This is a genomic window from Streptomyces sp. NPDC014907 (assembly GCF_055562975.1).
In genome coordinates, this window is the sequence record NZ_JBVHEG010000005.1 from 220340 (window position 1) to 276543 (window position 56204).

Consider the following 56204-nt stretch of genomic DNA (forward strand, 5'->3'; position numbering starts at 1 on the left):
CCTGGAAGATCTTCGCCTGTGGTTCCTCCTTGCCCCACGTCGAGGTGTAGGAGAAGGTCTCCGCCTTCCCCGCGTCGGCGGAACCGCCGCCGTTCTTCTTGCCGCAGGCGGTCGTGGAGAGGGCCAGGGCACCGAGCACCGCGAACGCGGCCGCCCGCGACACGAGTTGATTCATCACATCTTCTTTTCTGAGCCGGAGGGGTCGGACGGGGCGAGGGTGGTCACCGTGCGGGTGCGGCGGGCGGTCTCGGCGGCCCAGACCACGCGGTGCGTGGCCAGGCTCTCGCGGCCGGTCGACCGGATCGACGCCGGGTCTCCGCCGCCCACGGCCTCGACGAAGGCGTCGAGCAGCATCTCGTCCCCTCCGCCGTGGCCCTCGGCCGCCGAGGCGTCGGTTCCCGTGTCGGTGACGACGGTGGAGTGGGTGTCGGTGAGGAAGTCGTGGACGCGGAGCCGTACGCCGTCGCCCTCGATGGAGCCGTGGGTGCCGAAGATCCTGGTCTTGCGGTGTTCCAGGGCGGCGAACGCCGTCATGGTGAAGCTGGCGGTGGTCCCGTCGCCGAACTCCATGCCCACCACCTGGCTGTCGACGACGTCGTTGCCGGCGCCGTACACGCAGCGGCCGTAGGGGCCGTCGCGCAGGGCGGTCAGCACGCCCTCCTCGGTGTGGTCGTCGGTGACGGCGGACAGCGGCCACCACTCCCTGACCGGGTCGCCGAGGCAGTCCAGGTAGATGCGCTTGGCGGAGTAGGGGCAGGCGGACTCGACCGGGCAGTCCAGGCAGTTGGCGGCGGCGCCCTCGGGGCGCTTCTCCGGGCGGAAGTGGACGAGGTTCCCGAAGGAGGAGACCCGTTCCGGCAGGGAGCCCTTGAGGTAGACCATCCAGTCCAGGTCGTGGCACGCCTTGGCCAGGAGCATCGGCGCCGACGCGGCCTCCTCGCTCCAGTTCCCCCGTACGAAGGAGTGGGCCTGGTGCCACCAGCCGACCTGTTCCAGGTGCTGGATGTTCATGATCTCGCCGATGCTCCCCTTGTCCAGGAGCTCCTTGAGGGCTTCGGTGTAGCGCGTGTAGCGCATGACGTGGCAGACGGCGAGCAGGACCCCGTGCCGCTCGGCCGCCGCGGCGATCAGGGCGGCCTCCTCCTCGGTCGGCGCCATCGGCTTCTCCAGGAGGAGGTGGTAGCCGAGTTCGGCCGCGCGGACCGCGGGCCCGACGTGCATGCGGTCCTGGGTCGAGACGATCGCCCCGTCGGCGAGGCGGTCCCGGTCGAGCAGGTCGCGCCAGTCGGCGAAGACGTTCGCGGCGGGGATGTCGTGTTCCGCGGCGAAGCGCGCGCGGCGCTCGTCGTCCGGTTCGGCCACCGCCACGATCCGGGCCCGGCCGGTGCTCCGGGCCCGCCGGGCGTACCCGGTTCCCCGCAGCCCCGCCCCGATGACCGCGAGGGTGACATCGGTATCTCGCATGGTGCCCTCTCTCACTTGCCCCTTACTAATGAAGGATGTTTTTATTAGTCCCCACAGCCCCTGTCAACACCCTTGGAGGAACCGGTCGTGAGCATGCGGGGCGGCGACGGGTCGCGGCTGAGAAGGATGAACATGGTCGCCACCCTGCGCGCGCTGCGGGGGAGCCCCCCGACGGGACTGACCGAACTCGCGGCGCGCGCGGGACTGTCACGCCCCACGGTCGAAGGACTCGTCGACGACCTGCTCGGCCTGGGATGGCTGAGCGAGATGCCGCCGGAGAGCGGGCGGATGGGCCGTCCCCGGCGGTTGTTCCGGTTCCGCGCCGAGTCCGGCCACGTGCTCGGGATCGACGTGGGCTCCTCCAGCGTCCGCGCCGTCGTCTCCGACCTCGACGGCGGGACGAGGGGCCGGGCCTCCGTCCGGACCGACCCGTCCTTCGGCCGCGCGAAGAGGCTGGCGGCCATGCGTTCCGCCGCCGCGGACGCGCTCGCCTCGGCGGGCGTCCCCCCGTCCTCGGTGACGGCCGTGTGCGTGGGGACCACGGGCGTGGTCACCGCGTCGGGCACGGTCAGGCTCTCCGTCAGCCTGCCCGAGTGGACCGGGGTCGACCTGGCCTCCGAGATCGGCCGGGACTGGGACGTCCCGGTCCTCGTCGAGAACGACTGCAACCTGGCCGCCCTGGCCGAGCGCTGGGCGGGCGTGGCCCAGCAGGTCGAGGACGTGGTCTTCGTCCTGTCCGGCATGCGCACGGGCTGCGGCATGCTCATCCGGGGCCGGCTCCACCGGGGCGGCCGGGGCGCCGCCGGGGAGATCGGCGCGCTCCCCCTCGTCGGCTGGCACCGCGCCCCCTCCCACCTGGCCGCCTTCCCCGGCCTGCCCGGGGAGACCCCGCCCGAGGCGGTCGCCGAACTGGTCTTCGCCGCGGCCAGGTCCGGTGATCCGGCGGCACGCTGGGCCGTGGAGCAGTTCGCCCACGACCTGGCCGAGGGCATCGCCGCGCTCGTCCTGAGCGTCGATCCCGATCTGGTGGTCCTGGGCGGCGGCGTCTCGCGCTCGGGCGACGTCCTGATGGAGCCCCTGCGGCGCCACCTGGACCCGCTCTGCCTGGAACCCCCGGAGCTGGCGGTCTCCGGCCTCGGCGACCAGGCCGTGGTGACGGGCGCGGTACGGCACGCCCTCGACCACGTCGACGCGCGCCTCTACGACGTCGACGCCCCGCTTCCGGCCCCCGCACCGGCAGGGACGTGACATGGATCTGCTCCCCCGCCCGACCTCCCTCCGCCGCCGTGCGGGAACCTTCCCCCTGACGTGCGCGACCGCCCTGACGGCGGGGGACGGCGCCCACGGGGCCGCCGCCCTGCTGCGGGACCTGCTCCGCCCGGCGACCGGACTGCCGCTCGCCCCCGCGGGGGTCGCGCGGGGCGGCGCGATCGTCCTGTCCCTCGACGCGCGGGCCGGGGCGGAGCTGGGCGCCGAGGGCTACCGGCTGGACGTCACCCCCGAGGAGGCGCTCCTGGTGGCGGCGGCGCCCACCGGGCTCCTGCGGGGCGTGCAGACGCTGCGCCAGCTCCTGCCGCCCGAGGCGTGGTCGGACCGTCCGGTCCGCGGCGTCGTCTGGGAGCTGCCCTGCGTGTCCGTCGTGGACGTGCCGCGCTTCCGGTGGCGGGGGGCCCATCTGGACGTGGCGCGCTGGTGGATGCCGACGGCCTTCCTGTTCCGTTACGCGGACCTGCTGGCGGCCCACAAGCTGAACGTCCTGCACCTGCACCTCACCGACGACCAGGGCTGGCGGATGCCGGTCGAGCGCCACCCGCGGCTGACCGAGACGGGCGCCTGGCGGTCCCGCAGCATGGCGGGCGCCCTCGCCGAGGAGCGGTACGACGACGTCCCGCACGGCGGCCACTACACCCGGCGGGAACTGTGCGACCTCGTCGCGTACGCGGCCCGCCGCGGTGTCACCGTCGTCCCCGAGATCGATCTGCCGGGCCACGCGCAGGCGGCGGTCGCGGCCTACCCCGAGCTGGGCTGCGGACCCGCCGGCCCGGACGGGCGCGTCGAGGTCTCCCCCCGCTGGGGCGTGCACGACCGCATCCTCGGCGTCGGCGACGCGTCGCTGAGGTTCTGCCACGACGTGCTGGAGGAGGTGCTCGACGTCTTCCCCTCCCGCCACGTCCACATCGGCGGGGACGAGGTGCCGACCACCCGCTGGCACGCCTCGCCCACCGCACGGCGGAAGGCGCGCGAGCTGGGCATCCCCGTCGACGGCCTGCACGGCTGGTTCACCGGGGAGCTGGACGCCTGGCTGCACGCGCGGGGCCGGCGGACGGTCGTCTGGGACGACGCGTTCGTCCACGGCAGGGCGGCACCGCTGTCCGAGGGGGCGACGGTCATGTCGTGGCTGGGAACGGACGGCGCGGCCGCCGCCGCGGCCGCCGGGCACGAAGTGATCATGACGCCGCACGACCGGACCTACTTCGACCACGGTCAGGCCGAGGGCCCGGGAGAACCGCTCTCCATGGGCCACGTCGTCACCCTGGAGGACGTCTACGGCTACGAGCCGGTCCCCGCCTCCCTGTCGGCCGAACAGGTCCTCGGCACCCAGGGCCAGTTGTGGACCGAGTACCTCCCCACGCCGGAGCGGGTCGAGTACGCGGCCTTCCCCCGGCTGTGCGCGCTCGCCGAGGTGGCCTGGTCGTCCCCCTCCGGGCGGGACCACGCCGAGTTCCTGGGGCGGTTGCGGCCCCATCTGGCCCGTCTCGGCCACATGGGAGTCGCCCACCGGCGGCTCGACGCCCCCTCCGCCTGAGCGGCCGGGGCTCCCACCGCTCTCCGCTCCCCCGGCCGGCCCCCTCCCGTACCGTCGCCGCCGCCCGTGCCCCGGGGGATCTCCGGGAGGACCCGTACGGACTCGGACGCGGCCGGAACGGCTGACTTCCGCCACAGCGGGCAGAGGCGGGAGGACGGGCCGGGCGAGCGGAGAGACGGCGCGGCGCCCGAACGGCCCGGGGAAAGAGCCCCGCGCACCAGGGAGAGCACGGACATGACGGAACTTCCCGGAACCTACGAGTCGTACTGGATGGAGACCGGAAAGGGCCCCGGACACCCCGCCCTGACCGACGGGCCGGAGGTCGACGTGGCGGTCGTCGGCGCCGGGATCGCCGGCATCTGCACCGCCTGGGAGCTCGCGCGCACCGGACGGCGCGTCGCCCTGCTCGAAGCCGACCGGGTGGCCGCGGGCGTCACCGGCTACACCACCGCGAAGCTCTCCGCCCAGCACGGGCCCCTCTACGCGCACCTGCGCGCGACGTTCGGCGCGGAGGGAGCCCGGCAGTACGCCCGCTCGCAGCAGGAGGCCGTCGAGCACGTCGGCCGGGTCGCGGCGGAGCTGGGGATCGACTGCGAGCTGGAACGGGTGCCGGGATACGTGTACGCGGAGTCCGCGGACACGGCCGAGCGGCTGCGGGCCGAGGCCGACGCGGCGCGCGAGGCGGGACTCGACGCCTCCTACGTGACGGAGACCGGTCTGCCGTACCCCGTCGCGGGCGCGGTCCGGGTGGAGCACCAGGCCCAGTTCCATCCGCGCAAGTACCTGCTGGCCCTCGTCGCCGACCTCGTGGCACGGGGCGGGATCGTGCGCGAGCGGACGCGGGTCGTCTCGCTCCACGAGGGAGAGCCCTGCCGGCTCACCACCGAGAGCGGCGTCGAGGTCGTCGCCGACGACGTCGTGGTGGCCACGCACTACCCGGTCTTCGACCGCGCCCTGATGTTCTCCCGGCTCGAACCGCACCGCGAACTCGTCGTCGCCGCGACACTCCCGGCCGGGAGCGACCCCCGGGGCATGTACCTCACGCCGGACCGGAACACCCGGTCGGTGCGCACCGCCCCGTACGGCGGGGACGAGCGGCTGCTCATCGTCACCGGGGAGAAGTTCAGGCCCGGCGAGGGCGAGGTGGGCGAGCGTTACGAGAAGCTCGCCGCCTGGACCCTGGAGCGCTTCCCGGACGCCCGGATCACCCACCGGTGGGCGGCCCAGGACAACACGAGCACGGACAAGGTGCCGTTCGTGGGGCGCTTCCACCCCGGGTCCCGGCACGTGTACGTGGCGACCGGCTTCGGCGGCTGGGGCATGAGCAACGGCGTCATGGCGGGGCGGCTGCTGAGCGCGCGGATCACCGGCGGGGACCTGCCGTGGTCCTCCCTGTACGACCCCCGGCGCCTCCACGCCGCCGAGGCGCCGTCCCTCCTCAAGGCGCAGGGCGCGGTCCTCAAGCACTTCGTGGGCGACCGGCTCCGCCCCTCCCACGCCGACACCGTCGAGGAGATCGAGCCCGGCACCGGGGCCCTCGTCCGGGTCGGCGGACGGCGCTGCGCGGTCTACCGCGACGAGGACGGCGGGCTGTGCTCCGTGTCCGCGCGCTGCACCCACCTGGGATGCCTCGTCCACTTCAACGACGCCGAGCGGGCCTGGGAGTGCCCCTGCCACGGTTCCCGGTTCGCCGTCGACGGGTCCGTGATCCAGGGCCCCGCCGTGCGCCCGCTCGCACCGCGCCCGCTCCCCGGCGGCACCGGCGGCTCCGACGACACCGACGGCACCCACGGGTGAGCGGGCTCCCCCACCCCCGCCGACGAGATCCACGGGCCCCGTGCCGCCCATGCCGCCCATGAAGCAAAAAATCAATGGATGTCACAGGAAAGAACGGTCCGGGGGGATGCCTTCCGGAACGGCGGGTACGCGCCGGACAACAGACCCGATCACCGCTGATGGCCCAGGAGGAGCCTTGAGTGACTTCCAGGACTCGGACCGCCGGCAGGAAAGCAAGCCGGCGGCAGTAGCACATACAGCCCAGGACAAGGCGGGCGAGAGCGCCGCCCTGATCGGGGACAAGGCCACGGACGTCGCCCGGACCGCGAAGGAACAGGCCGGGAACGTCGTCGGTGAGACCCGGGCGCAGGCCAAGGACCTCGTCGGAGAGTTCCGCGGGCAGCTCCAGGACCAGGCGCAGACCCAGACGCGGCGCCTGGCGGAGAACGTGCGGAGGATCGCGGCCGAGGTCCGCGACATGAGCGAGAACGGCAAGCCGGACTCCACCGCGGGCGAGCTGGCCCGCCAGGTGGCCGACCGCGGGCACCGGGTGGCCGACCACCTGGAGCGGCGCGGCCCCGACGGACTGCTGAGCGACCTCCAGGACTTCGCGCGCCGCCGGCCCGGCGTGTTCCTCGCCGGCGCGGCGCTGGCCGGGTTCGCCGTCGCCCGCGTCGGGAAGGGGGTCGGCGCGGCGTCCTCGTCGTCCGGCTCCGACGGCGCGCGGAACTCCGACCCCACGTGGGGCGAGGACAGCCCGCGCACCGCCCCGGCACGCGACCCCCTCCCCACGTCGGCGTACGCGCCCACCGACCCGCTGGACACCTACGGGCAGTCCCAGCCGCCGCACGTGACCCACACGCCCCCGGTCACGCCGGCTCCGCCCCTCCATCCGCCCGTCACCCCGGACCCGACCCGGCCGCAGCCCGGGTACGGCGGTACTCCGCGACCGGGTGAGGGGAGCTGACCATGGCCATCTCCTCCCACGAACGGATCCCGGTGCCCTCCGCACCCCCCTCCGGGTCCCGGCCCGCTCCCCCGCCGCCCTCGGGGAGAGAACGGCACGACGCCTCGATCGGCGACCTGATCGGGGAGATCGGCACCGACCTCTCCCAGCTGGTGCGGGACGAGATAGAACTCGCCAAGGCGGAGATCAAGCAGGAGACGACGAAGGCCGGCAAGGCGGCGGGCATGCTCGCCGGCGCCGGCTACGCGGGACACCTCGTCCTGCTGCTCGGCAGCCTGACGGTCGTCGCCGCCCTGAGCAACGTCATGAACGTCGCCTGGGCCGCGCTCATCGTCACCGCCCTGTGGGCGGTGGCCGGGGGCGTCCTCTACCTCACGGGACGCAAGCGCCTCGCCGCCGTCAACCTCAAGCCCGAGCAGACCGTGGAAACCCTGAAGGAGGACGCCCAGTGGGCACGACACCCGAGGAGCTGAGGTCCGATCTGGAGTACCGCCGCGCCCACCTGGCCCAGAACGTCGACCGGCTGGCGGACCGGCTGACGCCGAGCAGGGTGGCGCAGCGCAAGGCCGCCTCCGTGCGGCAGGGAATCACCGATGTGAAGGAGCGTGTGATGGGTTCGGCGCACGACACGGGGCACCGGCTCGCCGACCGGACGGGACAGGCGGGCGACAGCCTCGCGGAGACCGCCCGTGAGGCGGCGGGCAGCGTGAGCGAGACCGTGCAGGGCGTGCCCGACCGGGCGAAGCGCCGGACGCAGGGCAGCCCGCTCGCCGCCGGGATCATGGCGTTCGGCGCGGGCATGCTGGCGGCGGCCCTGCTGCCGACCACGGAGGCCGAGGAACGCGCGGGCCGGCACCTCAAGGAGCACTCCGACGACCTCCTGGAACCGGTCAGGCAGACGGCCACCGAGGCGGCCCGGGAGCTGAAGGAGAACCTGCGCGAACCGGTCTCGGAGGCGGTCGAGTCGGTCAGGTCCACCGCCCAGGACGCGGCCTCCACCACCAAGGACGACGTCCGCCGCGCGGGACAGGAGACCTCGGAGGGCGTGCGGCAGGCCGGAAGGGACGCCGCCCAGGAGGTGCGTTCGACCTCCGCCGACCAGGACCGTCCGGGAGGCTGACGCCTCCCCGCGGCAGCGGAACGCGGGACGGCCTCCGGGCCGGACCGCCGCGCGGGAACCCCGGGCCCTCGGGCCCGGGGTTCCCGCGCGTCCGGCCGTGACGGCCACCGGGCGAGGCCGTTCGGGTGGTCGCGGAATCTTCACACGGACCGCCGTGCGCCGGGCGTGGGAGCGGGCACCCGCTCGGGGAGCGAGGTTCGACAAGGAGGACATGTGCCGTGGTTGCGATCGCCGTTCTGCTGCTGCCCCTGCTGGGAGTGCTCCTCTTCCTGATGGACCGGATCGAGGACCGGGTGACGAGCCCGCCGGGAGGGTCGCGCCACGCCGGGCGGCGGCACCTCCGGCTGGTCGTGGACGACGGCCGGACGGCCGGGGAGGGCCGTCCGGGGCGGCACCGTTCGGCCCGGCGCGCACCCCGGGTCGTGGCCGCGCCGGCGCGCGGGGCGGGAACCGGGCACGCCGACGCCGCGTGACCCGCGGGGCGGGCCTGCCCGGTGGGCCGGAGGGACACCGCCCGCGCATGAACCCGGCGAAACGGGTCATAGGCCACGCGTGAGAGGAAGCCGCGCGTGAGAAGAGGGCCCATGCGAAGAGGTCGGCACACCACCCCGCCCGGCACCGTCGTCGTGGTGACCGGGGCGTCGAGCGGGATCGGGCGCGCCGTGGCGCGGGCGTTCGCGGAGAGCGGCGCGCGCACGGTGGTCACCGCCCGCAGCGCGGACGTCCTGGAGGAGGTCGCGCGGGAGTGCGCGGCCGGCCACCCCCTGGCCGAAGCGGTGGCCGTCCCCGCCGACGTCACCGATCCGGCGGCGATGGCCCGGGTCGCGCGGACCGCGCTCGACCGGTACGGCCGCGTCGACGTCTGGGTGAACGCCGCGGGAGTGGGCGTCCTGGGCCGCCTGGACGGGGTCCCGCCGGACGACGCGCGCCGGCTGTGGGAGGTCAATGTCCTGGGCGCGCTGCACGGGACGCAGGCCGCGCTCCCCGTGATGCGCCGCGGGGGCCGGGGGGTGGTCATCGGCCTCTCCTCCGTGCTCGGCGGCTCCGTCGAAGCCCCCTACCAGGGGCACTACGCCGCCTCCAAGGCGGCTCTGATCACCCTCGACGAGGTGCTGCGCCAGGAACTGCTGCTCTCCGGGGACCACGGGATCGCCGTGTGCACGGTGCTGCCGACCGGTGTCGACACCCCGTTCTTCCGGCACGCGGCCAACCACACGGGCCGCCGGCTGCGCGCCCTCCCCTCCGTCGGCACCCCCGAACGGGTGGCGCGGGCCGTCGTGGCCACCGCCGCCCGTCCCCGGCGGCGCGTGACCGTCGGGCCGGGCTCCCTGTTCCTCCCGGCCGCCCACGCCCTGGCGCCCGGCCCGGTGCGGCGCGTGATCCGGCGGCGCACCGAACGGCACTACTTCGACGCACCGGGCACGGCCCCGGTGACCGCCGGCATCCTCCGCGACCCGTCCGGGGACACGGCGTCGGTCTCCGGCGGCCGGCACGCACGCATCCGTACGGCGGGACGGCGGACCGCCGCCCTGGCCGCGGTCGCGGGCGCGGGTCTGGTGGCCCGCGCCCTCCGCGCCCGCCCCCGACTTCCCTGAGGAGAACGCACCCATGGCACAGTGGAACCGGCTCATCGAGGTCCCGCCCGAGGACGTCTGGGCGGTCCTGAGCGACGGCCGGCTGTACTCGCGGTTCGTGGTGGGAACCCACGAGACCTGGGAGGAGGACGGCCAGTGGCCCGCCCCGGGCGCGGAGCTGGGGTACGTCCTGAAGTTCGGGCCCACCTCGTACCGCGGCCGCACGATCTCCCGCATCTGCGAACCGGGACGCCGTCTCGAACTGGAGGCGAAGACCGAACTGGGGACCGCCCGCATCGCCTTCCGCCTGGAGCCCTGGGGCGACGACACCCTCGTCGTCGTCGACGAACACCCCCTGCGGGGGCCCGCGGCGCGCTGGCACAACACCGCCGTCGACGCGCTGACGCGCCTGCGCCACCGGGGCATGCTGGCGCGCCTGGAGAAAATGGCCACCGCCCGGCGGCAGGAGGCCCGGACGTGACGGCTCCCGACGCGGTGGTGATCGGCGCCGGCCCCAACGGCCTGGTGGCGGCCAACCTGCTGGCCGACGCCGGATGGCGGGTCGTCGTCCTGGAGGCGCGGGACGAGCCCGGCGGGGCCGTGCGCAGCGACCGGGGCGTCCACCCCGACTACGTCCACGACACGTTCAGCGCCTTCTATCCGCTCGCCGCCGCCTCCCCCGTGATCCGCGACCTCGGGCTCGACGAGTACGGGCTGCGCTGGAGCCACGCCCCCGCCGTCGTGGCCCATCCGCTCGCCGACGGGCGGTGCCCGGTCCTCCGCCGCGACGTCCGCGCGACCGCCGCCTCGGTGGACCGCTTCGCCGCCGGCGACGGAGCCTCCTGGGAGCGTCTGCACCGTCTGTGGCGGGGCGTCGCGGACGATCTGATCGGGTGCCTGTTCACCCCGTTCCCCCCGGTCCGGGCGGGGCTGCGGCTCGTCGGCCGCACCGGCCCCGGGGACAGCCTCCGGCTGCTGCGCACCATGCTCCTGCCCGCCCGCCGCTTCGGCGAGGAGAACTTCGCGGGGGACGGCGGCAGGCTGCTGATCGCCGGGAACGCGCTCCACGCCGACCTGGGCCCGGAGTCGGCCCTCGGCGGGGGGTACGGCTGGCTGATGAGCATGCTCGGCCAGGACCACGGCTTCCCCGTGCCCGTCGGCGGGGCGGGCCGGCTGACCGGCGCGCTCGTCGCGCGGCTGCGCGAGCGCGGGGGCGAGCTGCGCTGCGGTCACCCGGTGGCCGAGGTGGTGGTCCGCGGCGGCCGGGCGGTCGGCGTCCGCACCGAGGACGGCACCGAGGTGCCCGCGCGCCGGGCGGTCCTCGCCGATGTCCCCGCCCCCCTGCTGTACACGCGTCTCGTCGGCGAGGAGCACCTGCCGCCGAGTCTTCGCGCCGACCTCCGCCGCTTCCAGTGGGACTTCTCCACGGTCAAGGTGGACTGGGCGCTGGACCGCCCCATCCCCTGGTCCTCGGAGGCGGCTCGCGGTGCCGGGACCGTCCACGTCGCGGAGGGCGTGGACGCGCTCACCCGCTTCGCCGGGCAGCTCGCCATGCGGCAGGTGCCGGAGGTGCCGTTCACCGTGCTCGGGCAGATGACGACGGCGGACCCGAGCCGCTCCCCCGCCGGTACGGAGTCGGCGTGGGGCTACACGCACGTCCCGCAGCACATCCGCTCCGACGCCGGCGGGGACGGCATCACCGGGCGCTGGGACGAGCGCGAGAAGGAGGCGATCGCGGACCGGGTCGAGGCGGGCATCGAACGTCTGGCGCCCGGGTTCCGGTCCTCCGTGCGCGCGCGGCGCGTCCTGGCGCCGACCGATCTGGAGCGGCTGAACCCCTCCCTGGTGGGCGGCGCCGTCAACCAGGGCACCACCAGCCTCCACCAGCAGCTGGTCTTCCGGCCCGTGCCGGGCACGGGCCGGCCCCGCACCCCGGTCCGGGGCCTCTACCTGGCGTCCGCCACGGCCCACCCGGGCGGCGGTGTCCACGGCGCCCCGGGCGCCAACGCGGCGCGCGCCGCTCTCCGGAGCCCGCGCCTCCCCCGCCGGCGTCGCTGACCGGGGCGGAACAGGCCCGTCCGGGGACCCCTCCGGGGAGCGCGGGGGCCGTGGACCGGCACGGCGCTCCGCCCTCCCGGGGCCGGGGCGCGCTCGGATGCCGTCCGGAACGGAACGTGATGTGCTGGCAGGGGGACGGTCCGCCGTCGCCCCTGCCGCCGGGGAGGGCACGAGGCCCTGCCCGTCCCACGAGGAGGCACAGTCATGGCGCTCTTCGTCCACGCCGTCGTCCCGGGGGTCACCACCGGGCAGTACGACGCCCTCAGCTCCGCGCTCCGGGAGAGGCCCGGGATCTTCGAGGGCTGTCTGGCCCACACGTGCGTGCCGACGGACGACGGGATCGAGGTCTTCGACGTCTGGGAGACCGAGCAGCACATGAACGCGTTCGTCGAGAAGATGATGCCCGTCGCCGCGGAGCAGGGCTGGCCCCGGCCGGTCGCCGCGCCGCGCGTCCTGCCCGTCCACGCCCACTGGGCTCCCGGCGCGGACGGCTGATCCGCGTTCCGCGAGGACGGCGCCCCCGTCCGCCGCCCGTGAACCGGCCGGCGGACGGGGGTCGTTCCGTTTTTTTCCTTCACCGGGCCCCGAAGGCGTTTCGAGGAGGGCATCGCGGCCAGACGTTCCCCGAGAGCGTCGGACGAACCGGCTGAAGGAGGACAACAGGGATGGCGAAGGTGTCGCGTCTGCCCGGCCGGGCGGAGCACCAGTGGAACTGGCAGATGTCGGCCGCGTGCCGTGGCGTGGGGACCGAGGTGTTCTTCCACCCCGAGGGCGAACGGGGGCCGGACCGGGCCGCGCGCGAGGAGGCGGCCAAGGCCGTCTGCGCGACGTGCCCCGTACGGGCCCGCTGCCTGGAGCACGCTCTCAGCGTGGCGGAACCCTACGGGGTCTGGGGCGGTCTGACGGAACAGGAGCGGGAACTGCTGCTCCGTACCAGCGCCACCGCGGCGTAGCGGGAACGCGCCGGGGCGGCCCACGGGCCCGATCCCCCAGGCGTGCCTCCGGATTCACGGACCGGAGGCGCACCTGGGGGATCGGGTCGTGTGCGCGGCGGCCACGGCGGCACGGGACGGAGCGGGCCCGGACTCGGTGAGTCCGGGCCCGCTCCGTCCCGTGCGCCGGGCCGTCAGACGACGCGGCCGCCGAACGGGCCGCCCAGGCCGTAGTACGTGCCCACCTGCTCGCGGTAGGCGGGGTCCTCCAGGTGCTTGTCGCGCTGGAACTCGGGAGCGTCCTTGATCTGCTCCTTGGTCCGGTCGACGTAGATCTTGCGCTCCTCCGGGTCGATCCGGGTCACGGTGATCGCCGGGAGGAGGACCTCCTTGCCGAAGATCCACACCCCGGTGTCCACGACCAGATAGGCGTCGTTGACCTCGTCGGAGTGCTTGTCCACCTTGCCGATGCCGCCGTCCGTCGCCTCGACCTTGTATCCGGTCAGGTCGGTGCCGGCCAGGTGCCCGGCGGTCGGCCGGTAACTCCACGCGTGCTCAGTCATGCGAAAACAACTCCTCCGATGGGGAAGGACGGCGGGTGGTCCGCCGCCGTCCTCCTGCTCCGTACGCGGTGCGCGGCGCGGTGGGCCGTGCGCCGTTCCGTACGCGATGCCTCACTCGACGGAACCGTTCTCCGTCCGCACTCCGCCTGCCCCGCGCTCCGCGACTCATGCCCCCGGACGCGGCGCGGGGCGTTCCCGGCGGCCCCGCCCCCCGTTCGGCCCCCGTCCGGGGGGAAGGCGGGATACGGGCGGGGCGTCCGGGTAGCCGGACACCGTGGACACCGACGGAAACGCCGCCCCGCGTCGCCGCGGGCGGGAACGGTGTCCCCGGGACCGGCGCCGGGCGACGGCCCCCGGCCGTCCGCCGCCCGGTCCCCGTTCATCCGCACCGTACGAAGGAATGCTCCGATGTCACCTCAGGAAGCCCCCCGTCTGCCCGACCCGGTCTCCCTCCACCCCGTCCCGCCGTTCCCGGAGCAGGAGCAGGAGCACCCCGGCTCGACCGAACGGATGGACCCCCGGCCCGACCACGGGGAGGACTCCTACCGGGGCCACGGCCTGCTCCCCGACCGGGCCGCGGTGGTCACCGGCGGGGACTCCGGGATCGGCAGGGCCGTCTGTCTCGCGTTCGCCCGCGAGGGCGCGGACGTCGTCTTCACCCATCTCCCCGAGGAGGCGGACGAGGCCGCGGAGACCGCGCGCCTGATCCGCGAGGCGGGGCGCACGGCGGTGCCCGTCGCGTGCGACATCCGGGACGAGGAGCAGTGCACGGCCCTGATCGACCGGGCGGTGGCCGAGCTGGGACGCGTGGACCTCCTGGTCAACAACGCCGCCTACCAGATGTCCCAGCCGGACGGGATCGAGGCCGTGACCACGGAGCAGTTCGACCGGGTCATGAAAACCAACCTGTACGGGATGTTCTGGCTCACCCGCAAGGCGCTCGCCCACATGCCGCGCGGCGGATGCGTCATCAACACCACCTCCGTGCAGGGCTACCAGCCCAGTCCGCACCTCTTCGACTACGCGATGACGAAGGCGGCGATCGTCTCCTTCACCCACAGCATGGCGCAGCTCCTGGCCGAACGCGGCATCCGCGTCAACGCGGTCGCCCCCGGCCCGGTGTGGACCCCGCTCATCCCCGCGACGATGCCGAGCACGAAGGACTTCGGCGCCCAGTCGCCGCTGGGGCGTCCCGCGCAGCCGGCGGAGCTGGCGCCCGCGTACGTCTTCCTCGCCTCTCCCGGGGCGAGCTACATCACCGGGGAGGTCGTCAACGCCACCGGCGGCACCCCGCTGCCGTAACCCCCCGACACGCGTGTGCCCCCGCCGGCGGCCGGCGGGGGCACACGCGTGTCGGGGGCGGGTCACATGGGGGCGTCCACGGCCGGCGGCGGGGAGATCCGCCCGGTCCCCTGCCGGCTTCCGGTCTCCTCCCGGTCGCCGGTCCCCTCCCGGCCTCCCGTGAGCGGCAGGTGGTAGAGGGCGAAGGCCTTCCGGATGACGGGCTGGGCGACGTTGCGGACGCGCACCCCGCCCGCCGTCATGCCGTGCTCGGTGCCCAGGTGGGCGTGGCCGTGCACCGCGAGGTCGGCGCCCGCGCCGTCGATGGCCTCGGCCAGGAGGTAGCTGCCCAGGAAGGGGTGGATCTCGGCCGGTTCGCCCGCGAGGGTGTCGGAGACGGGCGAGAAGTGGGTGAGGGCGATCCGCGCCTCGCAGCCGGACACCTCCTCCAGGGCGTCGTGGAGGCGCTCGGCGGCGCGGCGCGTGGTGCGGACGAACTCCTTCATCTGGCGTTCGCCGAACTCCCCGGCACTGCGGCCGGCGAACCCGCCGCAGAACCCCTTCACCCCGGCGACGCCGAGCCGTCCGCCGTCCACCGGCAGGACCGCAGTCCCGCCCTCCAGGACGGTGACCCCCGCGTCGGAGAGGACGCGGGTGACGTCGGCCTCCCGGTCGGAGTGGTAGTCGTGGTTGCCGAGCACGGCCACGACGGGGACGCCGAGGTCGCGGACCTCGTCGGCGACGACCTCCGCCTCGGCGACCGTGCCGTGCCGGGTGAGGTCGCCGGCGAGGAGGAGGACGTCCGCGCAGAGGGGCAGCGTCTCGAAGGAGGGGCGCAGCAGGCCCCGGCAGTCCGGGCTCAGGTGGATGTCACCGACGGCCGCCACCCGGACGGCGGCCCCTCCGTGCCGCTCCGGGGCCGTCACAGCAGCTCCTCGGGCCGTTCGGGGGGATCGACGCAGGCGACCACCAGGTCCGCCCGGACGGGGAGTCCGGCCAGTTCCTCCCGGGCGAGCCGGAGGACGGCCTCCCGGCCCTCGGCCGTCGGAACCGTCCCCGTCAGGAGCACGGCCGCGCCGCGCTCCTCGACGCGCACGCCGAGTTCGGCCGTGTCCCCGCGTGCGAGCCGGTCTCTGAACCTGGCGATCCGGTACTCGTTCCCGCCGGTGTCCATCGTGGTCCTCCGTTCTGCCGTCCCTGTCGTGTTCCCTGGGCGCGGTCCCCGCCGGGTGCGGGCGTCCTCACCGTCGCGTCTCCCCCGTCCCGACCGCACCATTCCTCCCGGTCCGTCGCGGTACGGCCGGGGGCGGGGGCTTCCGCGCCCCGCGGCGGGGCGTGCGGGGCGGCGGGGCTCACGGGGGCGCGTCGGACGGCCGGATCTCGCGGAGGCGGTCCAGACGGCGGATGACCGGGGTGGCGCTCGCGCCGTGCAGCAGGACGGAGAGCGCCACCGTCGTGGCGGTCAGCACCCACAGATCGTGGGCCTGCGCCTCGAACCCGTGGTGGCCGAGCGCGTACGCGAGGTAGAAGAGGGAGCCGATGCCGCGCAGGCCGAAGACGGCGGTGACGACCCGTTCCCGGGGGCCGGTGACGAAGCCGAGCTGCGCGATCCATCCCGTCAGCGGGCGGACGACCACGATCAGGGCGAGGGCGAGCAGGACCGTCCGCCAGGTCAGCGCCCCGATCCCGGTGGTGGCCAGGTAGCGGCCGAGGAGGAAGAGAAGGGCGGCCGTCAGGAGGCGCTCGACCTGTTCGGTGAACCCGTGCAGCACCTTGTGGTAGCCGTGGCCGCGTTCGGCCGCCCGCACGGTGCAGGCGGTGACGAACACGGCGAAGAAGCCGTATCCGTGGGCGAGTTCGGTGATGCCGTAGGAGAGGAAGGTCGCCGCGAGCGCGACGAAGCCCTCCATGTGCTCGGACAGCCGCAGCGAGTGGGTCCCGGCCCTGAAGAACATCCATCCGAGGAGCCGCCCGAGGACCACCCCGACCGCGACGGCGACGGCCGCCCTGGCCAGGAGGTCGACGCCGAACCAGCGGCCCCAGTCCGCCTCCGTGAGGACGCCGCCCGCGCCGGCGAGCGCGACGGCGGCGAGGACGAAGGGGAAGGCCAGTCCGTCGTTGAGGCCGGCCTCGGCGGTGAGCGTGAAGCGGACCTCGTCCTCGTCGTCGTCCTCGTCGGTGGGCTCCCCCACCCTCACCTCCGCCGCGAGCACCGGGTCGGTGGGGGACAGCAGGGCCCCCACGAGCAGCGCGGTGGCCACCGGCCAGTCGAAGAGCCACCACGCGAGCGCGGTGGTCGCGGCGACGGTCAGGGGCAGGGTGATGCCGAGGAGTCGCCACGGCCCGGCCCAGGAGCGCGGTCCGAAGCGGCGGTTCAGCGCGAGTCCGGCGCCCATCAGGGAGACGATCACGCAGATCTCGGTGACGTGCTCGACCCAGACCCGGTCCGCCACGGGATCGATGTCGGGCAGGGGGACCGGCAGGGGGCCGGAGAGGGCCCCGGCCGCCAGGAACACCATGGGCATGGACAGGGGTTTGTCGCTCACGAGCCGCGGGACGACCGCCGCCGCCAGCGCTCCGAGGCCGAGAACCGTGAACGTTATGTCGGAAGGGGTCATGGAGTCCTTGTGCCGGCGCCCGCTTCGAGGCGTGCGCGTTGGGGGACGACGGTGTACCGGGGGTCCTCGGCCGAGGCGATGCCGGCGGCGAAGACACCGAATCGGGTGCAGGCGGAGCCCGCGAGCAGCGCCAGGCCGCTCGTCAGGGCGGCCGCGCGGCTGCGGCCCGCGAAGAGGGCGGCCCCCGCGGCCCCGCAGGTCGTCAGGACCCGCGCGGTGCGCAGGAGCCGGCCCGCGCGCCCGGTCCTCCAGGTCTCGGCGACGACGGGGCCGAGGGCGCGTTCGGCGGCCCGGGACGCCACCTCCTCCCCCACCGCGGCGAGGACGGCGGCGCAGCGCGCGGGCGCGTTCTCCCGGCGGGGCCCGGCCGCGAGCGCCATGCCGGAGGCGGCGGCGGTCGCGGACGCGGCGAAGAGGTAGGGCAGTTCGCGGTGCGCGCCGTGCCAGGCGGGGACGGCGGTGTCCGCGACGAGGACGGCGGTGTACGTGGTCAGGAGCGGTCCGAGGAGCGCCGCCGCGCCCGTGGCGGCGGCTCCGGCCCGGGGCATCCGGCCGGTCACCGCGCTGAGGGCGGCGCCTCCGGCGGCGGGGCCGTAGGCGGACAGGAGCCAGGAGCCCATGCTCATCGGGGAGGTGGGCTTGGCCACGCGCAGCATGTGGGCGAAGCGGGCGGGCCGCCCGAGGTCGTGGACGAGGGCCGCGGCGGAGAGGGAGACCGTCACCAGGGAGGAGACCTTGAGGGCCTTCGCGGTGGTGTCCCGGCCGGTGAGCTGGGCGCCGGCGGCGAGGACCGAGCCGGCCCCGGCGAGGCCGCCGAGGAAGAAGTAGCCGGCGATGTCCCGCGCGGACCAGGACGGGGCCTTGATGACCGGTTTCCCGTAGTACGAGGTGAACTCGGCCCGTTCCACCATCAGCCGCTCGCCGCGCCGTCGTCCGCTCATCGGACCGCCTTCTTCCGTACGAGGGCCGGCAGGGCGAACGTGGCGGCGCAGCCGACGAGGAGGGAGAGGGCGGCCGCGCCGGCGTGCCGCCACATCGAGGGGAGGTCGCGGGTGGTGACCCGCGGGTCGGGCGGGAGGCCGTAGACCTCGGGATCGGCGAGCAGCAGGAAGAACGCGCCGTCCCCGCCGACCCCGTCCTCGGGGTCGTGGCCGTACAGGCGGGCGCCCGCGACGCCGGCCTCCCTCAGCTCCGCGACACGGGCGTCCGCGCGTGCGCGGAGTTCGTCGAGCGGCCCGAAGGCGATGGACTCGGTGGGGCACGCCTTGGCGCAGGCGGGTTCCTGTCCGGCGCCGAGCCGGTCGTAGCAGAGGGTGCACTTGAAGGCGCGGCCGTCCTCGGGGCGCTGCTCGATGACGCCGTAGGGGCAGGCGGGCACGCAGTAGCCGCAGCCGTTGCAGATGTCCTCCTGGACGACGACGGTGCCGAACTCGGTGCGGAAGAGGGAGCCGGTGGGGCAGACGTCCAGGCAGGCGGCGTGGGTGCAGTGCTTGCACACGTCCGACGACATCAGCCAGCGCAGCTCGCCGGGCCCGGTCTCCCCCGCCGTCTTCCCGTCGCCGTCGAGGGGACGTTCGGCGGGGGAGACCGGCCCGTCCGCGAGGGGCAGTTCGGTGCGGCCCTCGGGGGCCGGGACGCGCTGCTCGACGAAGGCGACGTGGCGCCAGGTGGAGGCGCCGAGGGCCTGGGTGTTGTCGTACGACATGCCGGTGAGGGTCATGCCGTCCTCGGGGATCGCGTTCCACTCCTTGCAGGCGACCTCGCACGCCTTGCATCCGATGCAGATCGAGGTGTCGGTGAAGAAGCCGACGCGGGGCGGCGGGTCGGGGTGGCCCGCGTCGCCCGCCGGGTCGGGTTCGGGCCCGCTGAGCCGGTTGCCGGAGAAGAGGCCGCTGTCGAAGAGGTTCACGGGCGGGGCTCCGTTCCGGTGGTGGCGGTGATGCCGGCGCGGCGCCGGTAGTCGGCGACGAGCTCGGGCAGCGCCGGGCCGCGGGGACGGCGGCCGGGGCGGATGTCGGCGGTCAGCGCCTTGTCCTCCTGGATGTGGGCGTCCGGGTCGAGGGCGATGGCGACGAGTTCGTTGGCCGCGTCGCCGGTGGCGATCCCGTTGGGGCCCCAGTGGAAGGGGAGGCCGATCTGGTGGACGGTGCGGCCGTGGACGGTCAGCGGGACGATCCGCTCGGTCACCATCACCCGGGCCTCGACGGCGTTGCGGGCGGTGATGATGGTGGCCCAGCCGCCGTGTTCGAGGCCGCGTTCCTCGGCGAGCCGGGGCGAGACCTCGCAGAAGAACTCCGGCTGGAGTTCGGAGAGGTAGGGCGACCAGCGGCTCATGCCTCCCGCGGTGAAGTGCTCGGTGAGGCGGTGGGTGGTGACGACGTACGGGTACACGTCGGCGCCGGGTTCCCCGCCGCTGGGGTGGTAGCGGTTGCCCTCGCGGCTCTTGAGCTGCCGTACGGGCGACCGGGAGCGGTCCGGGTGGAGGGCGTTGGTGAAGGGCGAGTCCTGGGGTTCGTAGTGCGTGGGCAGGGGCCCGTCCTCCAGGCCGGCGGGGGCGAAGAGCCAGCCCTTGCCGTCGGCCTGCATGATGAACGGGTCGTCGCCGCGCAGCGCTCCGGGTCCGGTCGCCCCCTCGGGGGGCACGTGGTCGGGCGGCAGGTCCGGGATGAAGTCGGGCACGTCGGGGCCGGTCCAGCGCCCGGCGTCGGCGTCCCACCGGAGATAGGCCTTGCGTTCGCTCCACGGGGTGCCGTCCGGGGCGGCCGAGGCCCGGTTGTAGAGGATGCGCCGGTTGGCGGGCCAGGCCCACGCCCAGTCGGCGGCCACCCAGTCCTGTGCGGTGTGGGGGGTGCGGCGGGCGGCCCGGTTGACGCCGTCCGCGTACACCCCGCAGTAGATCCAGCAGCCGCAGGCGGTGGAGCCGTCGTCCTTCAGCTGCGTGTAGGCGTCGAGCGGGGCGCCGTCGGGGCCGCGCCCGTTGATCTCGGCGAGCACGGACTCGGCGATCGGTTCGTCCAGGGGGCCGTCGACGGGATAGTCCCAGGTGAGGTCCTGGACCGCCCGGTCCATCGGGTCGGCGGAGGAGGCGAGGCGTTCCTTGATCCGGCGGCCGAGGTGGTACGTGAACCACAGGTCGCTGCGGGCGTCGCCGGACGGTTCGACGGCGGCGTGGTGCCACTGGAGCCAGCGGTTGGTGTTGGTGAAGGAGCCCGACTTCTCCGTGTGGGCGGCGGCGGGGAAGAAGAAGACCTCGGTGGCGATGTCCTCCGTGCGGAGTTCGCCGGTCTCGATCTCGGGGCCGTCCTTCCACCAGGTGGCGGACTCGATCAGGGAGAAGTCGCGGACGACGAGCCAGTCGAGCTTCGCCATGCCCAGGCGCTGGAGGCGGGTGTTGGCGGAGCCGACGGCGGGGTTCTCGCCCATGAGGAAGTAGCCCTTGCAGACGCCGTCGAGCTGGGCCATGACCGTGTCGTAGGTGCTGTGGGAGCCCGTCAGGCGGGGCAGGTGGCCGAAGCAGAAGTCGTTCTCCGCCGTGGCGGCGTCACCGTAGTAGGACTTCATGAGGGAGACGAAGTACGCCCGCATGTCGCCCCAGAAGCCCTTCTCGGTGCGGCTGGCGTCGATGAAGTCGTCCAGCGTCTCGTGGGCGTGGGCGTGCGGCATCGGCAGGTAGCCGGGGAGCAGGTTGAAGAGGGTGGGGATGTCGCTGGAGCCCTGGATGGAGGCGTGGCCGCGCAGGGCCTGGATGCCGCCGCCGGGCCGGCCGATGTTGCCCAGGAGGAGCTGGAGGATGCTCGCGGCCCGGATGTACTGCGAGCCGGTGGTGTGCTGCGTCCAGCCCACGGCGTACACGAAGGCGCTGGTCCGTTCGCGGCCGGAGTTGGAGGTGAGGGCGTCGCAGACCTTGCGGAACGTCTCCCGGGGGACGCCGCAGACCTCCTCCACCAGTTCCGGGGTGTAGCGGGCGTAGTGGCGCTTGAGGATCTGGTAGACGCAGCGGGGGTGCTGGAGGGTGTCGTCCCTCCTGGGCCAGGGGTGGGCCTGGGGTCCGCCGGAGCCGTGGGCCTCGGACTCGACCGGCTCCCCGGCCTCGCCGCCCTGGCCTTCCCCGTAGCCTTTCCCGTCGCCGTCCGCGCGCCGTCCGTACTGTTCGTCGACCTCCCCGGTGGGCTGCTGGACCGGGCTGCCCTCGTACTGCCAGGAGGACGGGTCGTAGTGCCGGTTCTCCTCGTCGAGCCCGGAGAAGATCCCGCCGAGGTCCTCGGTGTCCCGGAAGTCCTCGCCGATCAGGGTGGCCGCGTTGGTGTAGGCGAGGACGTACTCGCGGAAGTCCTTCTCCTCGCTCAGGACGTGGTGGATGATCCCGCCGAGGAAGGCGATGTCGCTGCCGGCGCGGATCGGGACGTGGAGGTCGGCCAGGGCGCTGGTGCGGGTGAAGCGGGGGTCCACGTGGATGACGGTGGCGCCGCGCGCCTTGGCCTCCGTGACCCACTGGAAGCCGACGGGGTGGGCCTCGGCGTAGTTGGAGCCCTGGATGACGATGCAGTCGGCGTGCTGGAGGTCCTGCATGAAGGTGGTCGCGCCGCCCCGGCCGAAGCTGGTGCCGAGGCCGGAGACGGTCGCGCTGTGGCAGACCCGGGCCTGGTTCTCCACCTGGACCACCCCGAGTCCGGTGAACAGCTTCTTGATGAGGTAGTTCTCCTCGTTGTCGAGGGTCGCCCCGCCCAGGCTGGCGATGCCCATCGTGCGGGCGGTGCGCACCCCCTCGTGCTCCCACTCCCAGGTGCGCCGCCGGGTCTCGATCACCCGGTCCGCGACCATCTCCATCGCCGTGTCGAGGTCGAGCCGCTCCCAGTCGGCCGCGTACGGGCGCCGGTACAGCACCTCGTGGCGGCGGGCGGAGCCCGTGGTGAGCTGGAGGGTCGCGGAGCCCTTGGGGCAGAGGCGGCCCCGGCTGATCGGGGAGTCCGGGTCGCCCTCGATCTGCACGACCCGGCCGTCCTTGACGTACACCTGCTGGCCGCAGCCGACGGCGCAGTAGGGGCAGACGGAGGGGACGACCCGGTCGGCGGTCGCGGTCCGGGGGCGCAGCCCCTCGGTGCGCGGTGAGGTGGCGGCCCGGCCGCGGCCGAGGCGGTCGGCGCCGGTGAGCTGGCGGTATACGGGCCAGCGGCGCATCGGTTCGAACGCACCCATCTCCGTGTCCTCACGTCCTCGCGTCGTCGCGTCTCACGTCCGGGGCCGGTCCCCGTGACGGGTACGGCCCCGGTCCAGGCTCCCCCGGCGGCGGGACTCCCGCGACCCGGAGGCCCCGGTCCGGTGAGGGCGCTCCGGCCGGTTCCGGTCCGGCGCGGCCGGTGGTCCCGGTCCGGCCGGCTCCGGTCCGGCCGGTCCCGGGGCGGCCGGTCCGGGGCCGGTGGTCAGTCGGCCGGTTCCTCGGGGGCGGACCGCCCGGGACCGGCGTCACCGTCCTCCGGGCGGTCCCGGGGCCCCGTGCCGGCCTCCTCGGTGTCCGGCAGGGCGCCGTCGCCGCCCGGAACCGTGGGGAGGGGGATGGCCGACGGGTCCTCGCCCTCGGCGGCCTGCTGGTCCTCGCGGTCGCGGGGGACCGGTTCCTCCGACTCCCCCGGTGTGTGCGGCTCGCGCATGGTGGTCTCCTCTCGCCGGCCGCGGGAACGGCGGCCTCGTACGGAAGGCGGGACGGTCCGGCGTCCCGGAGGCGATCCGGGACGCCGCCACCGGGTCCGCTGCTACCTCCGGTGTCCGGAACGCCGCCGGTCAAACGTGCGGCGGCCCGGCGGCGCGGCCGGTCAGCCCGCCGGGGCCGGTGGCGCCGGGCGGACGCGCTCCATGACGTAACCGCTGCGCGGGAGCGTCGGCACGCGGCTCAGGGGGATCGACAGGTCCTGGTCGGGCACCTCGTGGGGCAGCCGGGCGAGCCGCGGGACCAGGGCGGCCAGGAGGGCGAGGGTGATGTCCTCCCCGGGGCAGCGGTGGCCCGCCGCAGGGTCGCCGCCGCCCTGCGGGACGAGGTCGTCGCGTCCGATCACCACGCCCTCCCGGGTGAACCGGGCCGGGTCGAAGGAGTACGGGTCCGGCCACAGGTCCGGGTCGTGGTCGTGGCCGTACAGGTCGAGGAGGACCAGGCTGCCCTCCGGGAGGGTGACGCCGCCCCACTCGGTGTCGGCCGCGGCGAGGCCGCCGGTGAACGGCGCGAAGGGGTAGAAGCGGCGGACCTCCTGGGCGAAGCCCCAGGCGTGGCGCTCGTCCGCCGCGAGGAGCGCGCGGTGTTCGGGCCACCGGTGCAGGGCGTGGGCGGAGAAGGTGAGGAACCAGCTGACCGCGACCGTGGGACGGAGCACGTTGAGGAGTTCCACGGCCGCCGTGTGGAGGTCGAGCCGCCGGCCGTCCGCGTCCACGTGCGCGGCCACCGCCTGCGCGACCGTGGCCCGCTCCGGCTCCGGCGGGACACCGGCGCTCCGGAGCTCCCCGATCAGGGGGGCGAGCCGCCGTTCCTGGCGCTTCCTCGCCAGGCGCGCGCGGACGTGCCGGGGGCCCACGGAGGCGAAGCCGTCCACCATGGCCACGAGGTCCCGGGCGGTGGCCTCCTCCTCGTCCGCGGGCAGCGGGACGCCGGCCCAGTCGTGCACGGCCCGGGTCAGGACGCGGGCGGCCTCGTGGAAGAGGACCACCCGGTCCCGTTCCCGCCAGCCGGCCTCCGCCCGGTCCCAGGCCTCTCCGGCCCTCTCCGTGAGGGCCGCGACCCGCGCCGGGTCCTTGAGCGTGCTCAGGAAGAGGGCCTTCCGCTCGCGGTGCGGCCCTCCGTCGAGGGTGTGGACGGCTCCGCGCCCGAAGAGGGTGTCCAGGATCGGGCCCGGCATGGCGTCGTGCCGGCGGACGTGCTTCTCGTCGTAGAAGAAGTCCACCGCCTCCTTGCCGTGCAGCGCGGTTCCCCGTTTCCCGAGGAGCCGTACCGGCACGGCCGGGGCGTCGCGGGCCCGCCGGCGCAGGTCGGGGAGCCACGCGTACCCCTTGAGGAGAAGGGACGCGGTGCTGTCGGGCAGGGGGGTGCGCGTGCGGCCGGTGGGGTCCTGGGACGCCGTCTCGGTGATCTTCATGAAGGACGACTTCCACGAAGTCATGACTTCACACCATTCGCCCGGCGGACGGGTGGGCCGTGCCGCACGGACCCGTCAGCGGCCGGGGGTCAGCACCGCCTTGACCATGCCGTCCTCCTTGGCCTGGAACGTCTTGTACGCCTGCGGCGCCTCCTCCAGGGGCAGGGTGTGGGTGGCGAAGTCGTCGACCCCCAGCGGGTCGGCGTCGTCGAGGAGCGGCAGGATGTCCTCCACCCACCGCCAGACGTTGGCCTGGCCCATGCGGAGCTGGATCTGCTTGTCGAAGAGGCTGAACATCGGGACGGGGTCGACGGCGCCGCCGTAGACGCCGGACAGGCTGATGGTGCCGCCCCGGCGGACCACGTCCACCGCGGTGTCGAAGGCGGCCATGCTGTCCATGCCGGCCCTGGTCATCAGCTTCTTGCCGAGGGCGTCGGGCAGGAAGCCCGGGATCTTCTGCGCGGCCTTGGTGAGCGGGGCGCCGTGCGCCTCCATGCCGACGGCGTCGATGACCGCGTCCGTGCCCCGGCCGTCCGTGAGGTCCCGCACCCGGTCGCCGAGGCCGTCGCCGAGCTCCTTGAGGTCGAGCGCCTCGACGCCGCGGCTCCGGGCGCGCCGGAGGCGGTCGGGGACGAGGTCCACGCCGATGACCTTGCTCGCGCCCCGGTGGAGCGCGATGCGGGCGGCCATGTCGCCGATGGGGCCGAGGCCGAGGACGGTGACGGTGCCGCCGGGCGGGACGTCGGCGTAGGCCACGGCCTGCCAGGCGGTCGGCAGCACGTCGGAGAGGTAGAGGTACCGCTGGTCGGGTGCGTCCCCGGCCACCTTGATGGGCAGGGTGTCGCCGAAGGGGACCCGCATGAACTCCGCCTGGCCGCCGGGGACCTGCCCGTAGAGCTTGGTGTACCCGAAGAGGGAGGCGCCGGTCCCGTACTCCCTGACCTGGGTGGTCTCGCACTGGGACTGGAGACCCTGGCCGCACGTCCAGCAGGTGCCGCAGGAGACGTTGAAGGGCACCACCACCCGGTCCCCGGGCTTGAGGTTCCTCACCTCGGGGCCCACCTCCTCCACGATGCCCATGGGCTCGTGGCCGAGGATGTCGCCGGGGTCCAGGAACGGACCGAACACCTCGTACAGGTGCAGGTCCGAGCCGCAGATGCCGCTGGAGGTGACGCGGACGATCACGTCCGTCGGGTCGGTGATCCGGGGATCGGGCACGGTGTCCACCCTGACGTCGCGGTGTCCGTGCCAGGTCAGTGCCCTCATGGTCAAACTCCTCACGTACGGCTGCCGGGGACAGGTCGCGGGTGCCCCGGACGGCGGGGTCGTATGCGCCGCCCGCCGCGATGTCCGGCGGGAACACCGGTAGCGGAGCGGCCGCCGGGGTAGCGGCTCCACGGGGGCCCATCCGTGACGGACGAGGAAAGGCGGGACCCGATGGCGGACACGCTGGAGGTGCGGGCGGGCAGGCGCACCGTCACGATCGGCCGGCCGGAGAAGGTGCTCTTCCCCGGGGACGGCCTCACCAAGGCCGACCTCGCGGAGTACTACCGCGCCGTGGCCCCGAGGATGCTGCCGCACCTGCGGGGCCGCCCGCTGACGATGGAACGGCATCCGAACGGGATCGGCGACCGGGGCTTCTTCCAGAAGGAGGTGCCGGAGCACTTCCCGGACTGGGTGCGGCGCGCCGAGATGCCGAAGGAGGGCGGGACCGTCACGTACGTCCTGGGCGAGGACGCGGCCACCCTGGTGCTCCTCGCCGGCCAGGGGTGCGTGACCCTGCACCGGTGGCTGTCCAGGACCGACCGGCCGCACCGTCCGGACCGGCTGGTCTTCGACCTCGACCCGTCCGGGGAGGGGTTCGGGCCGGTCCGGGAGGCCGCCCGGTGGCTCCGCGACCTGCTGGACGAGGTGGGGCTGCCGTCGCTGCTCATGACCACCGGTTCCCGGGGCCTGCACGTCCTGGTGCCGCTCGACCGGAGCGCCCCCTTCGACGACGTGCGCGCCTTCGCCTCCGACGTCGCCGGTGTGCTCGCCTCCCGCCACCCGGACCGGCTCACCACCGAGGTGCGCAAGAAGGCCCGGGAGGGACGTCTGTACCTCGACGTCCAGCGCAACGCGTACGGGCAGACGGCCGTGGCCCCGTACACGGTGCGGTCCCGGCCGGGCGCGCCCGTGGCCGCCCCGCTGGACTGGGACGACCTGGACGATCCTGATCTCGACGCGCGCCGCTGGCGCCTCACGGACGTGGACGCGCTCCTGGAGAGGGACGACCCGTGGAGCCCGGCTCCGCGTCCCCGCTCCCTCAGGGCGGCGGCGGATCGTCTCCGTCGTACGGGTCGCCGTAGCGGTCCCTGAGGGGGTCGTCGCCGGAGGGGCCTCCCCCGTCGAACGGACCTCCCCCGTCGAAGGGGCCCCCGTCGTCGAACGGGTCCTCGTCGCCGGGCGGCGCGAGCGCGATGCACTCCACGTCGATGCGGTCGGCGACCTCGGTCAGGGCGCCCGCCAGCACCGCCACCGTCTCCGGGGCGAGGTCGGGGTCGTCTTCGCCGGTCGACTCCAGCCATCCGGCCGCGAGGTGCCGGAGCAGTCCGGTCACCTCGTCGGCGGGGAGCACGAGGTGGCCGTCCGGCAGGAGCACCAGGGACATGGACGCGTTCATGAGGGTCCGACCTCCGTGTCGGCGACGCGTATCGGGGTGTGCCGTCCGGGGGCCGGCCGCCTCCGCCGGTCCCCGGGGGGACGGCGGCCGGGCGGGACGCGTGGACGGCTCACCGCCGGCTCACCCGGCCGGGGAGCGGGAGCGCCCGGAGGGGCCGGCGCGGGATCGTGTGCGACGTGCCGATGCCGGTGTTCATGCCGTACACCTTCTCCCTCGTGTCGGGGAGGACGGTCCGGTCCGGCGCCGGCCGTGCCCGGCTCCGTCCTGTCCTCGCCCGCTGCCGGGAAGGATCTCGTCCGCTTCTCCGTCCCCCTACCCGGCGCCGCGTGCCGTACGCGCGGTCGGCGCTCCCGCGTGGGTGCGGTGGCCCGCCGGTCCCGTCCCGCCCGGGGAGACGGCCCGGGGGACGGGGAACGGCGGGTGGCGGCCGGTGGACGGACTCCGTTCTCACTCCGGGGCGTCCAGGGCTTCGTCGGCGGAGCAGATGCGCGCCCCCATGTTGACCTCCATCATGCGCAGCGCGGCGTCGGCCAGGTCCTCGTGGATGTGGGCCACGGCGTCCCGGGGGATCGTGACCGCGAGGTGCCGGATGTGGGCGTCGAGGGCGGAGTAGAGCACGCACTGCTCCGTGACCTGCCCGCAGAGCACCAGGCGGTCCACGCCGAGCGTTCCCAGCAGGTAGGCGAGCGGCGTCTCGAAGAAGACCGAGTGGCGCGCCTTCACCACGAAGTAGGACGTCTCGTCCGGCCGTACCGGGTCGACCAGGTCGCCGCGCGGGCCGCCGAGCGCCGCCTCCAGGATCTCCCCGTGGTGGGAGCGCCACTGACCGAAGTTGTCGTTGACGTAGATCACCGGGAGGTCCTGCTTCCGGGCCCGCTCCAGGAGGCGTTCCACCGCCGGGAGCGCCCGCTCCACGGAGGGGACGAGGAGTTCTGCGTCCGGGTGGTCGTAGGTGTTCAGCATGTCGATGATCACGAGGGCGGTCTTCGTCATGCCCTCCACGTAACCAGATCCCCGGCCCCCACGCGTGTTCAGCCGGCCGCCGGGCCGCCGCCCCCGAGCGCGGCCGTCCGGTACTGGCGGGGGGACGTTCCGTAGGCCCGGCGGAAGGAGCGGGTGAAGTCGGCGGGCCGGGGGAATCCCCACCGCGCCGCGACCGCCTGGACGGTGACGTCCCGGAGGGCGGGATCGGCCAGGTCCCGGCGGCACCGCTCCAGACGCCGGCGCCTGATGTACGCGGCGACCGTCTCGCCCCTCTGCTGGAAGACGCGGTGCAGGTAGCGGACGGAGATGCCGTGGACCTTGGCGACGGCGGGCGGGGTGAGGTCCGGGCTCGCCAGGTGGCCGTCGATGAACGAGGTGATCCGGAGGAAGAGGACCTCCTGCCGGGACTCCCCCGGCACGGCGCGCTCCCGGTCGACGTGATGGGCCAGGAGGGCCACCACCAGGTCGAGGAGGCTGGTGCCGAGGCGGGTCAGGTCGGCGGCGGTGTACCGGTCCTGCTCCTCGACGAGACCGGTCACGAACCGGGCGTACAGGGCGCCGATCCCCTCCCTGCCGGGCAGGGGGGTGGCCAGGAGCCCGCCGAGGTGGCGGCCCTGGAGGGGGACCAGGCTCTTCGGGAACTGCAGCAGCACCGATTCCGCCGCGCCCCCGTCCCCCTCGGCACGGGCGTCGAAGGGGAGGGAGCTGTCGTAGAGCACCAGGTCCCCCGGCGCGAGGAGCGCGCTGCGCCGGTCCTGCTCGATTCCCTGGCGTCCCGAGGTGATCAGGGCGAGCTGGTACTGCTCCGGGTCGCTCTTGCGGATGAGGGCGGGGCTGCGCTGGGAGACGAGCCCCGAGTACGACATCACCGTCAGGTCCGCCGCCCCGAGCGGGGCCCCGCGCAGACGTCCGCCGAACCGTTCCGGGTCCGTGAAGCGGAACCGGGTCGGCACCAGGGCGAGGGCCGTGGTCTCCACCCAGGCGTCGATCCGTTCGTGGACGGGCAGCTCGAAGCTGTCGAAGATCGTTCGCATGCCGGCCCTCCCCCGGGCTCGTACGGTCCGTCCCCTCGGGTCCGGGGGTTCGTCGTGCACGGAGCGCCAACTGTAGTGCGCGGAACGCCAAGGACAAGCACGCCCATGATCGGGCAGGCTCGACCGGGGACGCGGAGCGCGGGGGCGCGCACTCCGGAACGGGCCCGGGCGGTGGGAAGCCCGGACCCGGCCCAGGGGCGCGGAACGCGCGCGCCGGTGAGAAGAAAGCGGAGAGTGACGCATGACGGGCAACGGGGGACGGCCGCAGGAGCCGACGAGTTACGGGCTCCGGCCGCCGCTTCCCGCGCCCCGGGCCGGTGATCCGGTCCGGCCGGCGTCCGCCGCGCCGCAGGGGCCGGGGGCTCCGGCGGCGCAAGCGGCTCCCGGGGCTCCGGGCGGACCCGCCGGGGCGTCCGGGCGCGGGCCGGCGGAGCACGGGGGTGCCGCCGGCCCGCGCCCGGACGCGAAGGGCGGCTCCCCGGCGGAGAGCGGCGCGGGCCGTCTCGTGGGCGGCCGCTACCGGCTCCTCGAACGGCTGGGCGCGGGGGGCATGGGCACCGTGTGGCGCGCCCGGGACGAGGCCGTCGACCGCGACGTGGCGGTCAAGGAGCCCCGGGTCCCGGAGCACTTCTCGGCCGCGGAACGCCGCACCGCCCACCAGCGCATGCAGCGGGAGGCGCGGGCCGCGGCCCGGATCGCCCACCCGTGCGTCGTCACCATCCACGACGTCGTCATGGAGGACGACCGGCCGTGGATCGTGATGGAGCTCCTGCGCGGGAGGTCGCTCGCCGAGATCCTCGACGAGGGCACCCTGGAGCCCCGGGAGGCGGCGCGGATCGGGCAGGCGGTCCTCGGCGCGCTCCACGCCGCCCACGAGGCCGGGGTCCTGCACCGGGACGTCAAGCCCGGCAACGTGATGGTCTGCCACCACCACCGGGTCGTCCTGACCGACTTCGGCATCGCCCAGGTGGAGGGCGAGCAGAAGCTCACCGAGACCGGGGCGTTCATCGGCTCCCCCGAGTACATCGCTCCCGAGCGGGTCCTGGGGCGCAGACCGGGCCCGGAGTCCGACCTGTGGTCGCTCGGGGTCATGCTCTACCAGGCGGTCGAGGGCGTGTCGCCGTTCCGCCGGCAAACCACTCCCTCGACCCTCCAGGCGATCCTGCTCGCGGAGCTTCCGCCGCCGCAGCGTTCGGGCGCGATGACGGGGCTGATCACCGGGCTGCTGCGCAAGGAGCCGGAGAACCGGCTCACCGCCCAGGCGGCGCAGCCCCTCCTGGGCGCCCTCGCCGCTCCCCCGGCGCGTCCCGTCTCCGAGAGGACGCCCACCGTGCCGGTGACCGGGACGGAGGACGGCGGCGTTCCCGTTCCTCCCCTGCTCCGGTTCGTCCGGAGCCGCCGGGGGATCGCGGCCGGCGCGGTCACCGGCCTGGCCCTGATCGCCGCCCTGGTGTTCCAGCTCACGGGCGACGGGGTGCCGGAGGGCTGGAAGCGCTACGACGAGTACCGGATGCGGTTGTCCGTCGCGGCCCCGGCCGACTGGAAGATCACCGTCTGGGAGGATCTCGACCCCACCAAGGAGGCCTACCGGAGCACCCGCTACACCGCTCCCAAGGGCGACTCCTGGATGGAGGTGGTCAGGAGGGAGAAGGCCACCGAGACCCCGATGGCCATCGCCGAACGCTGGAAGAAGGAGCACGAGTCGGCCGTTCCGCCCTCCGGCGGCACCGCCAGTGTCGGCACGGTGCAGCCGACCACCCACCAGGGCCGTGACGCGGCGTTCCTCACCGAGAGCTACAGCAAGGAGGGCGAAGGCACTCCGCGACGGGTGCACAAGGTCCTCATCGTGGTCACCTCCGGGCAGGAACGCGTCAGCCTGGAGGTGGACGTGCCCGCCGGCGACGGCGCGGAGAAGAAGCTCGGCGACCTCATGGACAAGGCGCGCGCGACCTTCCAGATCCGGGACCTGTGACGCCGGGCCCGTCGCGAGGGCCTGTCGTAGGGGGCCGGGTCCGTCGGGCGGGGGCCGGGCGCGTCACGGGGCCCGTCGTGGCGGGCCGGGCCCGTCGCGAGGGCCTGTCGTGGCGGGCCGGGCCCGTCGCGAGGGCCTGTCGTAGGGGGCCGGGTCCGTCGTGGTGGGGCCGGACCCGTCGCGAGGGCCGTCCCGCCGGGGTCGGGCCCGCCGGGGGTTCCGCGCGCGGAACGGACCGGCCGCCGGGGTGCGAACGCGGCGGGGCCGGTCACGGAACGTGTCCGTGACCGGCCCCGTGACCGGGTGGGGTTCAGCGTGCCCCGAGGTCTCCGGGAGCGGCCGGGGGAACCGGCGGGTTGCCGAGGCCGGGCGAGGGCGTGCCGGCCGTTCCCCGGACGTCCGCCGGGCCGGTCGCGGCCGGGCCCGCCGCGTCGGAGGGGCTGACACGGCCGCGCCAGCCGCCGGTCGCCTGTCCGCGCTCCTCGATGAATCCCTTGAACCGCTTGAGGTCGCCCTTGACCCGCAGGTCCAGGATGCCGAGGGCGTCACCGGTCTTCTCCACCACGCCCTCCGGCTCCACCTCCATCGCGAGCCGGACCCGGGTGTGTCCCTCGTCGAGCGACTGGAAGGTCACGACGCCCTTCTGGCGGACCTCCCCGCCCACGGTGCGCCAGGCGACGCGCTCGTCCGGCAGCTGGTCGACGATCTCGGTGTCGAACTCGCGCCGCACCCCCGCCACCTTGGTACGCCAGTGGCAGTGGCGGTCGTCGACCTGCCGGACCTCCTCCACGCCTTCCATGAAGCGGGGGAACTCCTCGAACTGCGTCCACTGGTCGTAGGCGTTCCGCACCGGAACGTCCACATCGATGGTCTGCTCGACCGTACTCACGGTTCGGCCTCCTTCGTCTCGTCGTGGCTCGTTTGTGGTCGTGGCCCGCGTACCCGCGCTTCCTCCTTCCAATCGGGCGGTGGCCGTACGGGCCCCGGACGGGAAAGGTGCAGGCAGGCGCGTTCCTTGCATAATGGGGGTGGCAGCCCCCCGTCGAGCTGCCTCGGGCCGGACACAGGGCGCCCGGCGAAGAGCGGCCCCGCGGGCCGGCTCGCGCGAGGAAGCGACGCCCACGGTGCCCTCCCGATTCCCGTGAACCTCTCACCGTGCGCCGCACCGGGGCCGCTCGCCGGCCCCTCCCCACCGAACACGGCCCTGCGCCGCGCCTACGGCGCCCACCAGGTCCGGGAGGCAGACCCATGCTCATGAGCCACACCTTCGAGGACGGCATCCTGCACCTGAGGCTCCTGCGCGAACTCGACGTCACCAGTCGGGCCGCGGCGGCCCTGGAGATCGAGGCGACCGTCTCCGCCTACCGTCCCGTCCGGGTGCTCCTCGAGTTCCCGTCGGCCTGTCCGTCCCCCGCCTCGTTCAGCGCGCTCGCGCGGGCCCGCAGGATGTGCGCGAGCCTCGGCATCCCCCTGGTGGCGAGCGGCCCGGCCGCCGTGCCGCTCCGGGCCCCCGGGAGCACGCCTCCCGCCGTGAGCGCCTGAGGGAGCGGCCGGACGCCGTGTGCCCGGGGGCCGTGAGCGTTCTCACGGCCCCCGGGCACACGGCGCCGGTCTTCCCTACGCGTCCCCGCGCCGGTCGTCCGGCGTCCCGTCCTCGTCGCCCTCTCCCGCTTCGCCGACGACCGCGTCGGCCGCCTCCTCGCGCGCCTCCTGGTCACCGCTCTCACCCGGCGCCTCGGAGGGAGGGGTGGTGTGCGGGTCCGTCTCGTCGTTCCGGTGATGGGTCATCTGGCACTCCCTGGTGTCGTTCGGGACGGCGGACACGGTGCGGGCGCGGGCCTCCGGGCCGGTGGGGAGGGGGGCGGCCCGGGGCGACGGCGCCCGGCTCCCGTGTCCATGGGTCTGCCGCTACCCCGCGCGGGGGACGTTATGTCGTACGGGCGGCCCGTGTCGCGCGTTTGCCGGACGGCCGTCCGGGGGGTGCGCGGCCCCGGGAGCGGCCCTGTCCTCCCGGAGCCGCCACGAAGGGACACGTGGCTCCCCGAGGCGGACCCGGGGGCCGCTCGTCGGGGGCCAGCTCGCCGGGGGGGCCGGCGGTCGGGCCGCGCGGGGCGGGACCGAACCGGGACCGGCTCGCGGGGGTCGTGGGGGCCCGCCGCCGCGACGGCTGGCCGGAGCCGCCGGCGTCCGGGCGCGCCGCCCGGCTGGTGGAGCCGGCGGTGCGGGGTCACGGTTCCCGAGCGGGGAGTTCTGCTCAGGCGCGCTGGATCCAGTCCGCGTCCAGGCGGTCGGCCAGGCCGGCGGCGGTGAAGGCGGCCTCCAGTTCGTCGCGGCCCTCGGTGAAGTGGGCCCAGCTGTCGTGGTGGACCGGGACGACGCGGCGGGCTTCGAGAATCCGGGTGGCCTCGGCGGCCTGGGCGCTGTCCAGGACGACCGGCCGGCCGTCGAAGAGCATGGGGAAGCGGGGCGCTCCGGCGAACAGGAGGGCGGTGTCGACCGGGGCGAAGCGCTCGGCGATCTCCCCGACCGCGTCGAGCGAGGCGTTGTCGCCGCTGACATAGACCGTCGGCAGGCCCTCGCCCGTCAGGACGAAGCCGACGACCTGACCGGTGAAGGGCTCGATCTCCTCACGCGCTCCGGGGCCGTGGATGGCCGGGACCCCCGTCACGGTGACGGTGCCGCCGCCCGGACGCTCCAGCTCGACCGTCTCCCAGTCGGCCAGGCCCTTGGCCTTCGCCCCGAGGCGCTCGCCGCCACCGGGTGTGGTGAGGGTGAGGGGGACGTCGGCGAGCAGGGCGCGGCCGGAGGTGTCGAGGTTGTCGGCGTGCTCGTCGTGGGAGAGCAGGACCACGTCGATGGAGCCGAGGTCGGCGGGGGTGGTGGTGGAGGAGGCGGTCTTGGTCAGGGTCGGGCCCCCGGGCGAGGCGTAGTCGCCGGGGCCGTCGAAGGTCGGGTCGGTCAGGAAGCGCAGGCCGCCGTACTCGAACAGGGCGGTCGGGCCGCCGAAGACGCGAACCGGGAACTGCTGGGTGCCGTGCTGGGACATGCCATCTCCTCGCCTTTTATTCATCACGGATAACTGAAGCGTTTTCCGTGATGTCCACCGTAAGCGGGGTTCACGGAAAAACGCAAGCGTTACCATGAGGGGCATGAACGAGACCATGGCCGCCGACGCCGCGAAGACCGCCCTGCCCCCGGCTCCGGGCGCCGACCGGTACCGCTCCCTGGACTTCGCCGACACCACCGCGACGCTCCCGGCCGGTCAGGACTACGACCTGCTCGCCGCGCCCGAGTCCTCCCTGCGCTGGCTCGTCGCCCACGACCTGACCACCCCGGACGTGCGGCTGTACGAGTTCTGCGCCCAGCGGATGCGCACCCTGCGCGGCCACGTGCGGGCGCTGTTCGCCGCGCGCGTGGACGGCACCACCCCGCCCGGGGAATCCCTGCGCGCCGTGAACGAGGCCCTGGCCGCCGTACCCAGCGCACCCCTGCTCGCCTGGGACGGCGCCCGGGGACCGCACCGCGTCCAGGCCCACCCCACCGACCAGGCCGTCAACCACGCGCTCGCGACCCTCGCCGCCGACGCCGCCGACCTGCTCACCGGCCCCGACGCCGCCCTCCTCGCCGCCTGCGGCTCCGCGCCCTGCGACCGGTTCCTCCTGCGCACCCACGGCCGGCGCCACTGGTGCTCCACCCGCTGCGGCGACCGCGCCCGGGCCGCCCGCGCCTACGCCCGTCGCGGCGGCACCGCGAACTGAACGCCCGGCGCACTCGGCGAGCACGGCGTCCCGGGGGACGAGGTCTCCGGCGAGGAGATCGGCACCCGCGTCCCCGCACGTCCCGGCTTCACCGACGACGCGCCGGACCCCCCGTCGCTCCGTGGCGGCTTCGGGAGAACGGGGCCGGAGCGGGAAGCCCGGACGGGCACGAACGGGTCAGGACCAGGAGGCCACCACCAACGACCGTTCCGCCGCCGCCAGATGGACCGCCGAGGCGAGCCACGCCCGCGCGTAGCCGTCGGCCGAGGGGTCGGTGAGGCGGCCGAAGACGTCGCGGGGGCGGCGGTCCGCCTCCGCCGTCAGGGCCTCCGCGAGCCCCGCAGCCCCGCCGAGTCCCGCCCGGCGCAGCGGGGCCAGGAGGGCCGTCGCGTCCGTCCCCCGGCCGGCCTCGGCCACGGCGCGCCGCCCGCCCGAGACCCCGGTCTCCAGGAGGCGCCGCACCCGCCACAGCGGCGCGTCCGCCAGCGGGTCCGGCACGGCGGGCGGCGGACCGGGCCGTCCGGCGGCCGTCCCGCGCGGGAAGTGGTCGCCCTGGAGGCGGTCGTAGCCCAGGTCGGCCCGGCCCAGCCACTCGTCCGGCAGCCGCAGCGTGGACGGCGCCCCCGGCACCGGGCCGACCGCCAGGGGCCGGAGGGTCGCCGCCCGGTCCGGGTCCGGACGGCCCAGGACCCGCAGCGCGAGCCCCGGGTGCTCCGCGATCCTGCGCAGGTTGGCGGCGTGCGGCAGCTCCGGGTGGGGGTGGGCGGGGCGCAGGCGCAGCAGCGGCCCGTCCCCCGCGACGCGGACCACCAGGTACTCCCCCGCCGCGCCGGCCACCTCCACGTCGCACCCCAGCAGCGGGGTTCCGGTCCCGTCGGCGTCCCGCGCGCCCCGGTCGAGCGCCTCGGCCGTCGCCTCGCCCACCGGGCGGGCGAACAGCGCCGCCGCCGGCCCCTCCGACCAGTCCGTCCCGCGCAGCGGGGTGGCGCTCACGCTCCGGCCCGCACCGAGCCGCCCGTCCGCGGAGACGGTGGCGCCGACGACCAGCAGTCCTCCGCGCGCCAGCCCCGCGTGGTCGAGGACCGCCCCGCCGAGCGCCACGGAGGCGGTTCCCGCCCCTCTGGCACGGGCCGGTCCTCCGGGGCGCACGTCGGACACCGTGTAGGGGGTGCCGTCCGGGTCCAGCAGATGGGTGGTCACGCCCCCGTAGCCGGTCGCGGACAGGACCGGTTCCCGGCACAGGCCGTACACCCGGAGGCTGCCGCCCGGTGCGTAGGCGCGGCGGACGGTACCGGTCGCGCCGGGGCCCGCCGTGCCCGAGGCGAGCGCGGCGGCCCCGGCCAGCAGTTCGCGGAAGGCGTCCACGAGGTCGCCGAGGCGCTGCCCCCGGCCCCGTTCCCGGGCGGCGCGCAGCCCCCGCACGACGCGCAGCGCGGCGGCCTCGGCCCGGGGGAGCCCGGCGAGGCGGGCGGTGTGGGCCGCGCGCAGCAGTTCCGCCTGGACCACCGCCCCGCCGGCCGTGACCCCCGCCGACAGGGCCCCGGCGGCGGCTTCCCACAGCGCGGTCGCGGCACGGATCTGCGCGGGGGTGGCCGGGGGCGCGGTGTCCCGGTCCCGTCCGGGGACGGCGGGAGCGGACGGGACGCCGTGCGCCGTCGCGGAGGACGGGGAGGAGCACGCGGCCGGTTCGGCTCCGGCGTCCGTCGCCCCGGCGGGTCCGGACGGCTCCGCCGGGGCCTCCGCGTCCGCGAGCGGCGCCGCGCCCAGGACCGCGGCCCGGTGGAGGCAGCGCGGGGCCAGCAGGCAGGTGCAGAGCGCCTGTCCGGCGTCCGTGACCGCCCCGGAGGGACCGGGGCTCAGGGTGACCACCGCGTCCTCCCCGAAGGACACGGACAGGGCCCCGTCGGCGGTCCGGACCGCGCGCCCGGCGCAGTCCGCGGTCGCGGCGTCGAGTTTCCTGCGCAGCCGGGCGCTGAGCTGTTCGACGGCTTCGGCGAGGACGTCGGGGGCGACGGGCGGCAGGGACTCGGGGCTCAACGGGGTTCTCCACGGAGGCGGTCGCCCACCCAGCGGGCGAGGGCGAGCGGGCTGAGGGCGGCCACCGGCATGCCGGCGGCGACGAGTTGGCGTGCCACCGGCACGGAGTAGCGGGGCGCCCCGGCGTCGTCGAGCGCCGCGCAGCCCAGCAGGTGCGCGCCGGAGGAGGCCAGTGCGCGCACCTCGCCCAGGAGGCCGGCGAGCGGAGCGCCCTCCTCGAAGTCGCTGACCACGACGACGAGGGTGCGGCTCGGCACGGTGATCAGGGAGCGGGCGTGCGCGAGGCCCGCCGCGATGTGGGTGCCGCCGCCGACCCTGACCTCCAGGAGCAGCGACAGGGGGTCGTCGACGCGGTCGGTCAGGTCCACCACCTGGGTGGAGAAGGCCAGGAAGTGCGTGGAGAGGGTCGGCACGCCGCCGAGCACGGCGGCGGTCAGCGCCGACCAGATCACCGAGGCCTCCATCGAACCGGAGACGTCGACCACCAGGACCAGCCGCCAGTCCGCCTCCCTGCTCGCCCGGGTGCTGAACACCGGCCGTTCCGGGACGACCACGATCCGGCCGTCGTCCGCGCGGCGGGTGCGGGCGAGGTTGGCGCGCAGGGTGCGGGCGAGGTCGAGGCGGCCACCGGGCCGGCGGGTGGGGCGCGGGGTGGCCAGTCCGGAGAGCGCGGGCCGCAGCCGGGTGGCCAGTTCCCGGGCCAGTTCGTCGACGAGCCGCTTCACCAGCGGGCGCAGCCGGGCGAGCCGCGCCTCGGGCATGCCGCCGGCCAGGGAGAGCACCGAACTCAGCAGTTCCACCGAGGGGCGCACCGCCGCCGGGTCCAGCTGGGTGAGCACGTCGGCGCGTCCCGCGTCGGCGGCCTCGGCCAGGACCTCCTCGCGCACGTCGGCCCCGAAGAGGGCCTCCAGCTCCCGTGACCACTCCCGGGCGGTGGGGAAGGGGTCCTCCTGTCCCCCGGCCCGGCCGGACCCGCCCTCCAGGTCGTCGGCGCCCTCGCCGCGCCCGGTGCCGTAGAGCTCGTCCAGGGCGCGGGCGTAGCGGCGGGCGCCGGGCGACAGCCGGTCCTTGTGTCGGCCGAGGAGGAGGCGCCAGCGGTCGGCCGGAGCGAGCCGCCGGTCCGGTGCGCCGGACGGGCGCCCGTCCGGCGCACCGGTGACGGGCTCGGCGTCCGGTACGGGACCGGAGGCGTCCGGTACGGGGCAGGGCTCGCCGGGGGCGTCCGGGCCGGGACGAGAGGCCCCGGAGACGTCCGGACCGGGACGAGAGGTCCCGGAGACGTCCGGACCGGGCAGCGCCGACGCCTCCAGCGCGGCCAGGCCGGCCGCGTCGGCCGCAGCCCACAGGGCGAGCAGTTCGGGCGGGGCGTCGAGGGAGAGGTCGGGCCGGTCCCCGAGCCGTTCGGTCACGGTGGTCAGGAAACGCTCCCGGGCGGCCGGGGACAGCGCGTCGAATCCGCCGCGCAGGGCCGGAAGCCGGTCGAGGAAGTCCTGGTCGGGCAGGGCGTCGATCCGGTCGAGGAGGGGGGCGAGCGCTTCCGGGGACGCCTGGAGCAGCGGGCCGGCGGCCGTGAGCAGTCCCGCGAGGCGCTTCGCCAGGGCCCGCCGCGCGCCGGGGGAGGTCGCGCCGTCGATCCAGCCCGACGCCCGCTCCCCGAGACCGGCGGCCGGGTCCAGGTCGAGCATCACCCGTACGGCCAGGGCCGCGCCCTGGATCAGCGGCGAGCCCCCGGAGGCGAGTCCGGTGAGGGCCCGGTCCATCCGGAGGCCCAGGTGCCGGGCGGCCGACCGGTCCGCGAGCGCCACGAGGGCGCCGGCGTCCTCGGGGGTGTCGCTCCCCGCGAGGCCGGGCAGCGACCGTACGGCGGCCTCCAGGAGTTCGTCCGTGAGGACGCCCGCCGTGGCGCGGGCCTCCCGCGTGGTGCCGGGGTGGTGGCCGCGCCGCAGTCCCTCCAGGAGGTCCAGCGCCCGGAGGAGTTCGGGGAGGCCGGCGGTGCCGGGCAGCACGGCGGAGGCCTCGGCCAGCCGCGCGTCGACCAGGTCGGGCAGGGCGCAGCGGGCGGCGGCGGTGAGACCGGTGAGGATCTGGGCCGGGGTGGGGCCGCCCTCGGCGGCTTCGCGGCGCGCGGTCCCGGCCAGGGTTCCGGCGGCGGCCTGGGCGGCGGTGACTCCCCGGGCCCCGGCGAGATCGAGCCGTGCGGGTACGGACGGGGTCCAGGCCAGGCGCCATGTGGTGCCGAGCGCCGTGCCGTCGCCGGCGGCCGCCACGTCGAGGGGTTCGCCGTAGGAGGCGCCGATGACGAGCAGGCGTTGCAGCAGGACCTCGCGGCGGCCGTCGAGGGCGGAGCGGAGCGGGTCGAGGCGCATCTCGCGCGGTTCGGGGTCCGCCGGGCACGGCAGCCGCAGCCGGGCGAGCTCCTCCTCCACCGAGGGCCCGAGGCCGGAGCGGGGCGCCCGCGGTCCGGTCCGGCCTCGGGCGGTGCCGACGAACACGGTCTCCAGGGCACGGGCCAGGGCCCGGCCCCGGCCGAGGGGTTCGCCCTGTCCGAGGACGGTGGTGACGGCCTCCAGGAGTTCCCCGCGTCCGGGCGCGGGGAGCCCGCGCAGCGTGGCCAGGTCGCAGGCCAGCCGCAGCGTCTCGGCGGCCTCGCCGGTGCCGGCGGTGTGGCCGGCGCGGCGCAGCTCCCGGCACAGGCCGGTCACCGAGGCGGCGGCGGCCTCCCGCACGCGCTCGGGGTCGCCGGCGGCGGTGAACACGGCCTGCTGCCACAGCGGGTCGCGGATTCCGGCGGGATAGCCGGACCGGGAGTCGAGCAGGTCGAAGGAGTACGGGACGAACGAGGTCACCGCTCCGGCCGTCGCCGTGGGGCCGGCCGTGGCTGCCGGAGCCGTGGGACCGGCCGTGGCCGCCGGGGCCTTGGGGCCGGCCGTGGCTGCCGGGGCCGTGGGGGCCCCCGGCGGTGCGGGAGCCGTCCGGGCGCGGTCCCGGCCGGTCCTGCCCGGTCCGGCGGCGCCCGTCCCGGCGGGACCCTCCGTGCCCGGGTGGTCGGCGCCGGTGTCCATGGCCGGGCCGTCCGTGGCCGGGCCGTCCGTGCCCGGGTGGTCCGCGCCGGCGCCCGTGGCCGGGCCGTCCGCGTCCATACCGGTATCCGGGGCCGGGCAGCCCATGTCCGGGCCGTCCGGGACGCGGCCCGTGCCGGTGTCCGTGTCCGCCGGAGCGAGCAGGGCGGGCGCGTGGAAGGCGCCGATCACGGCGGCGACCCGGCGGCCTCCGGCCGCCGCCCCGGCGATCACCCGGCGCATCCAGGCCTCGCGGGCGAGGTCGGCGGCGGGCACCGGGGCGTCGGCGCGCAGGGCCCAGCCCACGCCGAGCGCCGCGCGGCGCACCGCTTCGGGGGAGCACCCGGGCGCCGGCGCCTCCACGACCCGGTCCCACATGTCCTCGCCGTCCCGTCCGGTGCCGGCGGCGGCGAGCGCCCCGGCGAAGGAGCGGGGCCCCTTCGCGTCCGGCCCGGCGGGACGGGTGCTCCCGCCGGCCCCGCCCCTCGCGCCGGCGGCGGACGCGGGGCCGCTCCCCCCGCCCGTGCCGTCCCCCGGGCCGGCCGCCGCGGGCCCGTGACCGGTCCCCGCGGGCCGTTCCGCGCCGGGGCCGGGGCCCGCCGGGTCGTCGGTGCCCGGGAGGCCGTCCGCTCCCCCGCCGTCGCCGTCCGGTCCGGACGGCGACCGGCCGGGGTCGGTCAGGGGGAGGTCGCAGCAGACGACCTCCGCCCCGCGGGCCCGTGCCCACCGCAGCGCCGCGAGTTCCGGCGAGAAGTCCGCGAAGGGGTAGAACGACAGCCGCCCGTGTCCGTCCGCCCCGGCCAGCGCCACGGGGGCGACGGTCTCCGGGTCCGTCAGGTGCTCCAGCCACGGCTGGAAGTCGGCCGGGAGCTCCACGCAGACCACCTCGGCCCCCGCCCCGTCGAGGAGCGCGGGCACCACGGCCGCCAGGGCCGGGCTGTGATGGCGTACCCCCAGCAGGTACGGGGTGCGCGACGCGGCCAGCGCGTCCACGGCCGCCCGGGGATCGGGGATCGTCACCGCAGGCTCCCGCGCAGGTCCCAGAGGCGGCGCCACATGGCCGAGCCGTTCTCGGCCCGCCGCCGGACCGGGCCGTCCCAGTAGCCGAGGAGCCGCGCGTGGTCGGCCGGGTCGTCCTTGCGGACGACGCCGAGGAGGTGGCCCGGCAGGAGGTCGAGGACGTCCCCGCCCGGGAGGTACGCGTCCGCGACCCCCAGGGACGCCGCGACCTGCACGGCCTCGGCGGTGGACATGACCGTGCCGGGCCGTTCCACGTCCCAGCCCTCGGTGGAGCGGCCGGTCCGCAGGTCCCGGAAGACGGTGACGAGGGCGTCCAGGACCGCGTCGTCGACGCCGAAGGCGGCGCCCGCGCGCCGGACCGCCGCGACGGCCTGCCGGCGGATCAGGGCGGCCTCGGCGCCGGCGTCCGCGATCGGCTCCACGGTCTCGAAGTTGAACCGCCGCTTGAGGGCGGCGGACATCTCGGAGACGCCCCGGTCGCGCAGGTTGGCGGTGGCGATGACGGTGAAGCCGGGTGCGGCGGCGACCACCGCGTCCTCGGTGGAGGTCAGTTCGGGGACGGTGATCCGGCGGTCGGAGAGGAGGGAGACCAGGGCGTCCTGCACTTCGGGCAGGCAGCGGGTGATCTCCTCGACCCGCGCCACCCGGCCGGTGCGCATCGCGGCGAGCACCGGGGAGTCGACGAGGGCCTCCGGGGTGGGGCCCTGGGCGAGCAGCAGGGCGTAGTTCCAGCCGTAGCGGAAGGCGTCCTCGGTGGTGCCGGCGGTGCCCTGCACCGTGAGGGAGCTGGTGCCGCAGACGGCGGCGGCGAGCAGTTCCGAGAGCATCGACTTGGCGGTGCCGGGCTCGCCGGTGAGCAGCAGGCCGCGCTCTCCGGCGAGGGTGACCACGCAGCGTTCCACCAGGGCGCGCTCACCGACGAACTTGGGGGCGATCTCCCGTTTCGACGGCAGGCCGGCGCGGCGCTCGGGCAGGGCCAGTTCCACGCCGTCGCTGCCGCAGACGAAGGTGACGACCGCGCGGGGGGTCAGCGCCCAGCCGGGCGGACGCGGGCCGGGGTCCTGGGCGGCGAGGAAGGCGAGTTCGGCGGCGTGGCGCTCCTCGGCCGGCTGGACCTGCCGGACGGGGGCGGGCTGTTCGGTGACGGTCATGCGGGGTTCCTCCGGGGTGGGTACGGGGACCGGCGCGGCGCATCCGGTGGGGTGCGCCGCGCCGTCGTCGCGGGCGGCGGGCGTGCTTTCCCGCCGCGCCGCCCCTGCGGGCGGCACGGGCCTGTCGTTGTCGCCGGCGCTGCCGGCGGCCGGTCAGCGGCGGCGCCTGGTGCGCCGGACCTTCAGTTCCTCGAAGCGGGGGACGTCGCCGTCGAGGACCCGCCGCCAGGCCCGGGCGAACAGTTCGGCGGCCGGTTCGAGCGGCACCAGGACGCCCAGGGCCGGCCTGTCGTCCGCGACCGGCCCGTACATCGGCAGCTTCCACCGCTCGACCGGCGGCACCGGCGCCGGCTGCTCGGACCAGGCGCCGGGCAGGAACAGCGACCGTCCCGCCCTGGCCCGTACCGCCGGTACCACCAGGTCGGTGGCGGCCAGTTCGGCGCGGGCCGCCTTGAGGCGGGCCGGCTTCCAGCCCGTCCACCGGGCGGTGTTGCGGTCGGTGGGGTCGGGCATGGCGAGCAGCATCAGGTACAGCGCCGCCGCGTCGGCTCCCAGGCCGTGGGCCGTGGCGGCCTCCGCCACCAGGCCGGGCACCGAGCGGGACGGGTCCTGCGGCCACCAGGTGCCCTCCGGGTCCGTCCCGCCGGCCGCGGGCGCGCCCGGGTCGGCGAGGAGCCGTGCGAACGCCGGGTCGTGCGCGTGCCGCAGCGCCGTCTCGATCCCGGTCGGTTCCTGGGCGGGGCCGCGCAGCGCCGCCAGGTACGGGTCGGAGCCGGTGGAGTCCAGCAGGGCGGTCCGCAGGGCCGGCCGGGGCCGGTCGTCGTGCGTGGCCATGAGGACCGCGCCGTACCGCTCGTGGTCGGGTGCCGTCTCGGTCGGGGCGCCCGCCGCCTTCCGGAAGTCCGTGAGGCTGGTGTAGTACCCGGCGGACAGGAGGAGGCCGGGCGAGGCCAGGCGCTGCCGTACGGCGGTGAGCGCGCCGGGCAGCGCCGCCCGCACGGGGTCGCCCGCGGGCAGCCGGTGGGCCAGCCAGGCCGTCAGGCGCACCGCCCCGGTCAGGACCTCGTCGGTGAACGGGTGGTCGGCCGGCTCCACGGGCACGGGCCGGTCTCCGGAGATGTGCCAGGCCACGTCGGCACCGAGTTCGGGCGACGACGCGGGGTCGAGGAGTGTCGGGAGGGCCCGGTGGACGGGCCAGCCGCCGCGGACCGCGCGGACGGCCTCCCCGAGCAGCTGGTCGGGGACCCGGGCGCGCCGTCCGACGCGCGCGTTCCAGACGGCCGCCGCCGACGCCGTGTCGGGGCCCTCGCTCCACAGGCGCGCGGGGTCGCCCGGCAGGAGCGCCGCCACCACGGCGCGCCGGATCTCCAGGGGGAGCGCGCGCAGCTCGTCGCGGGCGTGACCGGCCTCGGCCGCCTTCAGGCCGAGGGTGGCGCGCAGCTCCGCCGGCAGGAAGTTGCTCTGCCAGTCGTCCACGTTCGGCATGCCGGCGAGGACGAGCCGGGCCAGCGCTCCGGAGACGCCGGTGAGCCGGCTGAACTCCTCGGCCGCTTCCGGGAAGAAGGGGGCTTCGGCCCGCGCCTCCGCCTCCCGCAGGAAGGCGGTGAGCCAGTCGGGGCCGCGCCCGCGGTCGCCCACCGGTGCCGTGTCGCGCAGGGTGTACGGGCCGGGGGCGTCGAACCGGCCGTCGGGATCGTGGAACAGCGCCTCGAACTCCCGCCCGTCGGGAACGTCGTTGTCGTTCCCGGTGGTTCCCAGGACCGCTCCGCCGCCCAGCGGAAGGACGGCGGCGTGCGAGACGGGACGCTCCTGGCCGTCGGGGGCGTGCAGATGGGGGGTGGCCAGGTGGAGCGTCACCCGGCGCCAGTGGCGGGCCGATCCCGCCGCCGAGGCCAGCCCCAGGGAGTCCATCCGGCCGAGCAGGCCGAGCAGCGCGGCCCGGTGCGCGGCGCCGGTGCCGGGCGCGACGGCCCGGTAGGCGATCAGGGCCGGATGGTCCAGGAGGGAGACGAAGGACAGCCGGGAGTACGGCAGGGAGGGCAGGTCGTAGTGGAGCCTGCCGGGCGGGACCGTGGCGGAGGTGTCGGCCCGCGCCGCCTCCAGTCCGTCCAGGAACCGGTGGGTCACGTCCGTGTCGGCGCTCCGGCCGTAGTAGCCGGAGGCGGTGAGTCCGCCGAGTGCCTCGCCGAGGACCTCGTCGGAGGGGCCTTCGACGCGGGCCTCCACGGGCCCGGCCGCCGGGTCGAGGCGCGCGGCCACGGCGTCCAGCGCCTTCTGCTGCGCCACGGCGAAGCGCACCGTCTTCGCCACGCCCGCGACCAGTTCGGGCGCGGTGATCGCCGGGAACGCGGCGGTCACCAGTGCCGGGACGTCCGCCGCGCGCTCCGCGAGGACGGCCGCCTTCAGCAGGGCGCCGGCCGTCTCCGCGTCGGCGGCGCGCAGCACGGCCGAGCCCCGGGGGTCGCGCGGGCGCAGGGCGTACAGGTGGGACACCGGGGGCAGGGGCGCGGCGGCGGTGCGGTACATGTCGTTCCGGTCGCCGGTGGACGTCGTGGTGATCACGCCGTCCGGGTCGGTGAGCGACAGCGTCCGCCACTGGCGGGTCAGCGTCCTGGGCCGGTCGTCGCCGGGGAAGGTCAGGAGGGCGACGGGCATCTCGGAGCCCTCGGGGAGGGAGACGCCGCGGCCCGCGGTGTCGTCGGCGCGCCAGCCGTCGCCGGGGACGCGCAGGACGCGCCAGCCCAGCAGGCCGTCGCGGGGCGTGCCCAGGGCCGAGCCGTCCACCGCGGGGGCGGGCCGCAGCCACGAGGAGGAGGCGGCCAGTTCGGCGCCGGGGCCGTGGGAGCGGGTCGCGTCGGCGAGGAAACCCGGCTGGGAGCGCCGGCCCCGGGTGCCCTCGGCGGGGTCGTACTCGGTCCAGCCGCTGTCGTCGCGTCCCCCGCCGTTCTCCCAGACCCAGTACGAGGTGCCGTCGGAGAGCACCGGCGTTTCCGGGGGCAGCTTCGTGTCGCCGGCGTGCAGGACTCCGCCGCCGGTGGTGCGTCCGCCGCCGGGGAGCGGCAGGCTGAGGTGTCCGGAGCGGACGGACCAGTAGGTGACGTCGCCGTCCAGGGTGAACACGTGGTCGGGCGCGGTGTGCCAGTAGCCCTGGACCGGGCTGTCGCCGTAGCCGGTCCAGAAGACCAGCAGGGCTCCGTCGGTGTAGTGGAAGCCGTACCGGCGGGAGGAGTGCCCGGCGGGCACGCGCAGGTCGTGCGTGAGGACGGTGGAGTCCGCGTCGACGACCCTCACCCGGTGGGCGTTGGCGACGATCAGGTGGGGCCAGGCCTCGACGACGGTGAGGTCGTCGGGGTCGCCGCGTCCGGGTGCCAGGTCCGCGACCGCCTCCTCCCACGCGGGCCAGTGGAGTTCCTCCCACAGGCCGCCCCGCAGGGTGCGGGCCAGGACCGCGCCGAGGTCGGCGGAGGCCGCGGCGGCGACCTCCTCCGGCGCGAGCGCGAGGGCTTCGGCGGGCAGCCACGACAGGCGTGCCGTCGCCGCGGGCAGTCCGGGCAGTCCGGCCGCCACCGAATCGCGGGCGACGTCGCGCATCCATTCGGCGAGCATCGTACGGCCGCCGGCGGTGGCGGCGAGCCGGCGCATCACGTCGGTTCCGACGGCCCCGCCGCAGCCGTTCGCGGCGCGCCGGAAGGCGGGGCGGAAGCGCGGGTCGGCGGCGATCGCGGCCAGGTCGCGGCGCTCGTCGCCCCGCGCCCAGTCCGACAGGTTGAGGGAGGCGCCGCTCCTCCGGGAGGTCTCCGGCTCCGGGTCGGCGACCGGGATCTCCAGGGAGAGCAGCAGGTCGAGGAGGTCGGGGTCCTCGACGCCGATCCGCAGGGAGCCTCGGTCGCCGGGGCGGGCCGCCAGGTCGGCGCGCAGCCGTCCGGCCGCCCGGTTCACCAGGGCGAGGAGGGCCGGCAGGGCGGGGCGGCTGCCCCAGCCCCGGTGCCGGGCGGTGTGGAAGCGCTCCAGCCAGCCGGCCGCGCCGTCGGCGCAGCGTTCCTCCGGCGGCGCGTCCGCGTCGGTCAGTCCGGCGTCCGCCCCGGACTCGACGAGGAGGTCCAGCCACAGTTCGCCGAGCCCGCCGCCGTCGGACGACGGCATCATCTCCAGGAGCGTGCCGCGTACGGCCGGGACGCGGCGCGCCAGGGCGGTCAGCGCGGCCCGGTGCGTCTTCCACCATCCTTCGGCCGCCCGCAGGGTGGCCGGCAGCGGCAGGAGGTCGGTGAGGTAGTCCTGCTCGGCCTCGGCGGCGGACAGGCCGGCGGCGCGGGCCAGGCGCCGCAGCTCCACGGTGGCCTGCGCGGAGGGGGCGAGTCCGCCCGCGGTCCTGCGCACGCACAGCCGCCGGAAGCGCTCGTACGCCTCCGCGGGCGCGACGCGGGCGGCGAGGTCCTTGCCGTGGGCGGCCAGGACCTTCACCGGGAGCGCGCCGGCCAGGGCGAATTCGAGGAGGACGGCGTCGAGCCGGTCCTCGTCGACGGCGAGGCCGTGCTGGGCCTCGCTGGTGCGGGCGCGGGCGAACAGCTGCCCCGCGTAGGTGGTGTTGTCGACGCCGAGGAAGATCCGGGCCGCCTGCTCGTAGAAGACGGGCAGGAAGTGCGGGACGGCGGAGGCGAGCCGGCCGGCGAGTTCGTGGCAGGCGTCGAGGGCGGCCTTGGGCTTGGTCCTGGCCTGCCGGGCGAGGCGGTCGAGTTCCGGCACGACCGCGAGGGCGTGGTGGCCGTCCTCGGGATGGTGCACCAGGACCCATTCGGGGAAGCCCAGTTCCCGGCGGTGGCCGAGGCCCACGACGGCCGGTTCCCCGTGGGGTTCGAGGCCGAGGAAGCCGGCGGCGAGGTCCTCGGCGGGACCGAGGTCGGCCGCGGCCAGCCGGACGACGACCCGGTCGTCCCCGAGGGCCGGGTGGCGGTAGGTCCGGGCGGTCAGTTCGACCGCCGAGGCCCCCGCTCCCCCGGTGCCGGCCGGGAGCACCGCTCCGGCCCTGAGCAGCTCCGCGGCGTCGCGGGCGCCGCCCGCGGTGCCGGAGGAGTTCCTGTCGGAAGCGGTCGTGCCGGTCACGCGTCCCCACCCTTCTCGATCGTGCGGCCGGCGTACAGCGCCGCGGCCATGCGCATCCCCTCGGACCAGGCCACCGGTCCGACCTCGGCGAGCCGTACGGCGCGGCCCTCCTCGTCGTGCCAGCCGAGCCCGCCGGTCTCCGTCTCGCCGTCCCAGTAGGGCTCCCCGATCCACACCGACGCCTCCGTGGCGCGGCCGCCGTCGCGGACCCCGCAGGTGGCGTAGCCGCCGGACACCCGGTAGCCGAGGGAGGTCGCGCGGGCCGCGAGGCCGAAGCGCGAGGCGAACCGGCCGCCCGCGTAGTCCCGCACCTCCGTCGCCGTCTCCGGGTGGGCCCCGGCCGGCCGGGTCCAGGTGGCCCGGTGGATCTGCTCCACCCGCTGGGTGATGCCGAGTTCGGCCGCGAAGTCCCGCACGTCGTCGAGGTCGGGGAGGAGCACGGGGTGCGGGAGGGTCACGGTGCGCGGGGAGAGGCGGACGGTCTCGCCGTCGAGGTCCACCACCTTCAGCTTGCCGTCCGCGGTGGCGTCCCGCAGGAAGCCGACCTCGTCCGGGTCGTCGCCCACCACCGCCATGTCGCGGAGGGCGGACCGCCAGGCCTCGTCCGGCCACACCCGGGCTATCAGCCCGGCGGGCACGGGGAGCGAGGACACCATCCAGGTGTCCACCTGGGCCACGCACGCGGCCGCGTGCCGGTCCAGCCACTCGGCGAGCCGCCTCAGCCGGTCGACCCCGGGATGGTCGCGCAATGCCTTCGGCAGGGTCTTCAACTGCCGTCCCCCGGCGCGTCGTGCCACCACGCGCCCGTCCTCGAGGGTGATCTCGTACCCCTCGTCCGCTGCAAGCCACGCCATCGGCCGTGCCCCTCCGCCTGTCCGTCGGAAAACGCGCAGCCCGGACCATGGGGCGACGCCCCTGAACTGCGGTATGCGGGGAGACTAGCCAGTGCCACTGACAGCGGGTTCCGGGGCTTCCGCCGGGCGGTGGCGGCGGGACCGGCGGCGGGTTCTTCCGGGGGCGCGGGGGCACTCGAACAGGTGAGGTCCGTCGGCATTCGGCCTCGTCGCCCCCGCCGTCGCGACCCGGCGGGGGACGGCTGGGGGACGGTGGAACGAGTCCCGGCACCGTGGCCGCGGGGACCGGACGGAGGAACAGGATGAGGGTGCGCGTGCTTTCGGCCGTGACGGCGGCCGTGTTCCTGCTGGGTGCGTGCGGCGCGTCGCAGGCCCGCCGGGACGGGGCCTCCCGGGCGGCCCGTTCGTTCGAGGAGTCCCTCGCCTCCGGCGCCTTCGGCACGGCGTGCGGACTGCTCGCCCCGGAGAGCCGCGAGCAGCTGGAGGAGGACGGTGAGCAGCCGTGCGAACGGGCCCTGGCCGCGCGGGAACTGCCGCGCGGGAAGGACGTGCGGAGCGTGGACGTGTACGGCCGGCAGGCGCTGCTCCGGTTGGACGGCGAGACGCTGTTCCTGTCGCAGTTCGACGACGGGTGGCGGGTCACCGCCGCCGGCTGCGTGCCGGAGGAGGGCGACTCGCCCTACCGCTGCGCGCTGAAGGGGGCGTGACCGTGAGGACGATGTTCGCCGCGTGCGTGCTGACCGTCCTGGGAGGTCTCGGCTACTTCACCGCGATCGGGCTGATGCACCGGTGACGGCCGGACGGGGCCGCGGGGACTTCTGGCGGTCGAACAGCCTCAGCCTCTGCTTCGGGGCGGCCTTCCTCGTGGTGCTCGCCGCGCAGGCCGTGGCCGGGCGCGCCGAGTTCAACGAACAGCTGGCCGTCCAGGGGCTGCAGCAGATCGGTTTCGGCGACTACCTGATGTCCTCGGACTTCGCCGTCGACGTCACCGAGAACTGGCAGTCCGAGTTCCTGCAGTTCTTCCTGTACATCTTCGGCACGGTGTACCTCCTCCAGCGCGGCTCGCCCGAGTCCAAGCCCCTGGACAGGGTGGGCCGGGAGAGCGAGCGCGACCAGCGCGTGGGCGACCACGCGCGGGCGGACTCGCCCCGGTGGGCGGGCGCCGAGGGTTGGCGGCAGGCCCTGTACTCGCGGTCCCTGGGGCTCTCCATGGCCGTCTTCTTCGTGCTGTCCTGGCTGGCGCAGTCGATCGCGGGCTCCGCGGCCTCCAACGAACTGCGGCTGCGCCAGCTGCAGGCCCCCGTTCCCTGGAGCTCCTACCTGGGGTCCGCGGACTTCTGGAGCCGGTCCCTGCAGAACTGGCAGTCGGAGCTGCTGGCCGTGGCCTCGATGGCCGTCCTCTCCGTGTACCTGCGGCAGCGCGGCTCACCGGAGTCGAAGCCCGTGGGCGCCGCGCACGACGCCACCGGCGTGGAGGGCTGACGGCCGGCGTCCGGCGGTGCGGGAGGCGGGGCGGCCCGGACCGCTGCCCGGGCAGGAGGGGAAAGGCCCGGACAGCGGCACCCGGCCCCTGCCCGGTGCGGCGGAGTCCACTCGTCCGCCCGCCGTCGTCTTCGGCCGGCCGGCCGGCGGGCGGGCGGGCGGGCGCGGGTCACCGGCGGTGGCGGTGGCGGTGGCGGTGGCGGTGGCGGAGCATGGCCCACCGCGACAGGGGTAGCGGCAGGAGCACCGGAGGGCGCGGTTCCCCGGGGGGAACGGGGCGCCCGGATCGAGGGAACGCACGACAGGAGGCACCACATGGCCGACATCCGGGGTTTCGACCCGCGCACGGCGATCGTCACCGGTTCGGACTCGGGGATCGGCCGTGCCGTGGCGGTACGGCTCGCGGAGGCGGGCCTCGACGTGGGGATCACGTGGCACACCGACGAGGCGGGCGCGGAGGCCACGGCCGAGGAGGTCCGCGCGCACGGACGGCGGGCGGTCGTCGCCCGCCTCGACCTGACGGCGCTGCCGGAGGCGGCCGACGTGGTGGACCGCCTCGCGGAGGACCTGGGCGGGGTCGACGTGCTGGTCAACAACGCCGGCACGGGGACGGCCGAACCGTTCCTGGACCTCGGTCTGGAAAGGTTCCGGGAGGTGGTGGACGTCGACCTGACCGGGCCGTTCCTGTGCTCGCAGCGGGCCGCCCGGCGGATGGTCGAGCGGGGCCGCGGCGGGCGGATCGTGCAGATCACCTCGGTGCACGAGCACCAGCCCCGCGTGGGCGCCGGACCGTACTGCGCCGCCAAGGGCGGTCTCGGACTGCTCACCCAGGTGATGGCGCTGGAACTGGGCGAGCACGGCATCACCGTCAACTCCGTCGCGCCGGGCGAGATCGCCACGCCGATGACCGGCCAGGAGGACGAGGACGTCCGGTCCGTGTCCCGGCCCGGCGTCCCCCTGGGCCGGCCGGGGGACGCCCGCGAGGTGGCCGCCGTGGTGGCCTTCCTCGCGAGCCCCGGGGCGTCGTACGTGACCGGGGCGTCCTGGGCGGTGGACGGCGGGATGCTCCGCATGGGCCCGATGGCCGGCTCGCACCTGACGTCCGACGACTGGCGCCGCCCCTGACCGGCCGGCCGCCCCGCCCGTCCACCCCGTGGGCGGGCGGACGCGCGTCCGGCCCCGCGCCCCGCTCGCGGTCCCCTCTCCCCTGCGCACCCCGCACCGCACCGCACGCGAGGACGTCCCGCGTCCGCCGGGGTCGGGGCGGACGCGGGACGTCCTCGGTGCGTGCGGAACGGGGCGGCGGCGGACCCGGCCGCGCCGTCCCCGGGGCGTCCCTACGGCTCGTCCACCGTGGCGTCCGCCCCGGTGTCCACGTGCATCGCCGCCTCTTCGGCCGGCGCGGCCCAGTCGTCCGGGCCGACGTCCCGGGCGACCGTGCGGTTGCCCGTCTCCCTCGGGGTCTCGACCGGGGTGAGCCGTCCCGCCCGGGTGGCGCCGGCCTGCTCGTCGACGGGTTCGCCCGCGCCCTCCGGGAGGTCGCCGATGCTGTCGCCCTCCGGGGGCCGCGCGTCGGGGACCTCCTGGGCGAGCCGGTCGTCCAGCGACTCGCCCTCCTGCTGCTCCCGCTGGGTGGTGCCGAAGCGGTCCACCCCGCGCGGGCGCTCGGGGGGCGAGTAGCCGGGGCCCGACATGTCCTCCAGCGGGTCCGTCACGATCGCGTTGTCCGGATCGAGCTCGTCGGTGGGGCGGTTGTCCACGTCGGAATGGGTGGGCTGGTAGACGTCGTCGCCGCGGGCCTCGTCCGTGTCGGGCTCGTTGCGGTCCATGACGGTTCCTTTCCGGTTCTGCTGTCTGTACGAGGTGCCCGGGCGGTCCCGGGCGCGGCCGGCCGCTCAGTCGACCATCAGGGTGATCGCGTACACGAGGAAGAACAACGCGCACAGGGCGACCAGGATCCACAGGGCGACGAGCGGGCCGGCCGCCCATCCGCGCCGGAGGGGCCGGTGGGGGCCGGTTCCCGTTCCCGTTCCGGACTCGGCCGGGGGCGTCTCGCCCGGTGCGACGCCGCCACCGGCGTCGACGCCGGGTGTGTCCCGGGGCTCCGGGTCGGGGTTGCTCGGACTGGTCATGGTGTCCATCTCCCTCCGGAATGTCACACGGCCGATACGCGACTACCCGACCGATGGGGCCTTATCCCGGGCGAAGGGCCTGTTCGCGCCGCGTCCCGGACGCCGGGCCACGGCGGGGCTGAGATCCGGGCCCTTTCCCTCTCGGCCCCGCGCGCCGTGACGGCCCGGGGACGGCCGGCCCCGGGGCCCACCGCGGCCCCGGGCCGGGAGGGCTCGGGGCCGGAGGGCGTGGGGCCGCGGTGACGGGCCGGTCAGTGGGCGGCGGCCCCGAACTCGGCGTGCTGGGCGCGCAGGGCGAAGTCGGAATCCGCCCCGACCGGTCCCCCCAGCGAGCGGCGGCGCGCTTCGGCTCTCGCCTCCCGCATCAGTGCGCGGAACTCCTCGTCCGTGAGCCGACGCCGTTCCCCGGTCGTCCGCTGGTCGGGGTTCCCCATCTCGGACCTCCTCTCGATCGTGTTCCTCCGTCCCCGCGCCTACCCCGTACGGCGCCCGGCAGACGGACCCGGACGCGTCCGTCCCGCTGCGGCGCGCCCGGGAACCGGCCGGTCACGGAGGGGGTGCCCGTACGGGACGGCGCCCGGCCCTGTACGTACGCACCGGTGGCGGGGGCGCCCGCGCACGCCGGAGGGGTGGTCACCGGAGGTGTATGACCGGCCCCTCTCCGGGTAGACGCGGTTCCACCCCTCGGGAAGGACCGTCGCGCCCAGTGGCGAGGAACAGGAGCAGGCGATGAACCTCATGGAAGAACCGGCCGCGCGCCGGCCGACGGACGCCGGGGCGGATCTCGCTCCCGCCGGTCCGGAGGGCGCGTCCCCGGGCTCCGGCTCCCCCGCGCCCCGGAAGGCCCCGGAACCGGTGGACGCGGGAGCGGTGGCCCCGGAACCGGTGGACGCGGGACCGCGGGGAGCCCACGAGGGCGACGCGGCCGCGCTGCCCCCCGACCACACCCAGGCGATCCTGGAGACGACGAAGCAGGTCGGAGCCGTACTGAAGACGACGGGGTGCCCCTTCGCCCTGATCGGCGGCGTCGCCGCCTACGCGCACGGCATCCCCGTCCGGCTCCAGCACGACACGGACTTCGCGGTGCGGCGGGAGGACGCCGGGACGGTCACCGAGGCCCTGCGGGAACACGGCGTCCGGATCGTCGATCCTCCGGAGGACTGGCTGGTGAAGGCCCGCTCGGGCGGGGAGGAGATCGACCTCATCTTCTCCCTGGCGGGACGACCGGTCACGACCGAGCTCCTCGAACGGGCCCAGACGCTCCCGGTGGACTCCGTGCACATGCCGGTCCTCGCGCCGACGGACCTCATGGTCTCCCGGCTGCTGGCCTTCTCCGAGCACCACTGCGACTTCGGCGCCCTGCTGCCCGTGGCACGGGGACTGCGCGAACGGGTCGACTGGACGCGCGTACGCCAGGAGACGGAAGGAGCCCCCATGGCCGAAGCCTTCCTCCACCTGCTCGGACTGCTGCACGTCCTCCCGGCCCACGGCCCCGCGACCCCCGGGGGAGCCGGCCCCTCGTAGGGCGCCGCGGGGGCGCGGGGACGGGCCCGATCAGCGGGCCGGCATGCTCCTCGTCGACTCGGCCGACATGTTCCGTGTCGTCTCGGCCGCCTCGGTGACGGCGCGTCGTCCGAGATCGCCGGACAGCTGCATCGTGACGGCGGCCAGAACGTCGTCCCCGCCGACTGTCCGCCCGTCCCCGCGGCGGGTGGACAGGGCGAAGAGGGGGTCCTTGAGCGGCGGGGCCGGGGCCGGCTCGCCCGGCACCACCAGGCCGGCCGTCCCGAACCGCTTGACCCCGCCCTCACGGACGACCACGGCCGCGTCCCGGGCCAGGGCCGTCAGGAACACGCTCGCGATTCCGTCCAGGTCGCGGACCATCGCCGGGACCGCCCTCACCCCCCGGCTCCCCAGCAGCCTCCTCATCCCGGCCTCGAACCGGTGGGCGCCGGCCACACCACTCGGCGTGCGCGCCCCGCGGCGCTCGCGAAGGGACACCAGCACGCCGTCGGCGTCGCGCACCTCGCCCATCAGGCCGTGGAAGGTCGGACTGTGCAGGTACCACGCCGACCCCACCTCCAGCTCGGCGTTCCGGTCGATCGCCGAGACGAGGTCCTCGGGAATCAGCCTCTTCCTGGCCTCCTCGGCCGCCGCGCTCCTCGCGGCGTCGATGATCTCCGTCAGCACGGTCCGCGTCACCGACGCGGCGGCCCACGCGGCCGGCCGGGAGACGTGCAACGCGGTCACGTCCCCGAACACCGCTTTGACGAGCTGGGGCTTGAACGGCAGGCCGGTCACGACGGAAGCGGTCCGCGGACCGCCGCGTCCGGCGCGTAGGGGTTGTGTGGTCATCGAAGAACACGCTTTCTGCTGTCGGAGGCGTCCGTGGCCCGTGCCGCTCCGGGCGGCGGGACCGCAGAACTCCACGGAGGGCGTCGAGCCGGCGCGGGATCCGCCGGGCGGGGCCGCCGGCACACAGAGGTGCAGCGGGCCCCTCCCGGATTCTCGGTGTTCCGGCGACCGGGCGTGCGGCGGGGGTACCGCTCGGGCGGCGCCGTGGTGCGGCGCCGTGCCGGTCGGGCGGCCCGGTGCCTCCCGGCGTCCGGGAAGTGGCGCGGCGCTTCGGGTGTGTTGTCACCGAGGGCGAAGCGGGCGAAGCCCTTCCTTCCCCCGGGGAGGGAGACGGGCCCCGCCCTCCCCGCTTCACGCGCCTTGCTTCACCCGGCGCCCTGCTGCGTGGGCGTCCCCGTGCCGGGCGGACGGGTCGCGAGCGACTCGAACCACGCCGCCGCCGCCGGGTTGAGCCGTGCGCGCGGGCCGGGCTTCGGGTCGTGGAAGGCCGCGTACGCCTCCGCGAACCACTCGTCCGGCGTGGAGAACTGGTAATTGGAGACGGCGTGCTGCTCCCGCTCGGCCCGCAGGTAGCTGACCCACGTCCCGTAGTGGTCGACGTGGTACGTCCGGCCCCCGATCGTGAGGGGGTCCCCGCCGCCGTTCGTGAGCGTCCACGGCTGCGCGAGGGCGAGACGCCCGAACTTCACGACGCGGTCGAGATCCCTCTCGAACTCGGCCCCCTGCCCCGGAAAGTCGCCGGCGACACTCATCAGCCGCTGCGGGTCCCTCCGCGCCACCGTCGGGTTCAGCGCCTCCGCCAGGGCCTCGGCGAGCGTCGTGGGGTAGTCGCGTCCGCCGGACAGGCCGGCCGGGAGCCCCACCGCTTCCAGGACCGTCTCCACCACCGGCGTGGGGTCGTGGTGGACCTCCCAGCCCCCGAAGCGGGGTTCACGGTACGTCCCGCTGCTCATCCAGCCCGTGTCGCGGTCGACGGAGTGGCCGATCTCGTGCCGCAGCGTCCACTTCACCAGGTTGCCGTTGGCCAGCACGTCCGAGACGCCGCCCATGACCTGGCGCCTCTCCCCGGCGATGCCCAGGGCCTTGTCCTCCGCCCCGCTGATCCCTTCGTAGCCCTCCATCGCCCCCTTGTCCATCAGGAAACGCTGCAGGGAACCGCGCCGGTTCAGTTCCGTGTAGAGCCAGGAGGGCATGCCGAAGGGACTGACCATGTCGATGGCCCCGGTGTCCGGGTCGTACAGGCTGGCCGCCCCCTCCGTCTCGGGTGCGGCGGGCTGGATGGCCCGCAACTCCGGGTTGTCCCTGGTGTCCCGGGGCGGAAGGCCGGCCAGGATCGCTTCGATCCGGTCGAGCATGGAGTGGCTGAAGTGGTCGTTCGGCCGGTCCGCCGGCGGCCCGACGCGGATTCCGTACGTGGCGCTGAGCTGCCTCTCGCGCTCCGCGGCACCGGCGTTCGCCACGAGTCCGGCGACGCCGCGCCCGCCGGTCGAGCCCAGCATCTGGACCACGGCGGCGTTCCCCGCGGTCCGCTGCAACGCCCTCACCCGCGCGGCCTGCCCCCGGGGGTGCTCCGTCCGCGCCCGCGCGACGCCGCTCGTCCCGTCCGTCTCCGCTTCCCGTCGTGCGTACACGGTTCTCCTGTCTCGGGGCTCCCGGGACTCCCGGCGTGGTCCGCCACCGTTCCCTCGTGAAGTCCACCGTGTGCGGGGGCCCTTCCGGAAGAGACGGGAGGGCAGATCCGGGGGCACACGAGGGCAGGGGCCCGCACGGCGGAACGCCGGTTCCGCACCCGCCCGTTCCGGCCGGTGAGGGCCGTCGCCCCGACGGCGTTCCGCTCGTCCTTCCCGGGGGCGGACGCCTCCCGGTCCTCACGCCCGTCCGGCGGGCGGACGGCGGGCGACGGGCAGCGGACGGCGGGCGGCGGGTGGCGACCGGCGGACGGCGGACGGCGGACGGCGGACGGCACCAGTGGGCGCGGCTTCCGGTGCCGCCGGTGACGCCGGCCCGGGGTCTCAGCCGCCGTTGACCAGGAGGATCTTCCCGGTGTGTCCGCCGGCCTCCATCCTCCGGTGCGCCTCGGCGGCCTCCGCCATGGGCAGCCGGTCCTCGACGAGCAGGCGCACGGAACCGTTCTCGATCATCGGCCAGACCTTGTCGCGGACCTCCGCGACCACGGCGGCCTTCTGCTCCTCCGACCGGGTGCGCAGGGTGGTGCCGTACACCGAGAGGCGCTTGAAGACCAGGTCGGCCAGGTCGAGCCTGCCGTCGGGGCCGTTCTGCACGCCGATGACGACCAGACGTCCGTCGGCGGTCAGCGACCGGACGTT

General features: G+C 75.7%; 50 protein-coding genes (2 of these 50 running past the window's edge). 21 read left to right on the plus strand and 29 right to left on the minus strand.

The genetic code is table 11. The features are described from left to right. Positions 1-175, minus strand: the start of a protein-coding gene (locus tag ACZ3IL_RS16160) for an ABC transporter substrate-binding protein (RefSeq protein ID WP_467390787.1). It extends 1121 nt beyond the left edge of the window; only the first 175 of its 1296 coding nucleotides appear in the window; its start codon is at positions 173-175; the stop codon falls past the left edge of the window. After that, on the minus strand, positions 175-1464 hold the full coding sequence (locus ACZ3IL_RS16165) for a Gfo/Idh/MocA family protein (RefSeq protein ID WP_467390789.1): 1290 nt from the start codon (positions 1462-1464) through the stop codon (positions 175-177). The genes ACZ3IL_RS16160 and ACZ3IL_RS16165 overlap by 1 nt, the downstream gene beginning before the upstream one ends. A gap of 93 nt (positions 1465-1557) precedes the next feature. Here ACZ3IL_RS16165 and ACZ3IL_RS16170 point away from each other — a divergent pair, with 93 nt between their 5' ends. The 12 genes from ACZ3IL_RS16170 (at position 1558) to ACZ3IL_RS16225 (ending at position 12718) form a co-directional block, all read left to right on the plus strand. Beyond that, positions 1558-2712 carry an ROK family transcriptional regulator gene (locus ACZ3IL_RS16170; protein ID WP_467391337.1) on the plus strand — a complete coding sequence of 385 codons (1155 nt, stop codon included), beginning with the start codon at positions 1558-1560 and terminating at the stop codon, positions 2710-2712. A gap of 1 nt (position 2713) precedes the next feature. Continuing rightward, complete coding sequence (locus tag ACZ3IL_RS16175; protein WP_467390791.1) at positions 2714-4270, plus strand: beta-N-acetylhexosaminidase; 1557 nt, start codon at positions 2714-2716, stop codon at positions 4268-4270. 234 nt (positions 4271-4504) lie between these two features. Continuing rightward, entirely contained in the window at positions 4505-6067 is a 1563-nt protein-coding gene (locus ACZ3IL_RS16180) for an FAD-dependent oxidoreductase (RefSeq protein WP_467390793.1), read from the plus strand. 175 nt (positions 6068-6242) lie between these two features. Continuing rightward, a complete protein-coding gene (locus tag ACZ3IL_RS16185) occupies positions 6243-7013 on the plus strand; it encodes a hypothetical protein (RefSeq protein ID WP_467390795.1) in 771 nt (256 codons plus the stop codon). A gap of 2 nt (positions 7014-7015) precedes the next feature. Further along, positions 7016-7486: a phage holin family protein gene (locus tag ACZ3IL_RS16190; RefSeq protein ID WP_467390797.1), complete on the plus strand. Its 471-nt coding sequence runs from the start codon at positions 7016-7018 to the stop codon at positions 7484-7486. After that, a complete protein-coding gene (locus ACZ3IL_RS16195) occupies positions 7462-8133 on the plus strand; it encodes a DUF3618 domain-containing protein (protein ID WP_467390799.1) in 672 nt (223 codons plus the stop codon). The genes ACZ3IL_RS16190 and ACZ3IL_RS16195 overlap by 25 nt, the downstream gene beginning before the upstream one ends. 218 nt (positions 8134-8351) lie before the next feature. Next, positions 8352-8606, plus strand: coding sequence for a hypothetical protein (locus ACZ3IL_RS16200; protein ID WP_467390801.1), 255 nt, complete (start codon positions 8352-8354; stop codon positions 8604-8606). Positions 8607-8717: 111 nt separating this feature from the next. Further along, a complete protein-coding gene (locus tag ACZ3IL_RS16205; protein ID WP_467390803.1) occupies positions 8718-9728 on the plus strand; it encodes an SDR family NAD(P)-dependent oxidoreductase in 1011 nt (336 codons plus the stop codon). 13 nt (positions 9729-9741) lie between these two features. After that, positions 9742-10188, plus strand: a complete 447-nt coding sequence (locus ACZ3IL_RS16210; protein ID WP_467390805.1) for an SRPBCC family protein — start codon at positions 9742-9744, stop codon at positions 10186-10188. Beyond that, positions 10185-11765 carry a phytoene desaturase family protein gene (locus tag ACZ3IL_RS16215; protein ID WP_467390807.1) on the plus strand — a complete coding sequence of 527 codons (1581 nt, stop codon included), beginning with the start codon at positions 10185-10187 and terminating at the stop codon, positions 11763-11765. Before ACZ3IL_RS16210 ends, ACZ3IL_RS16215 begins: the two co-directional genes overlap by 4 nt. Positions 11766-11969: 204 nt before the next feature. Next, the gene (locus ACZ3IL_RS16220; RefSeq protein WP_467390809.1) at positions 11970-12260 is read left to right on the plus strand and encodes a hypothetical protein; all 291 of its coding nucleotides are present in this window, start codon (positions 11970-11972) and stop codon (positions 12258-12260) included. Between the two features lie 170 nt (positions 12261-12430). Continuing rightward, positions 12431-12718 (plus strand): WhiB family transcriptional regulator, encoded by a 288-nt coding sequence (locus tag ACZ3IL_RS16225; protein WP_467390811.1) that lies wholly within the window; start codon positions 12431-12433, stop codon positions 12716-12718. A gap of 173 nt (positions 12719-12891) precedes the next feature. Here ACZ3IL_RS16225 and ACZ3IL_RS16230 read toward each other — a convergent pair whose 3' ends face one another. Further along, complete coding sequence (locus tag ACZ3IL_RS16230) at positions 12892-13260, minus strand: PRC-barrel domain-containing protein (RefSeq protein ID WP_467390813.1); 369 nt, start codon at positions 13258-13260, stop codon at positions 12892-12894. Between the two features lie 408 nt (positions 13261-13668). On the opposite strand from ACZ3IL_RS16230, the gene ACZ3IL_RS16235 reads away from it, so the two are divergent. Then, positions 13669-14562, plus strand: a complete 894-nt coding sequence (locus ACZ3IL_RS16235) for an SDR family oxidoreductase (RefSeq protein ID WP_467390815.1) — start codon at positions 13669-13671, stop codon at positions 14560-14562. A 62-nt stretch (positions 14563-14624) separates the two neighbouring features. Here ACZ3IL_RS16235 and ACZ3IL_RS16240 read toward each other — a convergent pair whose 3' ends face one another. The 9 genes from ACZ3IL_RS16240 to ACZ3IL_RS16280 form a co-directional block, all read right to left on the minus strand. Then, positions 14625-15467, minus strand: coding sequence for a metallophosphoesterase family protein (locus ACZ3IL_RS16240; RefSeq protein WP_467390817.1), 843 nt, complete (start codon positions 15465-15467; stop codon positions 14625-14627). After that, on the minus strand, positions 15464-15715 hold the full coding sequence (locus ACZ3IL_RS16245; RefSeq protein WP_467390818.1) for a BON domain-containing protein: 252 nt from the start codon (positions 15713-15715) through the stop codon (positions 15464-15466). The genes ACZ3IL_RS16240 and ACZ3IL_RS16245 overlap by 4 nt, the downstream gene beginning before the upstream one ends. A 178-nt stretch (positions 15716-15893) precedes the next feature. Beyond that, positions 15894-17159, minus strand: a complete 1266-nt coding sequence (locus ACZ3IL_RS16250) for a cation:proton antiporter (RefSeq protein WP_467390820.1) — start codon at positions 17157-17159, stop codon at positions 15894-15896. After that, the gene (gene nrfD, locus ACZ3IL_RS16255; protein WP_467390822.1) at positions 17156-18100 is read right to left on the minus strand and encodes an NrfD/PsrC family molybdoenzyme membrane anchor subunit; all 945 of its coding nucleotides are present in this window, start codon (positions 18098-18100) and stop codon (positions 17156-17158) included. Before nrfD ends, ACZ3IL_RS16250 begins: the two co-directional genes overlap by 4 nt. Continuing rightward, positions 18097-19068 (minus strand): 4Fe-4S dicluster domain-containing protein, encoded by a 972-nt coding sequence (locus tag ACZ3IL_RS16260; protein WP_467390824.1) that lies wholly within the window; start codon positions 19066-19068, stop codon positions 18097-18099. Before ACZ3IL_RS16260 ends, nrfD begins: the two co-directional genes overlap by 4 nt. After that, positions 19065-22355, minus strand: coding sequence for a formate dehydrogenase (gene fdh, locus ACZ3IL_RS16265; protein ID WP_467390826.1), 3291 nt, complete (start codon positions 22353-22355; stop codon positions 19065-19067). Before fdh ends, ACZ3IL_RS16260 begins: the two co-directional genes overlap by 4 nt. 224 nt (positions 22356-22579) lie before the next feature. Next, positions 22580-22807 (minus strand): hypothetical protein, encoded by a 228-nt coding sequence (locus ACZ3IL_RS16270; protein ID WP_467390828.1) that lies wholly within the window; start codon positions 22805-22807, stop codon positions 22580-22582. Between the two features lie 162 nt (positions 22808-22969). Then, entirely contained in the window at positions 22970-24223 is a 1254-nt protein-coding gene (locus ACZ3IL_RS16275; protein ID WP_467391338.1) for a cytochrome P450, read from the minus strand. A 129-nt stretch (positions 24224-24352) separates the two neighbouring features. Further along, a complete protein-coding gene (locus ACZ3IL_RS16280; RefSeq protein WP_467390830.1) occupies positions 24353-25543 on the minus strand; it encodes a zinc-dependent alcohol dehydrogenase in 1191 nt (396 codons plus the stop codon). 171 nt (positions 25544-25714) lie between these two features. Between ACZ3IL_RS16280 and ligD the strand changes: the two genes are divergently transcribed. Beyond that, positions 25715-26635 (plus strand): non-homologous end-joining DNA ligase, encoded by a 921-nt coding sequence (gene ligD, locus ACZ3IL_RS16285; RefSeq protein ID WP_467390832.1) that lies wholly within the window; start codon positions 25715-25717, stop codon positions 26633-26635. Here the strand turns inward: ligD and ACZ3IL_RS16290 are convergent. From ACZ3IL_RS16290 to ACZ3IL_RS16300, 3 genes are all read right to left on the minus strand, one after another. Beyond that, on the minus strand, positions 26583-26939 hold the full coding sequence (locus ACZ3IL_RS16290; protein WP_467390834.1) for a DUF6213 family protein: 357 nt from the start codon (positions 26937-26939) through the stop codon (positions 26583-26585). The genes ligD and ACZ3IL_RS16290 overlap by 53 nt on opposite strands. A 447-nt stretch (positions 26940-27386) precedes the next feature. Beyond that, positions 27387-27932: a cysteine hydrolase family protein gene (locus ACZ3IL_RS16295; protein ID WP_467390836.1), complete on the minus strand. Its 546-nt coding sequence runs from the start codon at positions 27930-27932 to the stop codon at positions 27387-27389. A gap of 38 nt (positions 27933-27970) precedes the next feature. Next, on the minus strand, positions 27971-28957 hold the full coding sequence (locus tag ACZ3IL_RS16300; protein ID WP_467390838.1) for an AraC-like ligand-binding domain-containing protein: 987 nt from the start codon (positions 28955-28957) through the stop codon (positions 27971-27973). Between the two features lie 241 nt (positions 28958-29198). Between ACZ3IL_RS16300 and ACZ3IL_RS16305 the strand changes: the two genes are divergently transcribed. Further along, entirely contained in the window at positions 29199-30929 is a 1731-nt protein-coding gene (locus ACZ3IL_RS16305) for a serine/threonine-protein kinase (protein WP_467390840.1), read from the plus strand. 310 nt (positions 30930-31239) lie between these two features. Here ACZ3IL_RS16305 and ACZ3IL_RS16310 read toward each other — a convergent pair whose 3' ends face one another. Beyond that, entirely contained in the window at positions 31240-31818 is a 579-nt protein-coding gene (locus ACZ3IL_RS16310; RefSeq protein WP_467390842.1) for an SRPBCC family protein, read from the minus strand. 359 nt (positions 31819-32177) lie between these two features. Between ACZ3IL_RS16310 and ACZ3IL_RS16315 the strand changes: the two genes are divergently transcribed. Continuing rightward, complete coding sequence (locus ACZ3IL_RS16315; protein ID WP_467390844.1) at positions 32178-32471, plus strand: hypothetical protein; 294 nt, start codon at positions 32178-32180, stop codon at positions 32469-32471. Between the two features lie 75 nt (positions 32472-32546). Here the strand turns inward: ACZ3IL_RS16315 and ACZ3IL_RS16320 are convergent, their stop codons facing one another. After that, the gene (locus ACZ3IL_RS16320; protein ID WP_467390846.1) at positions 32547-32717 is read right to left on the minus strand and encodes a hypothetical protein; all 171 of its coding nucleotides are present in this window, start codon (positions 32715-32717) and stop codon (positions 32547-32549) included. A 466-nt stretch (positions 32718-33183) separates the two neighbouring features. Then, on the minus strand, positions 33184-33975 hold the full coding sequence (locus ACZ3IL_RS16325; RefSeq protein WP_467390848.1) for an MBL fold metallo-hydrolase: 792 nt from the start codon (positions 33973-33975) through the stop codon (positions 33184-33186). Positions 33976-34078: 103 nt separating this feature from the next. Here ACZ3IL_RS16325 and ACZ3IL_RS16330 point away from each other — a divergent pair, with 103 nt between their 5' ends. Further along, complete coding sequence (locus tag ACZ3IL_RS16330; RefSeq protein WP_467390850.1) at positions 34079-34687, plus strand: ABATE domain-containing protein; 609 nt, start codon at positions 34079-34081, stop codon at positions 34685-34687. A gap of 177 nt (positions 34688-34864) precedes the next feature. On the opposite strand, the gene ACZ3IL_RS16335 is transcribed toward ACZ3IL_RS16330, so the two are convergent. The 5 genes from ACZ3IL_RS16335 to ACZ3IL_RS16355 form a co-directional block, all read right to left on the minus strand. Next, on the minus strand, positions 34865-36724 hold the full coding sequence (locus ACZ3IL_RS16335; RefSeq protein ID WP_467390852.1) for a hypothetical protein: 1860 nt from the start codon (positions 36722-36724) through the stop codon (positions 34865-34867). Next, a complete protein-coding gene (locus ACZ3IL_RS16340) occupies positions 36721-40803 on the minus strand; it encodes a vWA domain-containing protein (RefSeq protein ID WP_467390854.1) in 4083 nt (1360 codons plus the stop codon). The genes ACZ3IL_RS16335 and ACZ3IL_RS16340 overlap by 4 nt, the downstream gene beginning before the upstream one ends. Then, a complete protein-coding gene (locus ACZ3IL_RS16345; protein WP_467390856.1) occupies positions 40800-41954 on the minus strand; it encodes an ATP-binding protein in 1155 nt (384 codons plus the stop codon). The genes ACZ3IL_RS16340 and ACZ3IL_RS16345 overlap by 4 nt, the downstream gene beginning before the upstream one ends. Before the next feature lie 153 nt (positions 41955-42107). Then, positions 42108-47054: a DNA-binding protein gene (locus tag ACZ3IL_RS16350; RefSeq protein ID WP_467390858.1), complete on the minus strand. Its 4947-nt coding sequence runs from the start codon at positions 47052-47054 to the stop codon at positions 42108-42110. Then, on the minus strand, positions 47051-47908 hold the full coding sequence (locus tag ACZ3IL_RS16355; RefSeq protein ID WP_467390860.1) for a DUF4132 domain-containing protein: 858 nt from the start codon (positions 47906-47908) through the stop codon (positions 47051-47053). The genes ACZ3IL_RS16350 and ACZ3IL_RS16355 overlap by 4 nt, the downstream gene beginning before the upstream one ends. A gap of 308 nt (positions 47909-48216) precedes the next feature. On the opposite strand from ACZ3IL_RS16355, the gene ACZ3IL_RS16360 reads away from it, so the two are divergent. From ACZ3IL_RS16360 to ACZ3IL_RS16370, 3 genes are all read left to right on the plus strand, one after another. Then, positions 48217-48615: a hypothetical protein gene (locus tag ACZ3IL_RS16360; protein ID WP_467390862.1), complete on the plus strand. Its 399-nt coding sequence runs from the start codon at positions 48217-48219 to the stop codon at positions 48613-48615. Positions 48616-48697: 82 nt separating this feature from the next. Further along, a complete protein-coding gene (locus ACZ3IL_RS16365) occupies positions 48698-49390 on the plus strand; it encodes a DUF6766 family protein (RefSeq protein WP_467390864.1) in 693 nt (230 codons plus the stop codon). A 315-nt stretch (positions 49391-49705) separates the two neighbouring features. Further along, entirely contained in the window at positions 49706-50515 is an 810-nt protein-coding gene (locus tag ACZ3IL_RS16370; protein ID WP_467390866.1) for an SDR family oxidoreductase, read from the plus strand. A gap of 212 nt (positions 50516-50727) precedes the next feature. Here ACZ3IL_RS16370 and ACZ3IL_RS16375 read toward each other — a convergent pair whose 3' ends face one another. The 3 genes from ACZ3IL_RS16375 to ACZ3IL_RS16385 all read right to left on the minus strand — a co-directional run bounded on the left by ACZ3IL_RS16375 (position 50728) and on the right by ACZ3IL_RS16385 (position 51956). Beyond that, positions 50728-51219 (minus strand): DUF5709 domain-containing protein, encoded by a 492-nt coding sequence (locus ACZ3IL_RS16375; RefSeq protein ID WP_467390868.1) that lies wholly within the window; start codon positions 51217-51219, stop codon positions 50728-50730. 66 nt (positions 51220-51285) lie between these two features. Next, complete coding sequence (locus tag ACZ3IL_RS16380; protein WP_467390870.1) at positions 51286-51522, minus strand: DUF6480 family protein; 237 nt, start codon at positions 51520-51522, stop codon at positions 51286-51288. Between the two features lie 251 nt (positions 51523-51773). Continuing rightward, a complete protein-coding gene (locus ACZ3IL_RS16385; RefSeq protein ID WP_467390872.1) occupies positions 51774-51956 on the minus strand; it encodes a hypothetical protein in 183 nt (60 codons plus the stop codon). A gap of 295 nt (positions 51957-52251) precedes the next feature. Between ACZ3IL_RS16385 and ACZ3IL_RS16390 the strand changes: the two genes are divergently transcribed. Beyond that, positions 52252-53046, plus strand: a complete 795-nt coding sequence (locus ACZ3IL_RS16390; RefSeq protein ID WP_467390874.1) for a nucleotidyltransferase family protein — start codon at positions 52252-52254, stop codon at positions 53044-53046. Between the two features lie 30 nt (positions 53047-53076). Here ACZ3IL_RS16390 and ACZ3IL_RS16395 read toward each other — a convergent pair whose 3' ends face one another. The 3 genes from ACZ3IL_RS16395 to ACZ3IL_RS16405 all read right to left on the minus strand — a co-directional run. Further along, positions 53077-53877, minus strand: a complete 801-nt coding sequence (locus ACZ3IL_RS16395) for a hypothetical protein (RefSeq protein ID WP_467390876.1) — start codon at positions 53875-53877, stop codon at positions 53077-53079. Between the two features lie 365 nt (positions 53878-54242). Further along, positions 54243-55508, minus strand: a complete 1266-nt coding sequence (locus ACZ3IL_RS16400) for a hypothetical protein (protein ID WP_467390878.1) — start codon at positions 55506-55508, stop codon at positions 54243-54245. Between the two features lie 381 nt (positions 55509-55889). Further along, positions 55890-56204 carry the 3' portion of an NAD(P)H-quinone oxidoreductase gene (locus tag ACZ3IL_RS16405; RefSeq protein WP_467390879.1) on the minus strand. It continues 648 nt past the right edge of the window, so only the last 315 of its 963 coding nucleotides appear in the window; the start codon falls outside the window, past its right edge; the stop codon is at positions 55890-55892.

Bases quoted from the DNA above. Each gene is read 5' to 3' on its own strand.
- ACZ3IL_RS16165 (WP_467390789.1), bottom strand. From the start codon at position 1,464: ATGCGAGATACCGATGTCACCCTCGCGGTCATCGGGGCGGGGCTGCGG.
- ACZ3IL_RS16170 (WP_467391337.1), top strand. From the start codon at position 1,558: ATGCGGGGCGGCGACGGGTCGCGGCTGAGAAGGATGAACATGGTCGCC.
- ACZ3IL_RS16175 (WP_467390791.1), top strand. From the start codon at position 2,714: ATGGATCTGCTCCCCCGCCCGACCTCCCTCCGCCGCCGTGCGGGAACC.
- ACZ3IL_RS16180 (WP_467390793.1), top strand. From the start codon at position 4,505: ATGACGGAACTTCCCGGAACCTACGAGTCGTACTGGATGGAGACCGGA.
- ACZ3IL_RS16190 (WP_467390797.1), top strand. From the start codon at position 7,016: ATGGCCATCTCCTCCCACGAACGGATCCCGGTGCCCTCCGCACCCCCC.
- ACZ3IL_RS16205 (WP_467390803.1), top strand. From the start codon at position 8,718: ATGCGAAGAGGTCGGCACACCACCCCGCCCGGCACCGTCGTCGTGGTG.
- ACZ3IL_RS16210 (WP_467390805.1), top strand. From the start codon at position 9,742: ATGGCACAGTGGAACCGGCTCATCGAGGTCCCGCCCGAGGACGTCTGG.
- ACZ3IL_RS16220 (WP_467390809.1), top strand. From the start codon at position 11,970: ATGGCGCTCTTCGTCCACGCCGTCGTCCCGGGGGTCACCACCGGGCAG.
- ACZ3IL_RS16225 (WP_467390811.1), top strand. From the start codon at position 12,431: ATGGCGAAGGTGTCGCGTCTGCCCGGCCGGGCGGAGCACCAGTGGAAC.
- ACZ3IL_RS16230 (WP_467390813.1), bottom strand. From the start codon at position 13,260: ATGACTGAGCACGCGTGGAGTTACCGGCCGACCGCCGGGCACCTGGCC.
- ACZ3IL_RS16235 (WP_467390815.1), top strand. From the start codon at position 13,669: ATGTCACCTCAGGAAGCCCCCCGTCTGCCCGACCCGGTCTCCCTCCAC.
- ACZ3IL_RS16245 (WP_467390818.1), bottom strand. From the start codon at position 15,715: ATGGACACCGGCGGGAACGAGTACCGGATCGCCAGGTTCAGAGACCGG.
- ACZ3IL_RS16250 (WP_467390820.1), bottom strand. From the start codon at position 17,159: ATGACCCCTTCCGACATAACGTTCACGGTTCTCGGCCTCGGAGCGCTG.
- nrfD (WP_467390822.1), bottom strand. From the start codon at position 18,100: ATGAGCGGACGACGGCGCGGCGAGCGGCTGATGGTGGAACGGGCCGAG.
- fdh (WP_467390826.1), bottom strand. From the start codon at position 22,355: ATGGGTGCGTTCGAACCGATGCGCCGCTGGCCCGTATACCGCCAGCTC.
- ACZ3IL_RS16270 (WP_467390828.1), bottom strand. From the start codon at position 22,807: ATGCGCGAGCCGCACACACCGGGGGAGTCGGAGGAACCGGTCCCCCGC.
- ACZ3IL_RS16280 (WP_467390830.1), bottom strand. From the start codon at position 25,543: ATGAGGGCACTGACCTGGCACGGACACCGCGACGTCAGGGTGGACACC.
- ligD (WP_467390832.1), top strand. From the start codon at position 25,715: ATGGCGGACACGCTGGAGGTGCGGGCGGGCAGGCGCACCGTCACGATC.
- ACZ3IL_RS16290 (WP_467390834.1), bottom strand. From the start codon at position 26,939: ATGAACGCGTCCATGTCCCTGGTGCTCCTGCCGGACGGCCACCTCGTG.
- ACZ3IL_RS16295 (WP_467390836.1), bottom strand. From the start codon at position 27,932: ATGACGAAGACCGCCCTCGTGATCATCGACATGCTGAACACCTACGAC.
- ACZ3IL_RS16300 (WP_467390838.1), bottom strand. From the start codon at position 28,957: ATGCGAACGATCTTCGACAGCTTCGAGCTGCCCGTCCACGAACGGATC.
- ACZ3IL_RS16305 (WP_467390840.1), top strand. From the start codon at position 29,199: ATGACGGGCAACGGGGGACGGCCGCAGGAGCCGACGAGTTACGGGCTC.
- ACZ3IL_RS16315 (WP_467390844.1), top strand. From the start codon at position 32,178: ATGCTCATGAGCCACACCTTCGAGGACGGCATCCTGCACCTGAGGCTC.
- ACZ3IL_RS16320 (WP_467390846.1), bottom strand. From the start codon at position 32,717: ATGACCCATCACCGGAACGACGAGACGGACCCGCACACCACCCCTCCC.
- ACZ3IL_RS16325 (WP_467390848.1), bottom strand. From the start codon at position 33,975: ATGTCCCAGCACGGCACCCAGCAGTTCCCGGTTCGCGTCTTCGGCGGC.
- ACZ3IL_RS16330 (WP_467390850.1), top strand. From the start codon at position 34,079: ATGAACGAGACCATGGCCGCCGACGCCGCGAAGACCGCCCTGCCCCCG.
- ACZ3IL_RS16345 (WP_467390856.1), bottom strand. From the start codon at position 41,954: ATGACCGTCACCGAACAGCCCGCCCCCGTCCGGCAGGTCCAGCCGGCC.
- ACZ3IL_RS16355 (WP_467390860.1), bottom strand. From the start codon at position 47,908: ATGGCGTGGCTTGCAGCGGACGAGGGGTACGAGATCACCCTCGAGGAC.
- ACZ3IL_RS16370 (WP_467390866.1), top strand. From the start codon at position 49,706: ATGGCCGACATCCGGGGTTTCGACCCGCGCACGGCGATCGTCACCGGT.
- ACZ3IL_RS16375 (WP_467390868.1), bottom strand. From the start codon at position 51,219: ATGGACCGCAACGAGCCCGACACGGACGAGGCCCGCGGCGACGACGTC.
- ACZ3IL_RS16380 (WP_467390870.1), bottom strand. From the start codon at position 51,522: ATGACCAGTCCGAGCAACCCCGACCCGGAGCCCCGGGACACACCCGGC.
- ACZ3IL_RS16385 (WP_467390872.1), bottom strand. From the start codon at position 51,956: ATGGGGAACCCCGACCAGCGGACGACCGGGGAACGGCGTCGGCTCACG.
- ACZ3IL_RS16390 (WP_467390874.1), top strand. From the start codon at position 52,252: ATGAACCTCATGGAAGAACCGGCCGCGCGCCGGCCGACGGACGCCGGG.
- ACZ3IL_RS16395 (WP_467390876.1), bottom strand. From the start codon at position 53,877: ATGACCACACAACCCCTACGCGCCGGACGCGGCGGTCCGCGGACCGCT.